At 66.3% G+C, this 44,697-nt stretch carries 34 protein-coding genes and 13 pseudogenes (1 of these 47 running past the window's edge); 36 read left to right on the plus strand and 11 right to left on the minus strand.

The window, feature by feature from the left end:
* On the plus strand, window positions 1–1,204 hold the 3' portion of the coding sequence (locus T428_RS0116905; RefSeq protein WP_025737401.1) for an NAD(P)(+) transhydrogenase (Re/Si-specific) subunit beta. 221 nt of this gene lie to the left of the window's left edge; only the last 1,204 of its 1,425 coding nucleotides appear in the window; its start codon lies beyond the left edge, outside the window; its stop codon occupies window positions 1,202–1,204.
* 81 nt (window positions 1,205–1,285) lie between these two features.
* On the opposite strand, the gene T428_RS0116910 is transcribed toward T428_RS0116905, so the two are convergent.
* Window positions 1,286–1,924 (minus strand): TetR/AcrR family transcriptional regulator, encoded by a 639-nt coding sequence (locus T428_RS0116910; RefSeq protein WP_245604959.1) that lies wholly within the window; start codon window positions 1,922–1,924, stop codon window positions 1,286–1,288.
* Between the two features lie 32 nt (window positions 1,925–1,956).
* On the opposite strand from T428_RS0116910, the gene T428_RS0116915 reads away from it, so the two are divergent.
* On the plus strand, window positions 1,957–3,189 hold the full coding sequence (locus tag T428_RS0116915; RefSeq protein ID WP_025737403.1) for a cytochrome P450: 1,233 nt from the start codon (window positions 1,957–1,959) through the stop codon (window positions 3,187–3,189).
* Between the two features lie 89 nt (window positions 3,190–3,278).
* Here the strand turns inward: T428_RS0116915 and T428_RS32865 are convergent, their stop codons facing one another.
* A complete protein-coding gene (locus tag T428_RS32865) occupies window positions 3,279–3,404 on the minus strand; it encodes a hypothetical protein (RefSeq protein ID WP_139830048.1) in 126 nt (41 codons plus the stop codon).
* A 174-nt stretch (window positions 3,405–3,578) separates the two neighbouring features.
* Here T428_RS32865 and T428_RS0116925 point away from each other — a divergent pair, with 174 nt between their 5' ends.
* The 5 genes and pseudogenes from T428_RS0116925 to T428_RS0116940 all read left to right on the plus strand — a co-directional run bounded on the left by T428_RS0116925 (window position 3,579) and on the right by T428_RS0116940 (window position 6,887).
* Window positions 3,579–4,214, plus strand: coding sequence for a TetR/AcrR family transcriptional regulator (locus T428_RS0116925; RefSeq protein WP_025737404.1), 636 nt, complete (start codon window positions 3,579–3,581; stop codon window positions 4,212–4,214).
* A gap of 65 nt (window positions 4,215–4,279) precedes the next feature.
* Window positions 4,280–4,402, plus strand: a complete 123-nt coding sequence (locus T428_RS35500) for a hypothetical protein (RefSeq protein ID WP_281173879.1) — start codon at window positions 4,280–4,282, stop codon at window positions 4,400–4,402.
* A complete protein-coding gene (locus tag T428_RS28925; protein ID WP_245604966.1) occupies window positions 4,403–4,714 on the plus strand; it encodes a DUF4383 domain-containing protein in 312 nt (103 codons plus the stop codon).
* 307 nt (window positions 4,715–5,021) lie between these two features.
* Window positions 5,022–6,124 (plus strand): annotated as a pseudogene (locus tag T428_RS28930) (NAD(P)H-dependent amine dehydrogenase family protein).
* A gap of 19 nt (window positions 6,125–6,143) precedes the next feature.
* Window positions 6,144–6,887 carry a glucose 1-dehydrogenase gene (locus T428_RS0116940; RefSeq protein ID WP_025737405.1) on the plus strand — a complete coding sequence of 248 codons (744 nt, stop codon included), beginning with the start codon at window positions 6,144–6,146 and terminating at the stop codon, window positions 6,885–6,887.
* Window positions 6,888–6,980: 93 nt separating this feature from the next.
* Here T428_RS0116940 and T428_RS34765 read toward each other — a convergent pair whose 3' ends face one another.
* The 3 genes and pseudogenes from T428_RS34765 to T428_RS0116950 form a co-directional block, all read right to left on the minus strand.
* Window positions 6,981–7,904, minus strand: coding sequence for a hypothetical protein (locus T428_RS34765; protein ID WP_245604967.1), 924 nt, complete (start codon window positions 7,902–7,904; stop codon window positions 6,981–6,983).
* 145 nt (window positions 7,905–8,049) lie between these two features.
* Window positions 8,050–8,481 (minus strand): annotated as a pseudogene (locus tag T428_RS34770) (serine/threonine-protein kinase); the annotation flags it as partial.
* A gap of 122 nt (window positions 8,482–8,603) precedes the next feature.
* Entirely contained in the window at window positions 8,604–9,728 is a 1,125-nt protein-coding gene (locus T428_RS0116950) for a BTAD domain-containing putative transcriptional regulator (RefSeq protein ID WP_025737406.1), read from the minus strand.
* Window positions 9,729–10,161: 433 nt separating this feature from the next.
* Here T428_RS0116950 and T428_RS0116955 point away from each other — a divergent pair, with 433 nt between their 5' ends.
* The 3 genes from T428_RS0116955 to T428_RS0116965 all read left to right on the plus strand — a co-directional run bounded on the left by T428_RS0116955 (window position 10,162) and on the right by T428_RS0116965 (window position 13,165).
* Complete coding sequence (locus T428_RS0116955) at window positions 10,162–10,842, plus strand: hypothetical protein (RefSeq protein ID WP_156942981.1); 681 nt, start codon at window positions 10,162–10,164, stop codon at window positions 10,840–10,842.
* Between the two features lie 592 nt (window positions 10,843–11,434).
* Window positions 11,435–11,734, plus strand: a complete 300-nt coding sequence (locus T428_RS0116960; protein ID WP_025737408.1) for a hypothetical protein — start codon at window positions 11,435–11,437, stop codon at window positions 11,732–11,734.
* A gap of 81 nt (window positions 11,735–11,815) precedes the next feature.
* Complete coding sequence (locus T428_RS0116965) at window positions 11,816–13,165, plus strand: FAD-binding oxidoreductase (protein WP_036468256.1); 1,350 nt, start codon at window positions 11,816–11,818, stop codon at window positions 13,163–13,165.
* A gap of 77 nt (window positions 13,166–13,242) precedes the next feature.
* Here the strand turns inward: T428_RS0116965 and T428_RS0116970 are convergent, their stop codons facing one another.
* The 3 genes and pseudogenes from T428_RS0116970 to T428_RS28945 all read right to left on the minus strand — a co-directional run bounded on the left by T428_RS0116970 (window position 13,243) and on the right by T428_RS28945 (window position 15,502).
* Window positions 13,243–13,794: a TetR/AcrR family transcriptional regulator gene (locus T428_RS0116970; protein ID WP_025737410.1), complete on the minus strand. Its 552-nt coding sequence runs from the start codon at window positions 13,792–13,794 to the stop codon at window positions 13,243–13,245.
* Window positions 13,795–13,848: 54 nt separating this feature from the next.
* Window positions 13,849–14,663: pseudogene (locus tag T428_RS28940) on the minus strand (thioesterase family protein).
* A gap of 21 nt (window positions 14,664–14,684) precedes the next feature.
* Window positions 14,685–15,502: pseudogene (locus T428_RS28945) on the minus strand (SMP-30/gluconolactonase/LRE family protein).
* 365 nt (window positions 15,503–15,867) lie between these two features.
* Here T428_RS28945 and T428_RS28950 point away from each other — a divergent pair.
* The 4 genes and pseudogenes from T428_RS28950 to T428_RS28960 all read left to right on the plus strand — a co-directional run bounded on the left by T428_RS28950 (window position 15,868) and on the right by T428_RS28960 (window position 19,435).
* Window positions 15,868–16,748 (plus strand): annotated as a pseudogene (locus tag T428_RS28950) (acyl-CoA thioesterase).
* A gap of 15 nt (window positions 16,749–16,763) precedes the next feature.
* A pseudogene (locus T428_RS28955) lies at window positions 16,764–17,676 on the plus strand (LLM class F420-dependent oxidoreductase).
* Window positions 17,677–18,852, plus strand: coding sequence for an acyl-CoA dehydrogenase family protein (locus T428_RS0116995; RefSeq protein WP_025737411.1), 1,176 nt, complete (start codon window positions 17,677–17,679; stop codon window positions 18,850–18,852).
* 88 nt (window positions 18,853–18,940) lie between these two features.
* Window positions 18,941–19,435, plus strand: coding sequence for a ZIP family metal transporter (locus T428_RS28960; RefSeq protein WP_245604960.1), 495 nt, complete (start codon window positions 18,941–18,943; stop codon window positions 19,433–19,435).
* A gap of 204 nt (window positions 19,436–19,639) precedes the next feature.
* On the opposite strand, the gene T428_RS0117005 is transcribed toward T428_RS28960, so the two are convergent.
* On the minus strand, window positions 19,640–20,329 hold the full coding sequence (locus tag T428_RS0117005) for a DUF427 domain-containing protein (protein WP_025737412.1): 690 nt from the start codon (window positions 20,327–20,329) through the stop codon (window positions 19,640–19,642).
* A gap of 10 nt (window positions 20,330–20,339) precedes the next feature.
* On the minus strand, window positions 20,340–20,765 hold the full coding sequence (locus T428_RS0117010) for a winged helix-turn-helix transcriptional regulator (protein WP_084298782.1): 426 nt from the start codon (window positions 20,763–20,765) through the stop codon (window positions 20,340–20,342).
* 149 nt (window positions 20,766–20,914) lie between these two features.
* Between T428_RS0117010 and T428_RS28965 the strand changes: the two genes are divergently transcribed.
* The 13 genes and pseudogenes from T428_RS28965 (at window position 20,915) to T428_RS0117075 (ending at window position 31,897) form a co-directional block, all read left to right on the plus strand.
* Complete coding sequence (locus tag T428_RS28965) at window positions 20,915–22,063, plus strand: NmrA family NAD(P)-binding protein (RefSeq protein ID WP_211243967.1); 1,149 nt, start codon at window positions 20,915–20,917, stop codon at window positions 22,061–22,063.
* A gap of 10 nt (window positions 22,064–22,073) precedes the next feature.
* Complete coding sequence (locus T428_RS0117020) at window positions 22,074–23,237, plus strand: CaiB/BaiF CoA transferase family protein (protein WP_025737414.1); 1,164 nt, start codon at window positions 22,074–22,076, stop codon at window positions 23,235–23,237.
* A gap of 164 nt (window positions 23,238–23,401) precedes the next feature.
* A pseudogene (locus T428_RS28970) lies at window positions 23,402–23,952 on the plus strand (hypothetical protein).
* Window positions 23,952–24,655: pseudogene (locus tag T428_RS28975) on the plus strand (NIPSNAP family protein). Before T428_RS28970 ends, T428_RS28975 begins: the two co-directional pseudogenes overlap by 1 nt.
* A gap of 38 nt (window positions 24,656–24,693) precedes the next feature.
* Window positions 24,694–25,869: a cytochrome P450 gene (locus tag T428_RS0117035; protein ID WP_051465269.1), complete on the plus strand. Its 1,176-nt coding sequence runs from the start codon at window positions 24,694–24,696 to the stop codon at window positions 25,867–25,869.
* Between the two features lies 1 nt (window position 25,870).
* Window positions 25,871–26,839, plus strand: a complete 969-nt coding sequence (locus T428_RS0117040) for a zinc-binding dehydrogenase (protein WP_025737416.1) — start codon at window positions 25,871–25,873, stop codon at window positions 26,837–26,839.
* Window positions 26,836–27,581: pseudogene (locus tag T428_RS28980) on the plus strand (HpcH/HpaI aldolase family protein). Before T428_RS0117040 ends, T428_RS28980 begins: the two are co-directional and overlap by 4 nt.
* Window positions 27,578–27,790 (plus strand): annotated as a pseudogene (locus tag T428_RS34775) (nuclear transport factor 2 family protein); the annotation flags it as partial. The pseudogenes T428_RS28980 and T428_RS34775, both read left to right, overlap by 4 nt.
* A gap of 177 nt (window positions 27,791–27,967) precedes the next feature.
* Window positions 27,968–28,690, plus strand: coding sequence for an SDR family NAD(P)-dependent oxidoreductase (locus T428_RS0117050; protein ID WP_025737417.1), 723 nt, complete (start codon window positions 27,968–27,970; stop codon window positions 28,688–28,690).
* Window positions 28,691–28,697: 7 nt separating this feature from the next.
* Window positions 28,698–29,975, plus strand: a pseudogene (locus tag T428_RS28985) (flavin-containing monooxygenase); the annotation flags it as partial.
* 12 nt (window positions 29,976–29,987) lie between these two features.
* Window positions 29,988–30,910, plus strand: a pseudogene (locus T428_RS28990) (alpha/beta hydrolase).
* Between the two features lie 35 nt (window positions 30,911–30,945).
* Complete coding sequence (locus T428_RS0117070) at window positions 30,946–31,413, plus strand: acyl-CoA thioesterase (RefSeq protein ID WP_025737419.1); 468 nt, start codon at window positions 30,946–30,948, stop codon at window positions 31,411–31,413.
* Between the two features lie 43 nt (window positions 31,414–31,456).
* Window positions 31,457–31,897, plus strand: coding sequence for an SRPBCC family protein (locus tag T428_RS0117075; protein ID WP_025737420.1), 441 nt, complete (start codon window positions 31,457–31,459; stop codon window positions 31,895–31,897).
* 37 nt (window positions 31,898–31,934) lie between these two features.
* Here T428_RS0117075 and T428_RS28995 read toward each other — a convergent pair.
* A pseudogene (locus T428_RS28995) lies at window positions 31,935–32,568 on the minus strand (GntR family transcriptional regulator).
* Window positions 32,569–32,851: 283 nt separating this feature from the next.
* On the opposite strand from T428_RS28995, the gene fadD5 reads away from it, so the two are divergent.
* From fadD5 to T428_RS0117125, 9 genes are all read left to right on the plus strand, one after another.
* Window positions 32,852–34,510: a fatty-acid--CoA ligase FadD5 gene (gene fadD5 / locus T428_RS0117085; protein WP_025737421.1), complete on the plus strand. Its 1,659-nt coding sequence runs from the start codon at window positions 32,852–32,854 to the stop codon at window positions 34,508–34,510.
* A 281-nt stretch (window positions 34,511–34,791) separates the two neighbouring features.
* Window positions 34,792–35,571: an MlaE family ABC transporter permease gene (locus T428_RS0117090; RefSeq protein ID WP_036468263.1), complete on the plus strand. Its 780-nt coding sequence runs from the start codon at window positions 34,792–34,794 to the stop codon at window positions 35,569–35,571.
* Window position 35,572: 1 nt separating this feature from the next.
* Window positions 35,573–36,442 (plus strand): MlaE family ABC transporter permease, encoded by an 870-nt coding sequence (locus tag T428_RS0117095; RefSeq protein ID WP_025737423.1) that lies wholly within the window; start codon window positions 35,573–35,575, stop codon window positions 36,440–36,442.
* Between the two features lie 6 nt (window positions 36,443–36,448).
* Window positions 36,449–37,750 (plus strand): MCE family protein, encoded by a 1,302-nt coding sequence (locus T428_RS0117100; protein WP_025737424.1) that lies wholly within the window; start codon window positions 36,449–36,451, stop codon window positions 37,748–37,750.
* Window positions 37,747–38,787 carry a virulence factor Mce family protein gene (locus T428_RS0117105; RefSeq protein ID WP_025737425.1) on the plus strand — a complete coding sequence of 347 codons (1,041 nt, stop codon included), beginning with the start codon at window positions 37,747–37,749 and terminating at the stop codon, window positions 38,785–38,787. Before T428_RS0117100 ends, T428_RS0117105 begins: the two co-directional genes overlap by 4 nt.
* Window positions 38,784–40,370, plus strand: a complete 1,587-nt coding sequence (locus T428_RS0117110; RefSeq protein ID WP_025737426.1) for a virulence factor Mce family protein — start codon at window positions 38,784–38,786, stop codon at window positions 40,368–40,370. The genes T428_RS0117105 and T428_RS0117110 overlap by 4 nt, the downstream gene beginning before the upstream one ends.
* A complete protein-coding gene (locus T428_RS0117115; protein ID WP_025737427.1) occupies window positions 40,367–41,980 on the plus strand; it encodes a virulence factor Mce family protein in 1,614 nt (537 codons plus the stop codon). Before T428_RS0117110 ends, T428_RS0117115 begins: the two co-directional genes overlap by 4 nt.
* Window positions 41,980–43,134, plus strand: a complete 1,155-nt coding sequence (locus tag T428_RS0117120; RefSeq protein WP_025737428.1) for a virulence factor Mce family protein — start codon at window positions 41,980–41,982, stop codon at window positions 43,132–43,134. The genes T428_RS0117115 and T428_RS0117120 overlap by 1 nt, the downstream gene beginning before the upstream one ends.
* Window positions 43,128–44,678, plus strand: a complete 1,551-nt coding sequence (locus T428_RS0117125; RefSeq protein ID WP_025737429.1) for an MlaD family protein — start codon at window positions 43,128–43,130, stop codon at window positions 44,676–44,678. The genes T428_RS0117120 and T428_RS0117125 overlap by 7 nt, the downstream gene beginning before the upstream one ends.
* Window positions 44,679–44,697: the final 19 nt, after the last annotated feature.

The raw sequence follows: 44,697 nt of genomic DNA on the forward strand, positions 1-44,697 counted from the left end.
GGCCCGCTACACCAAGATGACGGCCATGCCCCAACTGGTGGCGTTCTTCAACGGCGTCGGCGGCGGCACCGTCGCGCTGATCGCACTCTCAGAATTCATTGAGACACAAGGGTTTTCGGCCTTTCAGCACGGCGAGTCGCCGACCGTGCACATCGTGGTGGCCTCGCTGTTCGCCGCGATCATCGGGTCGATCTCGTTCTGGGGCTCGATCATCGCGTTCGGCAAGCTGCAGGAGATCATCTCCGGGGCTCCGATCGGCTTCGGCAAGGCCCAGCAGCCGATCAACCTGCTGCTGCTGGTCGGCGCGGTCGCGTGTGCGGTCGTCGTCGGCCTGCACGCCCATCCCAGCACCGGCGGCGCCCCGCTGTGGTGGATGATCGGCCTGCTGGCCGCCGCGGGGGTGCTGGGCCTGATGCTGGTGCTGCCCATCGGTGGTGCCGACATGCCGGTGGTCATCTCCCTGCTCAACGCGATGACCGGGCTGTCGGCCGCCGCAGCCGGTTTGGCGCTGAACAACACCGCGATGATCGTCGCGGGCATGATCGTCGGCGCCTCGGGTTCGATCCTGACCAACCTGATGGCCAAGGCGATGAACCGGTCCATCCCCGCGATCGTCGCCGGCGGCTTCGGGGGCGGCGGCGTGGCGCCCAGCGGCGACGGCGGCGGCGACAACACCGTCAAGGCCACCTCGGCCGCCGACGCCGCGATCCAGATGGCCTACGCCAACCAGGTGATCGTGGTGCCGGGCTACGGCCTGGCCGTCGCGCAGGCCCAGCACGCGGTCAAGGACATGGCGTCGCTGTTGGAAGACAAGGGTGTGACGGTGAAGTACGCCATCCACCCGGTGGCCGGCCGGATGCCCGGGCACATGAACGTGCTGCTAGCCGAGGCCGAGGTCGACTACGACGCCATGAAGGACATGGACGACATCAACGACGAGTTCGCCCGCACCGACGTCGCGATCGTCATCGGCGCCAACGACGTCACCAACCCGGCCGCCCGCAACGACGCCTCCAGCCCGATCTACGGCATGCCGATTCTCAACGTCGACAAGGCCAAGTCGGTGATCGTGCTCAAGCGGTCGATGAATTCCGGCTTCGCCGGCATCGACAACCCGCTGTTCTACGGCGAGGGCACCAGCATGCTGTTCGGCGACGCGAAGAAATCGGTGACCGAGGTCGCCGAGGAGCTCAAGGCGCTCTAGCGAATTCACCCGCCGAACGTGCTCTGGTGGCGAAAATCTGGGCGGAAACGCGCCATCAGAGCACGTTCGACGGGGTGGCCGTTAGGCGCGCGGTAGCGCCGCGACAACCGGGCCGACCCACAGTCCGAGCAGCCGGCGCAATTCGGCCCCGTCGCCGGTCGGCGGCGACAGGATGAACGACTGCAAGGTGCGCAGTACGATCTGCAGGATGTCCTCGATTGCGGCGGGAGCGTATGCCGACCAGTCGACGTCGAGGCGGTCCAAGATCGAACGTCCCAGCACGTACGCGGTCTCGTTGGTGACGGTGACCTGTTCGGCGAACGCGCCGGTGCGCGACACCCGCAGCAGCAGGCCGATGTAGGGATCCTTCGGCAAGCGCTCCAGGGTCAGGCAAATGCCCTCGATCAACGCCGCCGCCGGATCGGTCATCCCGTGCAGCGCCGTCGCCAGGTGGTCCATGAAGTCGTCGGTCGCACCCAGGGCGGTGGCCTGCAGCAGCTCGTCGGTCGAGGCGAAGTAGTGGTAGATCGTCTGCCGCGTTACGTTCAGCGTGCGCGCCACATCGGCCAGCGTGGTCTGGTCGCCGCGCTCGTCGATGGTTCGACGGGTGGCCGCCAGGATCCGGGCTACCGCCTCCTCGTCGGTGGCCGGCACGCTGCCACCCCATCCACGGGTCCGCACATCGCGACGATATCCGATCAGGTGCGCTTCGACGGTCATACGTCTAGCAATTATCTGTATGATCGAGCATCATGAGCACAACGACGTGTCCGTTCGGGGAGAACTTCGATTTCACCGATCCCGACGTCTTGCTGGCCGGCCTTCCGGTCGCCCAATTCGCGGAGCTGCGCCGCACGGCACCGGTGTGGTGGAACCCGCAGCCCGAGTCGGTCTTCGACGACGGGGGCTACTGGGTGATCAGCCGCCACGAGGACGTCAAGGCCGTCTCCCGGGACAGCCACCTGTGGTCGACCAACCGCAAGGGCGCCGTCATGCGGCTTTTCGACGGGGTCACCGCCGAGCAGCTCGAGCTGACCAAGGCCTTGCTGATCAACCGCGACGCCCCGGAACACACCCGGCTGCGCAAGCTGGTGTCACGGCTGTTCACCCCGCGCGCGATCGCCTCGCTCGAGGAGAAGCTGGCCGCAGCGGCGGCCGAGATCGTGCGCACCGCCGCGCGCAAGGGCGACGGCGACTTCGTCGGCGACGTCGCGATGAACCTGCCCCTGCTGGCGATCGCCGACCTGATCGGCGTGCCGGAGGCCGATCGCGCGAAGCTGTTCGACTGGACCAACGCGATCATGAACACCGACGACCCCGACTTCGACAGCGACCCCACCGTCGCCAACGCCGAGCTGATGGCCTACGCCTACAACATGGCCGACGAGCGGCGCCGCTGCCCGGTGGACGACATCGTCACGCGCCTGATTCAGGCCGACATCGACGGGGATGCGCTCGGCGACGTCGAATTCGCGTTCTTCGTCATCCTGTTGGCCGTGGCGGGCAACGAAACCACCCGCAACGCCATGACGCACGGGATGAACGCGTTCTTCGACAACCCCGAGCAGTGGGAATTATTCAAGCGGGAGCGCCCGGCCACCGCGGTCGACGAGATCATCCGGTGGGCCAGCCCGGTGCATTGCTTCCAGCGCACCGCCCTTGCCGACGTTGAAATCGGCGGTGTCACCGTCAAGGAAGGCCAGCGGGTGGGCCTGTTCTACAGTTCGGCCAACTTCGACGAGGAAGTTTTCGACCATCCCTTCCGGTTCGACATCTCGCGCAATCCCAATCCGCACCTGAGTTTCGGCGGCAGTGGGGCGCACTACTGTATCGGCGCCAACCTGGCCCGGATGGAGATCAAGCTGATTTTCGACGAGCTCGCCGAGCAGATACCCGACATCACCAAGCTCGCCGAACCGCAGCGACTGCGATCGGGCTGGATCAACGGGGTCAAACGCCTTGATGTCGCCTACGGCACCAGGTAGGCCGGGTCACCGAGCTGGGCGCCAATTGCCGTGTGGCACAACGTGAATGCGCGACGCTAGGCTGCCCGTCAGCGGCGGGAAAGATTGGTCTAGACGGGTGGGTAGGCCGGCGGGGGGTACCCGTTGCCGTCGACAACCCCGCGCAGGCCCCAGGTGAAATACTTCATGAAGAATTCGATTTCGTCGCTGCCGTCGTAGTCCGGACTCGGATCCATCGCCCCACCTCTGTACTCGCGACTAGTTCGATTATCGAAGTCTAGTCGCATCCGCGCCGGTGCGACAGGCACCGATACCTCTAAACTGTCCAACCAGTTGATTGGTACTTTGCCTAGATCGGGCCCGAAGCCACGCCCATTCGGCCCCGCTGGTAGCGACGATAGTGAGTACAGATGACATCCGACAGCATCACCCGCAACGGGTTGACGCGCCGCGAGGAGTTGCTGGCGGTCGCCACCAAGCTGTTCGCCGCCCGGGGCTATCACGGCACCCGGATGGATGACGTCGCCGACGTCATCGGCCTGAACAAGGCGACCGTCTACCACTACTACGCCAGCAAGTCGCTGATCCTGTTCGACATCTACCGCCAGGCCGCCGAGGGCACGCTGGCCGCCGTGCACGACGACCCGTCCTGGACGGCCCGCGAGGCGCTCTATCAATACACGATTCGGCTGCTCACGGGCATTGCGAGCGATCCCGAGCGGGCCGCGGTGTACTTCCAGGAGCAGCCTTACATCACCGAATGGTTCACCGAGGAACAGGTCGCCGAGGTCCGGGAGAAGGAAGCCCAGGTCTACCACCACGTGCACGGCCTGATCGACCGCGGCATCGCCAACGGCGAGTTCTATCGGTGCGATTCGCATGTGCTGGCGCTGGGCTACATCGGGATGACGCTGGGCAGCTACCGCTGGCTGCGGCCGAGCGGACGGCGCAGCGCCAAGGAGATCGCCGCCGAGTTCAGCACGGCGCTGCTGCGCGGGTTGATTCGTGACGAGACGATCCGCACGGAGTCTCCGCTCGGGCCGTAGCCCCACTAGGCGCGGACTACTACAAAGAGTAGTATTCGGGCCACCGGCTATCCCGGAGGTTCACGATGAAGTGGAGTTTCGCTCAAATCGGCCTGTTGATCATCTGCATCGTCCACGTGATCCAGGCCGTGATCGGTTTCATTCTCGAGCCCAGTTTCGCGACCGGTCCGGGCGCGCCGACCGTGTAGCTGTGGGGGATGGATTACAACGGATGGCACGCCGTGGCGGGTCTGGCCCTGTTCGCACCCGGCCTGGTATTCGCGCGGCGAAAATCATGGTCGGTCTTGTATCTGATGCTTGCCGCCGCGGCCGGCGCGCTGCCGGGTATCTGGGCGTTCTTCTTTCATCAGGTCGCCCTGGTCTTCAGTTTTCCCAACAACACCACCGACGCGGTCGTGCACCTGGTCACCGCGGTGATCATGGTCGCGGTGGCCGGCATCCAGATCCGGATGGACGGCGGACTGCGGAATTCGCTCGCCGACCTGCACAGGACCCGGTAGCGCACCCGGCCGCTGAGTAGAACTACTCATCCCTAACGCGCGTAGCACTGCGCGGGCCGTGGGGGTCATTGCCCGGCAATGCTTTTCGGGTGCAAACACTTCCTAGCCCGCCGAGCAGGCCGCCCAGACGCCGGCCGACCGCGACCGCGCCTCCTCACTCGCGAGCGTAAGCACCCGGCGAGATCGCGGTCGATTTTTCGCACCGGGTTTACGCTGGCGGGCGATCGCGCTCCCGGCGCGCAAGGTCCCGGAAGTTATGGACTAGTGTCTAGAAAAGCTTCCAGGCTTCAAGGGACGGAGACTGAAGATGGCGATCCGCGTCGCGCACGTCGGTACCGGAAATGTCGGAGGCCTGGCCCTGGAGCCGAACTGATCGCGAATCCACAGTTTGACCTGGTCGGCGTCAACGTGTCCACGCCGGAAAAGGTGGGCTGCGACGCCGGCGAGCTGTGCGGCGTCGGCCTGGACACCCCCGCGGTCACCGGCATCAAGGCCGTCAACGACCTGGACGCCATCATCGCCGGCAAACCCGACTGCGTCGTCTACTGCGCGATGGGCGACACCCGGCTGCCCGAGGCGATGGCCGACGTCATGCGCATCCTGGCCGCCGGCATCAACGTCGTCGGGTCGTCGCCCGGGCTGCTGCAGTTCCCCTGGGGCGTGATGCCGGACAAGTACATCGCCCGCGTGGAAGATGCTGCCAGGCAAGGCAATTCGAGCATCTTCATCAGTGGCGTCGACCCGAGATTCGCCAACGACCTGATCCCGTTCGCGCTGGCCGGGACCTGTCAGCGCATCGAGCAGGTGCGCTGCATGGAGATTCACGACTATGCCAGCTACAACGGCGAAGAAGTCATGACCTACATGGGGTTCGCCCGACCCATGGACGAGATCCCGATGCTGCTGCAGCCGGGCGTCCTGTCCATCGCGTGGGGGACCGTGATCCGTCAGCTGGCGGCCGGCCTCGGCATCGCGGTCGACGAGATCACCGAGTCCTACCAACGCGAGCCGGCTCCGGAGGACTTCGACATCGCGGTCGGCCACGTGGCCAAGGGCACCGTGGCGGTGCTGCAGTTCGAGATTCGCGGCATGGTCAAGGGTCACCCCGCCATCGTGATCGAACACGTCACCCGGCTGCGGCCCGACCGGCGCCCCGACTTGCCCCAGCCCGCCTCCGGGGACGGCTCGTACCGCGTCGAGATCACCGGCGAACCGTCGTATGCCGTGGACATCATTCCCAGCAGCCGCAAGGGCGACCACAACCACGCCGCGATCGCCGGCGCCGCGGGCCGCATCGTCAACGCGATCCCGGCCGTGATCGCCGCACCTCCGGGCATTCGGACCACACTCGACCTGTCGCTGATAACCGGCAAAGTCCTTTACGCGCCAAGCACTTTGGTGACCACTTGAATCGAAAGGAGACCCTCACGTGGGTCGGGTAGACGGAAAAGTTGCACTCATCAGTGGCGCCGCCGGTGGCATGGGCGCCGAAGACGCGCGCCTGCTCGTCGAGGAGGGCGCCAAGGTGGTGATCGGCGACATCCTCGACGACCAGGGCAAGGCGCTGGCCGACGAGCTCGGCGACTCCGCGCGCTACGTCCATCTCGACGTCACGCAGCCCGACCAGTGGGACGCCGCGGTCGCTACCGCGATCGGCGAATTCGGGAAGCTCAACGTACTGGTCAACAACGCAGGCACGGTCGCGCTCGGGCCGCTCAAGAGCTTCGATCTGGCCAAGTGGCAGAAGGTCATTGACGTCAACCTGACCGGGACGTTCCTGGGCATGCGAGTGGCCGTCGAGCCGATGATCGCCACCGGCGGCGGCTCGATCATCAACGTGTCGTCGATCGAGGGCCTGCGCGGCGCTCCCATGGTGCACCCCTGCGTCGCGTCCAAATGGGGCGTGCGCGGCCTGGCCAAGTCGGCCGCCCTGGAGCTGGCGCCGCACAACATCCGGGTCAACTTCGTGCATCCCGGCTTCATCAAGACCCCGATGACCAAACACCTGCCCGAGGACATGGTCACCATCCCGCTGGGCCGGCCCGGGCAAGTGCGCGAGGTCGCGACGTTCGTCCTGTTCCTGGCCAGCGACGAGTCGTCCTATTCCACCGGCAGCGAGTTCATCATGGACGGCGGCCTGATCACCGACGTGAACCACAAGGACTTGTTCTGACGCGCGCGGATTGGGTCCGCCGCCGGGGTTCGCCACTGAAAACGCTTGCGCATCAATACTATTAGCGCACACCGGGTTTGGGCGGCGCTTTGGTCAGGCCCCGCATTGACCGGCGGCCTCGGCGGGACCGTTGCAGAACGGCAATTCGGCGATGCCTTTGACGGTCATCTCCAGGAGTTGGCCGGGCAAGACCGCGGCGAGATGAGCCGTCACCGGTGCGCCGACCATATAGAAAGCATCCGAGCTGGCCGTGACGGCTCCGCTGGCGAAGCCGTTCGCGACCGAGGTGAGCGCGAAGTCAATGGTGTTTTCCGTTGGTGTCGCGCAGGCGGTGCATCCTCGGTAGGTCAATCGACCGGTGCCGGTGCTGTCGATGACGACCCTGCCGGTGTGTGCCTGCCAGACGCCGACGTAGGGGGCCAACCCGGGTATTTCGGCACTAGAAGAAGCAGGCGAGGACACTGGGCCCGCCGAGGGTGGAGTGGGTTGCGCGGCCGGCGCCACCGACGGCGCGGGTTGCGCGGTCGGGGTTGGGGTTGGCGGCTGGTGTCCGGATAGGAGTGCCCGCGCGGGGCCATAGACGGCGAGGCCCACACCGATCACGACCGCGCCCAGTACGGCAATCAGCCAGCTCGGACGCCGTCGCGAGGGACGTCGTGGCGGTGCACCGATGGGGGAGGGTTGGTAGTCGACGGGACCGGCTGCCGGGGCAGGGGACGCGCCAACCGGACGCTGATGCGTGGCGGCGAGGTCGGGGGCGGGTGGCAAACGATCGGCTGCGTGGGCGCGGGCGGTGGTCGGGTCCGAAATCCGCGTGGACGCGCCGCGCGGTGCCAGCGGCATCGTGATGGCGTCGCGGGCGGCATCGGCCAGCTCGACGGTAGTGCTGTAGCGGTGGTCGGGGTCCTTGGCCATGCCGGTCGCGATGACTTGATCGACCTGAGGGGGCACGTCGGGCCGGGTGACCGTGACCTGAGGCGGTGGAATGTGAAAGTGCGCCGCCACCAGCTGCGCCATCGTGTCGCCAGGAAAGGGCGGATGCCCCGTCAGGGCCTCGTACAGCACACACGCCAGCGAATGGACGTCCGCGCGCGTCTTCTTCCGCCTGATTGTCCAGACGCTCGGGTGCGATGTATTCGAACGTGCCGATTGGGTTGCTGTACTTCGTCATCCGGGTGTCGTTAATCGCGCGGGCGATGCCGAAGTCGATGAGGTAGGCGAAGTCGTCGTCGTCGATCAGGATGTTCGACGGTTTGATATCGCGGTGCAGCAGGCCCGCCTGGTGGGCCGCGTGCACGGCTTTGGCGACCTGTTCGATGATGCGCACCGCGCGTGCGGGAGCCAGCGGCCCCTCGCCGAGTACAGCTTGCAGATCGCGCCCCTCGATGAGACGCATATCGACGTAAAGCTGGCCTTCGATTTCGCCGTAGTGATGGATCGGAATGATGTGCGGGTTGTTCAACCGTGCGGCGGCGTGGGCCTCCCGACGGAATCGCCGCTGAAATTCTTCATCGTCGGAAAAATGCGCGGGTAGCAATTTCAGGGCGACGATCCGGTCCGTTTCGCTGTCATGGGCGCGCCACACTTCACCCATGCCCCCGCGGCCCAGCACTTCGATAAGTCGATAACGCCCGAACGGCGTGCCTTTCACCGGCTCACCATATGTGATCAGTCGCGTCGGTGGCGATGAATCCGGTTCGCAGAGTTCGCGGGCGGCTATGGCCGTTGGGTTTTGAAGATGAAGTGGTGACCGCAGATGCTGATGCGATCACCGTCGACAAGGGTGGCGCTGGGTCGGAGTCGGCGGTGTTGAACATGCACCCCGTTGGCCGATCTCAGGTCAGCAATCATGAAACTTCCTCCGGTGTCGACGATTACCGCGTGGTGTCTGCTGACGTCGTCGTCGAGGACGACGTCGTTGTCCGGTAGTCGCCCTATCGTGGTGAGCGCCGCGTGAAGTGGATAGTGCTGTCCGGTCGCGCCGCACAGCCAGGCGACAACGTCGTTGCGGGGCGAGGTCGGGTGCGCGGCCGCCACTGCTCTGGCCGCAGTAGTTTTGGCAGCCCGCTTGATGTCCAGCCGTTCCTGACGCAGGATTCGCGCGTGCAGGGCGCTGACTGCCGGTCCCGGATCGATGCCCAAATCGTGCGCCAGGATGGCCTTGAGTCGCCGGTAGCTTTCAAGGGCGGCAGGCTGGCGCTCGCTGACGTAATAGGCGGTGATCAGTTGCGCCCACAGCGGTTCGTGGTAGGGGTGCTTGGTGGCGAGGACTTCCAGGTCACCGATCACCGCATCCGCGCGCCCGCAAGCGATTTCGGCTTCCGCCCGGGTCACATGAGTCGACAGATGGTCTTTGGCCAGCGCGGTGGCGAAGGCCGCCACGAACGGAAAGTCGCGCAGATCGTCGAGCACCGGTCCGTGCCATTCGCGCAGAGCGGCCGACAGGTCACTGCTGGCCTGTTCGAATCGTCCCGCCGCGGCCGCACGCATCCCCGCGGCCTTATGCGTTATGAACCGCTCCAAATCGCAATCGACGGCGGCAACGGTGAGCCGGTAGCCCGGCGATGCGCTGGCTAGCACCGCGTACGGATCCGCCCCGGCATTGCCGAGCAGTCGGCGCAGGTTGGACACGTAGGAGTGGATGCTGGTCCGTGCTGCCGGCACCGGCGATTCATCCCAGGTCGCGTCGATCAACGATTCCATGCTGACCGCGCGATTTCGGTTGATCAGCAGTGCGGCCAACACAGCGCGCTGTTTGGGTGGACCCAACTGGACGGGCCTGCCGTTCAGTGACACCTGCAATGGCCCAAGAAGATTGAATTCCAGACGAGTGTCGTCCATCGCGCTGCAGGCCTCCGGGTAATCAGCGACGTCGCGGGTTCCATTGTGAGCCGCACCAGCGCTGGGCGATACCTAAAAGTCGGCCGCGCGCCGCACGCGAAGGCCGTTATGGACCGCATCGGCCGGCCGATTAGCGTTTACCGCGAGTAATAGTCCATATCGCGTTACGATCTGCGCCAAGAAAGTTCCAAGGCGTCCGCCCCAGGGTCTCCTAACACATCTCGAACCCGGACAAACTACGAACGAGCTGGTCTAAGGAGGGGCTCTGGGCTATCAAATACGTAGCTCAGTTGAGCAAATTGAGCCAATTCCAGCGCGGACGTTGACGAACATCGCGAAACATCATGGCCGCGTACACCAGATTAATGTTTTATGCAGGGGGGTTAGCTATGAGACGCCCGAGCATGGCGAAGGCGCAAATGGAAGGACAAATATGGACGTCGACGCTGCTGCATCTGTAGCGATTTTTGTTGTCATCCCCTGGCTACTCTTGAACTTCCCATTGGTTTACCGGACGGCGGGCTATTTGCAGCCACACCCGCTGCGTGTCGATCCTGACGGCACACGATTCTGCGGAATATTCCGACACTGGACATTTTCTTCCGTGACGGGCCGCGTTCTCGGGTCGAGCACCACAACCCACACTCACGGCGCCGTCCGCTACGACGCGTATTCAGATCGGTTATCGGGGGGCATCAGGACCGACGTGCGCGACACGGTCCGTGTACAGACGGCTGACGGAAATCAGAGCGACGTGACGCTATTGAACTATAACGTCAATGTGCAGCCGGGCGACTCGATTACCGTGTGGTATGCCAATAAAGGCGAAAAATGGGTCACCGTGGCGGTGCTCAACCACACAACGCGGCAGCACAACCTTAACTCTGGAGATCTATCCAGGATTCTCGCGCCGAAGGTGGGCGGATACATGGTTCTTATTATCGTCGTAAATTCGCTACTCTCGGTATTCGTCTGTTTTCTGCTCCCCTTCTGGGGTATATTGCTCGGGCTATTTCTTAGGGGGCTAAAGCGCGCCAGGCGTACGTTTGCTCAAGCGGACATCGCCCCGCTGTGGCAACTGGGTGAAGCCAACGCGCGGCGTCTGGTGGCCTAACTAACGCGCCCGGGCCGATCCCTCCGCTAGGAGCTCTAACGCCAACTGATTGATTCGGCCCGTGGGCGCTGGTCGTCGGGTTGCCGACGTGTGAGGCAAGCCGGCGGCACGCGGGGACCCCGGCGAACCCTCCAAGAATGTTCCAAGCCGTCCGGCAGAACTTTTCGGTGTTCGTATTCGGCCATTACGCCCGGTTATCGCCACCGACAGCGCAGCGGCCGGTGCCATGAAGTAGCGAAGGGGTCAAAAAATGAAATCGTTACAAGGCGTTCAGGGCCCGACGAGTCTCGGTCGTCAAATGGCTAAGTCGGTGAGAATCAATCGCCGTCGAATTGGGTCGGCGGCGGCCATAACTCTGGTGGCGCTGTCGATGGCGGTCAGCGCCCCCGCGCACGCCGAGCCCACCTGCGCGTACGCCCGCCAACGGCGAACGCACCTGCGAGGACCCATTCCACCAGGCCAAATCCGACAACTGCGACAACCACCCGTGGAACACGTGCCCCTACTGCAAAGACCTGGGAATGACGTTTCCGCAGCCTCCCCAGCCGGTGCTGCCGTGCGATCACAGCAGATACAAATAGGAGGAACGATCATGAGGAAGGTGATCGTCACGGCGGCCGGGGCCCTGCTCGCGGTGCCGTTCTCGGCAATAATCGCCGCATCACCGGCGAACGCCGTTCCGTGTGTGATCCCGCAGCCGCCGCAGATGTCCGCGGAGTGCAAGAGCTGCATCCAGGCCAACGGCGGCGACGGCAACGCCATTGCGATCTGCGAGGGACAACAGCCCGCCAGACGGTCGCTGCCGTCAACGGGTTACCCGGACTGCGACCAGTACCAGTTGCCGACCAGCCGCGCCACGTGCGTCGACCAGCACCTCGCCGGCCAACGATGAAACATCCCGACGTGGCGTGATCCTCGAGGTCCCGCGAGCCGGCCGGCCGCGCGGGCGCCGGCGGGTGCTATAACCGCGGACATGCCAGGCAGTTTGCGCGACCTGAAGGGGATCGTCGGCTTCAAGCACGTCGTCACCGACCCCGACGTGCTGGAAGGTCGCAGCGTCGACCACACCGGCCGCTACCGCGGCAAGGCCAGCGCGTTGGTGCGTCCGGAGTCCGCCGAGCAGGTCGCCGAGGTGTTGCGGGTCTGCCGTGACGCCGGGGCACATGTCACGGTGCAGGGCGGTCGCACCTCGCTGGTGGCCGGCACCGTTCCGGAGCACGACGACGTGCTGCTGTCCACCGAAAGGCTTGTGGCGCTGGGCGATATCGACACCGTCGAACGCCGCATCGCGGTCGGTGCCGGAGCCACGCTGGCCGCGGTGCAACACGCCGCGACCGCGGCGGGCCTGGTGTTCGGCGTGGACCTGGCCGCTCGCGACACCGCGACGGTCGGCGGCATGGCCTCGACGAACGCCGGCGGGCTGCGCACGGTCCGCTACGGCAACATGGGCAAGCAGGTCGTCGGCCTGGACGTGGCGCTGCCCGACGGGTCGCTGCTGCGCCGGCACAGCCTGGTGCGCAGCGATAACACCGGATACGACCTACCCGCGCTGTTCGTCGGCGCCGAGGGCACCCTCGGGGTGATCACCGCACTAGATCTGCGGCTGCACCCCACGCCGTCGCATCGGGTGACCGCGGTGTGCGGCTTCGACGATCTCGACGCGCTGATCGCCACCGCCCGCACCTTTCGGGACGTGGACGGGATCGCCGCGCTCGAGCTGATCGACGGCCGCGCCGGCGCGCTGACCGCCGAGCATCTGGGGATCGGTGCTTCGGTCGAGGCGGACTGGCTGCTGCTGGTCGAGCTGGCCACCGATCACGACCAGACCGAGCGCCTGGCCGACCTGCTCGACGGCGCGCCGATGTCCGCCGAACCCGCAGTAGGCGTGGATGTTGCTGCCCAGCAACGACTCTGGCGGGTTCGTGAATCGCTGGCCGAGGTGCTTGGCTTGTATGGGCCGCCGCTGAAGTTCGACGTGTCACTGCCGCTGGCGGCGATCGCCGGGTTCGCCGCGGACGCCGTCGCTTTGGTCCGCGAGCGGGTCGGTGACGCGGTGCCCGTGCTGTTCGGCCATGTCGGGGAGGGCAACCTGCATCTCAACGTGATGCGCGTGCCGCCGGAAGAAGAGCAGGGGCTCTACGGGCCCATGATGGACCTAATCGCGGCATACGGCGGCAATGTCAGCTCCGAACATGGTGTCGGCAGCCGCAAGCGCGCCTACCTCGAAATGTCAAGGGCGGCAACCGATATCGCGACGATGCGATCGGTCAAGTCGGCGCTGGACCCGACGGGATACCTGAACGCGGCCGTGCTGTTCGACTGACACCTGCCGTCGCGAAACTGTATTCCGCGACGCGTCTTCTCGAAAAATAGGTAGCGGAATACAGTTTCGCGGAGAGGTCAGTCGGCGGTCGGTTTGATGCCGACGGCGTGGCGCAGCTGGGCCAGGAACTGCTCGGCGTCGTCGCTGCGAACGATGTAGTGCGAGATGGCGATCCGGATCACGGTCGCCGCCTTCACCGCGGCGTTGGGCCCGGGCAGGTGCCGCTGCAGGCCGTCGCGCATCTGCGGGATCACATGGGCGAACTGGGCGATGGTGTGCTCGGGTTCGACGTCGACCATGCGCACACCCGAATACGAATGCTGGTAGTCGACGATGAAGCGCAGCACGGCGTCGAGCTTGTCGTAGCCTTTGAGCCCCGCGGTGGCGCGCACCAAACCGCTTTCGAAAAGCTGGCGCTCATACTGCGAGAACGCCAACAACAGCTCTTCCTTGGACGCAAACCACCGGTAGAGCGTGGGCCGCGAAACCCCGGCCTGGGCGGCGACCTCGGACAGGCTGAGCTTGGTCTTGCCGTTGCGCCCGAGCACCTCGGCGGTCGCCAACAGGATCCGCTGACGCGTCGAGGTGTCAGCCTCGGCGATGGTCACGGCGGCGAACGGGTGCGTCATACCTGAGACTTTACGAAGTATTGCCGAACTAGCCACATCCGTGCTGTCCCCCCGTCAGGCTTTGTCCGGGCGCCGGCGCACCAGCACGGACTGCTGGATGGCGCCGACCGCGCCCTGCTCGTCGTACAACGTGCCGATCGTCGTCCCGATGCCGTCCGGCCCATAGCTGGTCTCCGCCCGAATGCCGACCCATTCCCCCTCGGGAACACGAAACACGTGCACCGCCAGATCGGTGTTCAGGAAGGTCCACTTGGTGATGTCGAGCTTGCTGCCGATGCCGTTGGCGCAGTCGGCCACCGCGAACAGCCGCTCCAGCTGCGTCATCGTCTCGCCCTGGACCAGATCCACCTCCGGCTTGATCCACGATTCGCCCGGGCCCGGCTTCAGCGGCACGGTCAGCCACAGCCACTCCAGGCTGTGCACGTAGTTGCGGTCCCATTCCTTGGCCTTGAGGTTGCGGGCGTCGGTGCGGGGCCGGGGCAGCTCGGCGGCCGCGTGCGCGACGGCCCGGGTGTCCTGCTGCTGCAGCCTCCAGCCACTGGCGCGCGCCACCGGCCGCGGCTCGCCGTCCGGACCGGGGGCCAGCATCTCGGCGGTGAGCAGCTCGATCTGTTTGCCGCCGCGCTGCACGTGCGAGCGTACCCAGCTGTCACCGTCGGCCGGCACCCCGCCCAGCAGGTCGATCACGACGCGGGACAGCCGGGTGTCGTCGCGCTGCTCGCAGCGTTCCAGCGCTCGGACCAGCAGCGCCGACACCGGGCCGCCGTGCTGGATCGCCGCCGACCAGGTGCCGCGGGCCAGGTCGGTCGCCCGGAACTTCTCGCCCAACGGTCGGCGTCGTCGATCAGCTCGTAATAGGAGTCGGTCACGTGCTCTCCCTCTCGGGTGTCTCAGGGCAACCCGGCGCCGGGCGTGGCGACCTGCACGGCATCGAGCCGCGACAGTTTGGTGCCCACCAGCCGCTGAGGATAGGCCTCCGTGCTCGACAGCAGAAACAGGATGCGGCGTTCGGGGCCGCCCAGCATGCAGGCGATGGCGACCCGCTCGCCCATGTCGATGCGGTCGGTGACGGCGCCGCCCGCAACGATCCGCTCGAATTGGTGGGCCAGCGTCATCGATGTCCAGACGCCGCCCTCGGCGTCCAGGGCGATGCCGTCCGGCGGTCCGTCCAGGCCCTCGGCGAAGACCCGGCGGTCGGCCAGCGCGCCGGCGCCGTCGATCGTGAAGGCGGCGAGCCGGCGGCCGGTCGATTCGGCGACGATCAACGTCGTGCGGTCCGGCGTGATGACCATGCCGTTGGGAAAGTCGAGGTCGGAGGCCACGACGGTGGCGCTGTCGTCGGGATCGAGGCGCACGATGACGCCGCCGGTTCGCGCCTGGGAGCCGATGTAGGCGCGCCCGGTGTCGTCGATGACCATGTCCCCGAGATTGGCGGGGACCAGGGGAGTGAGATCGGCGATCTCGACCACGGTTTCCCCGTCGTAGCGCAGCACCCGCCGGTCTTCGGTCGAGACGATCAGGAGCGACCCGTCGGGACGGAAACCCAGGCCCGACGGCGAGCGCCCCGGCAGCGGCAGCGTGGTCATCGCCCCGCCAACGTCGAGGTGTGGACGGCTTCGCCGAGCATGTCGGAGAACCACCGCAGGCCCTCGAACCACCGGGGGCCTTCGCCGAAGCAGAACCCGTTGGCCAGCGGCTCGGGGATCATCGGCTCGGGCCTGTACAAAACACCGCAGAAGTGTCATGCAATGTCGGCGCTGGTGTCAATCTGCCGCCCGGGCGAGCTGCCACGTGAAGACCCGGTCACCGTCGCGACCCGCTTCCGCCAGGCGGCAGCGGCGGCAGTTTGCCGATGTGCGCTGCCGGAATTGGTGACGACGTAGTACACGGTCTCCGCGGGCGGGGTGAACGCGGTCTCTGACGTGCCGTCACCATATCCAATTGAGTTGCCGCTCTGCGTTTTCCGTTGTGCTGCCCGCAGTGCTCGCCGGAGTCTTGTTAGCCAAGCCTTACAAATCCTACTCAAAGTGTCACGCTGAGCCGAAAGCTGCCGGCGCGAGAGGTGGATCGGATTTGACCACGGAATCTGAACAGACTGAATGGACGGTCGCCGGCCTGCTGGATCTGTTTGACGTGCGGTCCGACGGCGACGACCGCTTCACCGGCGAAACCGGCATCGCCGTTGGCGACGAACGCCAGGTGGTGGAGGGCACCCAGGTGCTCGCCCAGGCGATAGTCGCCGTGGCCAAACGCTTCCCGGCAAGTCGGTGCGCTCGGCGCACGCGGTGTTCTCCCGGGCGGTGACCGTCGGCCCGCCGATCGAGCTGGTGATCGACGTGGTGTCCGAGGGCCGCTCCACCGCCACCGCGGTCGTCGCCGTCCACCAGAACGGGCGGCGCTGCCTGAGCATCACGGTGCTGGCCGACGTCCCGACTCCCGACGTCATCCGCCACCACCTGCCCAGGCCGGACGTGGCTGCGCCCGCCAATGCCAACCACTCGCCGATGCCGATGGTCGGCCGGGAACTGCGCCTGGTCGACGTCGTCGACGTCAACAGTCCCGACGAGGTCGGGCCGCCGGAGCTGTACGCCTGGTTGCATTACGACCCGATCCCCACCCGCGACGATCTGGCCAAGGCCCTGCTGGCGTACTTCACCGGCCACCTCGGCATCTCCACCACCATGCGCGCGCACGAGGGCATCGGCACCGCCCAGGCCCACCTGACCGTGTCCACCGCGCCGATGAGCATCTCGGTGGCCTTCCACGAACCGGTCAGCTGGACCGGATGGCTGCTCTACACCCACGAGAGCACCCAGGTCGGGGCGGGCATGTCGTACGTGCGCGGCACCGTGCACACCGAGGAGGGCGAACTGCTGGCCTCGTTCGCGCAGGAGGCGCTGATTCGGCCGCTGCGCACCAGCGACACGGCGATCGACTCGCGCGCCCGGTTCTGACGGCTGGGAACACCGATGCGCTTCACGATCACCCACCCGATGCACACCCACCCCTACAATCCGGAGCTGGCCAGTGGGGACGGCATCGGGAAGGTGGCCGCGGCCACCGAGGCGGCCGGCATCCACGGTTTCGGCTTCACCGATCATCCGGCGCCGTCACAGCGGTGGCTCGAGGCCGGCGGCCACGACTCGTTAGATCCCCTTGTCGCATTGGGTTTCGCGGCGGCCACCACGTCCACGCTGCGGTTGATCCCCAACATCGTGGTGCTGCCGTATCGAAACCCGTTGGTGGTGGCCAAATCCGGCGTCACCCTGGACCTGCTGTCCGGTGGCCGCTTCACCCTGGCGGTCGGCGTGGGCTACCTCAAGCGCGAGTTCGCGGCGCTGGGGGTCAGCTACGACGAACGGGCCGAGCTGTTCGAGGAATCCCTGCAAGTGATCCGGGCGATCTGGAGCGGGGACGATATCACCTTCGAGGGCAAGCATTTCAGCGCGTGGCATCACCGCACACCCCCGACCGCCCAGTAGCCCGCCGATCTGGATCGGCGGCAACACCACGGCGTCGCGTCAGCGGGTGGCGCAGTACGGCGACGGCTGGTGCCCTTTCCCCGCGCCACCGCAGCTCGCGCAGACCGCCGGCACCGCCGTCATCGACTCGCTGGAGAAGCCCACCGCCGGCATCGACGATCTGCGGCGCCGATGCGATGCCGAGGGCAGGGACTTCTCGGCGATCGACATCACCTCCACCAACTTCGAGGGCGGCAGCCCGACCGATGACGCGTTCAACGCCGACGCCTACCTCGAAGGCCTGGCCAAGCTGGAGAAGCTGGGGGTCACCTGGGTCAGTGTCCATCTGCCCGGCGACAGCATCGCGCACGTGCTCGAGACGCTCGACCCATTCCGCACCCTCGTGATCGACGCGGCCTAAATGGACTTCTCCCACGTCGACCTCTCGCCCGAGGACCAGGAATTCTTCGACCACACCCGGTCGTTCATCGCCGAGCACGTCACCGAGGAAGTGCTGCGGCGTGATCGCGAGACTGGTGAAAACTTCAGTGAGCCAGTGCATTTGGCGCTGGCCAAAGAGGGCTATCTGACGTCGGATTTCAAGCAGGAGTCCGAAGGGGGATTCGATCCGGTGCGCCGGCGGATCTTTCACCTCGAGATCGGCCGTGCCCACACACCGTGGTTCCACTGGGGCACGACGGCGGTCGTGGCACGGTTGGTCCAACAATTCGGGGCGCCCGAACTCGTCGACGCGTTGTTGCCGGGCGTGCTGGCCGGTGAGATCCGGTTGTGCCTGGGCTACACCGAGCCCGAGGGCGGCTCCGACGTGGCGACCTGCAAAACCCGGGCCGTGCGCGACGGCGACGGATGGGTCATCAACGGCTCCAAGATGTTCACCTCGAACGCGCAGAACGCCAAGTACGTCTTCCTGCTCACCAATACCGATCCGCAAGCGCCGAAACACAAGAGCCTGACCATGTTTCTGGTGCCGCTGGATTCGGAGGGCATCCAGATCCAGGGCATCCGCACACTGGACGGCGACCGCACCAACATCGTGTACTACAGCGACGTGCGAGTCGACGACCTCTACCGGATCGGCGAGGTCAACGGCGGCTGGACGGTGATGCGCTTCGCCCTCGACGCCGAGCACGGCATTACCGAGACCGAAAACCATGGCCTGCAAAATGTTTCGATGATGTCGGAGCATGGCCAGCTGATGGCCGAGGCGGCCGACGGAGTGGTGGCGATTCTGTCGAAGCCGGATGCCAACGGGCGGCGCCCGATTGACGACGAATCGATCAAGTATCGGCTCGGGCGATGCATGGCCCGCATCGAGGCGGCGTTGTCCACTCCCGGCATATATGGACGTGTGGCGCTCATCCAGACCATGCGTGACGTGTCCCCGGAACTGATGGACATGCTCGGGACGGCATCGGCATTGCCCACCGACACAACGGGTTCCGCGGACGACGGTGCCGTCGAATTCATCTTCCGGCACGGCGTGCCCGCCGGGATCTACGGCGGCACCATGGAGGTCTTCCGCAACATGATCGCCCAGCACGAGCTGAAACTCGGGCGCCCCAGCTACGGTGGCTAACGGCTTCGGCTCTCTTCACCCGGGTTGCCGCCATAGGATTGAGCCGTGCTGCTCCGAGTGAACGGGCGGCGGAAAGGCAGGCCGTGCGGTGGCCGTTTTGGTGGCCCTCGGTTCGTTTCTCACGACGTTGTTGGGCGGCTACGCGGCGCTGCGTATCGGTTCCTTCCGAAATCTCGTGCTGGGCCTGGCCGCCGGGCTGATGCTGGGTGCGGTGAGCTTCGACCTGCTGCCCGAAGCGCTGAGTCCTCGCGACGGTTGGGTCTTATTCGGTATACCTGCTCCGCTCGTGGCATTCGTGCGCGGCTTTCTCGTGTTGCACATCGTCGAACACACCGTCGGCATTCACCGCGGTCAAGCACCCAACGACTCGGTTATCGCCGAAGCGCCCAATGTCGGACTGCTGGCGGCGTCGGGGCTGGTGGGCCACAGCGTGATGGACGGATTCGCCATCGGTGCCGCCTTCCAGGCGGGGGCGGGAGTGGGAACAGTGGTCGCGGTGGCGGTGATCGGCCACGACTTCGCGGACGGCTTCAACACCTACACGGTGACGTCGATTTACGGCAATGCCGCCGTAGGGCGCTGACACTGCTGGTCGCTGATGCCATCGCACCGGTTGTCGGTGCGGGCCTGACGCTGCTGTCGACGATTCCCCATCGCCTACTCGCGGTCTACCTCGGTTTCTTCGCGGGATTCCTGATGTATTTGGCGAGTGCCGACATTCTGCCGAAAGCACACACCGGACATCGCACTGCTGCCACGCTGGTATGCACTCTCGGTGGGGTGGCGTTCATGTTTGCGATCGTGGCGCTGGCGAGCTGAGCGGGAGTTCGGCCAGCACCTCGGCGCGCGCATCGTCGAAACTCAGAAACCCCTTGATGGGCAAGCTTTCCGGGGGCGGATCCGGATAGCTCCAGGCGATGTCCTTAATGTCATCCGCGGACCAGTACGTCGCGTAACCCTTGTAGTTGCAGTAGCTCGTCATCTCCGAGCGGCGGACCAGATCGGTGCGCACATGCGCGGGATCGACGTAAAGCCTTGGCTCCAGCGCGGTCTCGAAGACGATCACAGTCTCGTCGGTATCCACCAGCGTGCGACCGTCGACGCTGACCCGCAGGTGCCGCCGGGTGGGGCGGCAGTCGACGCGGTGATACGGATTCGGCGGGTAGTGAACGAGTTCGCGGCCTTCTTCGAGCCAGGTGTCGACGGCATCGCACGGCACGTGTACGAAACCCGGTGCCTCCGGCTCGGATTCGGCCGGTAGGTCGCCGACCTGGTCGGCGCGGAACAGGTAGCTCAGCGGTTGGCTTTGCCGGTGCACCATCAGCACCTGCTCGGTGTCGATCACCGGGCGCCCGTCCTTGAACGCCTGGACGCGGCGCGGATGCGGCTCGATGTAGACGACGCCGCCGGGCAGCGGGGGACAGAACCGACCCGCCGGGTCGCTGCTGAGCGGACCACGTCCGGCCACCAGAGTCATGATGCTCAGGCTAGCGCCGGCGCCCGGCGCTGTGACCGCGTATCTCGATGTCCGACGAGCGCTTCTTCGGGGCGCCGGTCTCGGCCGTCACGCGGACGGCGAGGGTTTGGCCGGTGTCGGCGTCGATGAACGCCAGCGGCGCCGGCCCGTCCTGCAGGTAGCGGTCGCCCCACTGCACCAGCGACATGAACACCGGCAACAGGTCCTCCCCGGCTTCGGTCAGCCGGTATTCGTCGCGGGCCCGACTGCCCGGCTCCCGGTAGGGGACGCGAGTGACGATGCGCGCGGCCTCCAGCTGCTTGAGGGCCCGCGACGCCGCCGGAGCCGACGTCCCGGTCCGCTGCACGAAGTCCTCGAAACGCGTCGTGTCGAAGAACAACTCGCGAAGCACCTGGAATGTGGTTTTGGTGCTGAGCAAGTCGAGCACCTTCGACATCGAGCAGCGATCGTTGACCGACCACTGCTGCCGATCCTGCAGCCGCTTCTCGAACTCCACCGAGCTCTCCTATGAATAACGCTTGCGTTAGTCAGCATACCGTACTTTGATCTAAATAACACTATCGTTAGTCAGACATAGGAGCCGAAATGCCGAAAGAGAAGCTGTTCCTGATCACCGCACCCACCGGCAACACCGGGGCGCCCACCGTGGAGATGCTGCGCGCAGCCGGCCATCGGGTCCGCGCCTTCGTGCACCGCATCGACCATCGCTCCGACGCGCTGGCCGCCCTGGGCGCCGAGATCGTGCAGGGCGATCTGCTGGATTTCCGTTCAATCAGCTCGGCCATGACCGGCGTCGACGCCGCCTATTTCTGCTATCCGATCGCGCCGGACAGCCTGTTGCCCGCCACCGCGATCTTTGCCCAGGCCGCCAGTGAGGCCGGCGTCGACGCGGTGGTCAACATGTCGCAGATCTCCGCACGCCGGGAAGCGAAAAGCAATGCGGCCCAGCATCATTGGATCGTCGAGCGGCTGCTGGACCGTGCGGCGTTCAAAACCACCCACTTGCGGCCCACCTTTTTCGCCGAGTGGCTGAAATGGCAATGGCAGCGCGATGACGACGAGGGCGTGCTACGGCTGCCCTTCGGCGCCGGCCGCCACGCACCCATCTCCGGCGCCGACCAGGCCGCGGTGATTGCCGCGATCCTGCAGAACCCCGCGCCGCACGACCGCCAGGTATACCCGTTGGTCGGTGCTCACGAGCTCGACCACTACCGGATCGCCGACGAAATCGCCGACACGCTCGGCTTCCCGGTCCGCTACGAGCCGGTCTCGATTCCTGTCTTCGCAGCGGGATTGACCGCCGCGGGCTTCCCGGAATTCTTCGTGCAGCACATCAGCAGCGTCGCCCAGGACTACCAGGACGGCATCTTCGCCGGGCGAGAACAACTTGGTCGAGGTGATCGGCGGGCACCCGCCGATGACCGTGGCCGACTACGTCAACGCCAACCGGGCCGAGTTCGACCACGACGGCCGTTTCGTGCGGCGGAGTCAGCTCAAGGCCAGTTGAACGGGCGTGTCGCCGGCAGCGTAAGGCGGTGCGGGGACGACGATTCGACGAGCAGCTTATCGACTGCGGGCCGCACAAGGCGGCCGGCGTGGCGCGGTCAGCCGTCGCCGGTGCCCGCGCGTACTCCGATACACCGGACCGCGCGGGTCACCGGTGCCCCGACGGGAACGTCTGACCGCCTTCGAATCGATGCCCCCGTGGCGAGGGTCGGTTGCGCCGCGGAGTAGGAACTTAGCCATGCCAAAACCGGTGGAAGGCCTCAAAGTCGTCGAACTCGGAGTGTGGGTGGCCGGTCCGGCCGCCAGCGCCATCCTGGCGGATTGGGGTGCCGACGTCATCAAGATCGAGCCGCCGGCCGGCGACCCGGGCCGCATGTTCGGCCGGATGCTGGGCTGCGACCTCGGCGTCAACCCGCCATTCGAACTGGACAACCGCTCCAAGCGCAGCATCGTGTTGGACCTCGCAGGCGCCGAGGGCCGCGAGACCGCCTTCGAATTGCTGGCCGGCGCAGACGTTTTCGTGACCAACGTCCGCCCCGCCGCGCTGCGGCGCCTCGGCCTGGACTTCCAGTCGGTGTCCGCCCGCCATCCGCGCCTGGTCTACGGCCTGATCACCGGCTACGGGCAGGATGGCCCCGACGCCGATCGGGCCGCCTACGATGTGGCCGCGTTCTGGTCGCGCGCCGGGGTGGCCCACCTGCTCACCCGGCCCGGCCAGACGCCGCCGTTCCAGCGTGGCGGCATGGGCGACCACTCGGCCGGCATGACCCTGGCCGCGGCCATCTGCGCGGCGCTGCTGGCCCGCGAGCGCACCGGGACCGGTCAGCTGGTGACCACCTCGCTGTACCGTCAGGGCGCCTACACCGTCAGCTTCGACCTCAACACCTGTCTGCTGACCGGCCAGCCGATCGCGATCGGCCAACGTGAAACGATGGGCAATTCCTGCATGAACAACTACGCCGCCGGCGACGGGCGGCGCTTCTGGATCGTCGGCCTGGAAGGCGACCGGCACTGGCCGCCGCTGTGCCGCGTCGTCGGGCACCCCGAATGGCTCGACGACCCGCGTTACCGTGATGCGACCGCCCGCTTCGTCAACGGCCTGGAGCTGATCGCCGAGTTGGACGAGATCTTCGCGACCCGTTCGCTGGACGATTGGGCGCAGGCGTTTGCGGCCGAACCGGACTTCTTCTGGTCGCCGATCAACTCGCTGGAGGACGTCGTGGCCGACGAGCAGTTCCATGCCGCGGGCGGGATCGTCGACGACGGCGAGTCCAGCATCGCGATGGTGGCCACCCCGGCGGATTTCCACGGCACGCCGTGGGCGCCGCGCTCCGCCGCCCCGCAACTGGGTCAGCACACCGACGAGATCCTGGCCGAACTGAAGGCCCGGCGCCGCTCCTGACCGCTGACGCGAAGCTTTACAACTTTCGGCGGGAGTGTCACGCTGTGGCATGAGCCGCGTCACCCGCTGTGTGAGGCGGCGTCAGCCCTTGGGAAGCCCATGACAAGCGCTGCAGCTGCCTTGGAGCGACGCACTCCGCGGTGTGGCGGTGAGGAACGGATTTGATGGTCACTCCGACGTTCGACATCAGCCAGAGCGGGGGCTTGGCCCAGGACGGGCCGCCCGCGGCAACGGCGAGTGTCTGCGGTATCGACTGGACGTGGTGGCGGGCAGCGCCGTCGACGTCGTGCACTCGGCCGGCGGCTGGCTCTACGACCGGGTGATGGCCGGGTGGGAGGTGACCGTCCTGCTGCCGAGTCGCTGCGACACGCGCCCGCTGCGCATCGTCGGGGTGGCGGTGGACACCGTATCCGACCTCGTTCCCACCGCGATGGGTTCGACGAGTCAGACCCTGGCCGTCAGTGCCGAGGCGTTCAGCTCGGATGCCCGAGTGCGCGACAAGGTGCTCAAATCGTTGGATGACCACCTGACCGAGGTCGCGCTGTGGGGTGACGGCTGGCCGTTGGGCGTGAACCGCGGCATGACCCGAGCCCAGCATGTGCTGACCGCCGCCGCGCGCAAGTTCAAGGGCTATGCCCTTGCTGCAGCGGGGATTCCGTCCGCATTGGTGGAGCCGACCGAGACGCTGCTGTGTGAGACGAGCCGGCTGGACTGATGAAGAAGTATTACGGTCACACCCTACTCTACCTGCACGAGACGATCTCGTTGGGATCGGCGTTAAGCGACCGTTTCACCGAGGTTTTCACCGACACCTACCAGCCGATGATGGACGCGCTCGGCGCCCGGCTGTTCGCGATGTGGGAAACCACGTCGTACAACGGCCACTGGCCGCAGGTGACGGTCATCTGGGAGATCGACGGGTCTTCCGACTACGCGCGGATCGGGGCAGCCCAGGCCCGCGGCGGCAGTCACGAGGTCGCGGCCGGTAAGTGGTCGGCTTTTCTGGCCGAGATCGGCGCCTCGGGGGTGGGGCGGATCATGTACCCCGGCCCCAGCAACAAAACCCTGGCCCAACTGCGCGAGGCGAATTTCACTGCGCCACTGGTGTTCAGGAGATCATGCAGACCAAGCCGGGACGCCAGGACGACTACATCCGCGAGCTGGAACGGCTGTACGTTCCGTGGTCGGAGCGCACCGGGAAACGCTGGCTGGGCTCGTTCACCACCACGTTCCGATTCAACGAGGTCATCCACTACTGGGCGCTGGACGGCGGCTGGGACTGCTTCGCCAACCACTACCCGTCGTGGAAGGACAGCCCGCCCGCCGAGATCGTCACCTGGATGAGCGTGGCACCGGCCCTGCGGGACGGCTGGGAAGACTCGATTCTGCAGGCCCTACCGCCCTCTCCGCTGCAGTGAGCGCAGACTTCGCATACGACCCTTTCGACGCGGACGTCATGGCAAATCCCTTGCCGTACTACCGGACTCTGCGCGACCACTACCCGGTCTACTACATCCCGCAGTGGGACACGTACGCGCTGTCCCGCTTCGAGGACATCTGGCAGGTTCTCGAAGTCAACGACGGAACCTTCGTCGCGTCGGAAGGAACCCTGCCCCCGGCGACGGTGCTGGCCAAGCACAACATCGGGCCGGTCGAGGATCCGCCGTTGCACCCCTTGCCATTTCACGCCGTGTTCGACACCGACCTGTACGGAGAGATCCGTCGGGCACACTCGGCGCCGTTGCGGCCGCGGGCGGTCGCCGGGCTGGAGGCCAGGATCCGTGAGCTGGCCAACGAACGCCTCGACCTGCTGCTGCCGCAAGGGTCGTTCGACCTGACCCAGGACTACGGCGGCATCGTCGCGGCCTCGATGGTGTGCGACTTGCTGGGATTGTCAACCGAACTCGCGCCACAAGTACTGGCCGCCGTCAATGCCGGCAGCCTCGCCGAGCCCGGTGCGGGTGTCGACACCGCGCAGGCCCGGCCCAACTATCTGGAACACCTCATCCCGGTCGTCAAGCGCCGCCGCGCCGACCAGTCCGGCGACCCGCTTCCGGTCGTCGACGGGTTGCTGGGCTACCGGCTACCCGACGGCAGCGCCCTCGACGACGTCGAAACCGCGACGCAGATGCTCTGCATCTTCATCGGCGGCACCGAAACCGTGCCCAAGATCGTCGCGCACGGGCTATGGGAGCTCGGCCGGCGGCCGGACCAAATGGCGGCCGTGCGTGCCGATCCCGCCGCCAACGTGCCGGTGGCCCGGGAAGAGATGATTCGGTATTGCGCGCCGGCGCAGTGGTTTGCTCGAACGGTCCGCAAGCCGTACACGATTCACGGCCAGACCCTCCAGCCGGGACAGCGGGTGATCACGCTGCTCGCCTCGGCCAATCGCGACGAGCGGGAGTACCCAGACCCGGACGAGTTCGTCTGGGACCGGCCCATCAAGCGCATGCTGGCGTTCGGTCGCGGCCAGCATTTCTGCATCGGCTACCACTTGGCCCAGCTGGAAGTCGCTGTGCTGGTGCAGGAATGGCTGCGCAGGGTGCCGGACTTCGAGATCAACGACCGGGACGCGACTCGGTATCCGTCCAGCTTCCAGTGGGGATGGAACTCGATCCCGGTGGAGGTCTGACGTGTGGTCCTACCGGATCGTCGCGCCGTACGAGTTCGAGCGCACGTCGGTCGCCGACAAGACCGCCGACGACCTGTCCGAGGGACAGGTGCTGCTGCGGTTCCTGGCGGCCGGAGTGTGCGGCAGCGACCTGCCGGCCTTCCGCGGCGCCAAGGGCCGACTGCCGGGTGACGACGGAGCAAGCGCCGCCGAGAAGGACGGCTTCCCGATCCACGAAGTGGCCGGCGAGGTCATCGCCAGCCGCCACCGGCAACACCGTCCCGGCGACCGCGTGGTGGGCTGGGCCTCCGGCTTCGACGGGTTGATGGAGCGAGTGATCAGCGACGGCGACGGGCTCGCGCCGTACGACCCCGGGCTGACCGCGGCGCAGGCGGTCGGGCTGCAGCCGCTGGCGTGTGTGCTCTACGCCTGCGAGCAATTGCCGGACCTGGCCGGCCGGCACGTCGCCATCATCGGGCAGGGCTCGATCGGTCTGTGGTTTTCCTACGTCGCCAAGGCGGCCGGCGCCCGGCGCGTCACCGGGGTGGATCCCGTCGACCGGCGAAGCCTCGCAACGACATTCGGTGTCGACGAGGTGGTGCGTGCCACCAGCGACCGCTGGGTCAGCCAGCTGGCCCCGACCGACCGCGCCGATATCGTCATCGAAACCGTCGGTCATCAGGTGGCGACGCTGGGGCACGCCATCGAAGCCACCGCACCCGGCGGCACCGTGTTCTACTTCGGCGTCGCCGACGACGACGCCTACCCGATTAGCATGCGTCTGATGCTGCGCAACAATTTGACCCTGAAATCCGGTGTGACGAGTGACCGCCGACGCGTATTGGAGCTGGCCGGCAAATTCGCCGCCGAACACCCCGAGCTGCTCGGTTGCTATCTCACCCATACCTTCGGCGTCCCAGACGTGCAGGGGGCCTTCGACCTGGCGTGCCAGCCGGTGCCCGAGCGCGTGAAGATCGCGATCGCGCAGTGAGCATCTTCCGCGAGGCGCTGAGCAAGCCCACCCCGATCTGGGGCGGGTGGGTCACCGGCCCGACCCTGATCGGACCGGAGGAATTCGCCCGCGCCGGATACGACTACGTCGGATTCGACGCGCAGCACGGCTATCTCGACGACGCCGACATCGCCGGAATATTGCGGCGACTCGAGCAGCTGCCGATCGCCACCGCGGTGCGGTTGCCCAACGCCGCCCCGCGCCGATCGGGCGGGTGCTCGACGCCGGCGCCGACGCCATCTTCATCGCGATGATCGAGTCGGCGGCGCAGGCCGCCGCGGCGGTGGCCGCCACCCGTTACCCCCCGGTGGGCGTCCGCAGCTTCGGCCCGCTGCGCGCCGGCCTGGGGCTCGACCCCGCCGCCCACGAGGCACGGGTGAGCGTGTTCGCCATGATCGAAACAGCGGCTGCGCTGGCCGATCTCACCGACATCTGCGCGGTCGACGGTCTGGCCGGAATTTACATCGGGCCCGCCGATCTGGCTATCTCGATGGGTCATGCCGCCGTCGGATCGACCCGGCACCCGGAGGTACTGGACGCGATCGTGAAAATCCAGCGCGTCGCCACCGAAGCCGGACTGGTCACCGGGATCCACGCCAGCGACGGCAAGACCGGTCACGCCATGGCGCAGCTCGGGTTTCAGATGATCACGCTGGCCGCCGAATCGCAGGCGTTGCGACGCGGCGCGATCGAGCACCTCCGCGAGGCGACCGGGCAATGAGCGACGACGAAGCGGCGATTCGTGAGCTGATAGCCGGCTATGCACTCGCCCTGGACGGGGGCGACATCGACGCGTGTGTGCAGCTGTTCACCGCGGACGCGGAATTCCTGGTCTACGGACGGTCTTTCGCCGGTCATGAAGCCATCGCCAAGATGTTCACCGACGCGCCGCGCGGGCTGCATCTGACCGGGGTGTCGCGCATCGACATCGGCTCCGACACCGCGACCGCGCTCGCAGGTCCTGTTCGTCCGGGCCGGCGACCCGCACCTGCGGCCGGCGCTGTACGACCAACTCGTCCGCCGGGACGGCCGGTGGCGTTTCCGGCAACGCAGATGCCAATTCGTCACCAGCCACGGCCTGTCCGACAGCCCAGAGGTGCCGTCATCATGAGCGTCGCACTCGTCACCGGCGCCGCGGGCGGCCAGGGCTGGGCCATCGCGAAAAAACTTCGCGCAGCGGGCTATTCGGTAGCGGCCTGCGACCGCCGGGCCGATGCTATCGCCGAAATGGTCGCCGAATTGGGCGACGGCCAGGTGATCGCGATCGACCTCGATGTGACCAGCGAACAGCAGTGGCGGGCGGCCGTCGAGACGACGGCCGCGCGACTCGGGCCGTTGACCGTACTGGTCAACAACGCCGGCGTGCTGCATCGCGCCACGCTGAGCGAGGAGTCCGTCGAGGATTTCGAAAATGCTTGGCGGGTCAATTGTCTGGGCGCCTTCCTGGGGATGCGTGCCACGCTCAAACAGCTGCGGCAGGCCGAACACGGGGCGATTGTCAACATTTGCAGCACCGGAGCGATCCGCCCCTTCCCTGCGCATACCGCCTACGGATCGTCGAAGTGGGCGCTGCGGGGGATGATCCAAACCGCGGCGGCCGAGCTCGCCCCGTCCGGGATCCGGGTCAACGCGGTGTTCCCGGGACCGATCGCGACCTCGATGCTCGACGACGCCACGCAGGCCCGGCTGACGGCGACGGCGACATTCGGGCGGCTGGGACAGCCCACCGAAATCGCCGACGCGGTCGCGTTCTTGGTGTCGGAGCAGGTGTCGTTCATCACCGGCGCGGAACTGGTCGTCGATGGCGGACAATGCCTACAAATTCGATGAGGGCGATATGAAGACGAACTTGTCGGTCGGCATCATCGGTGCCGGCCCGGGCGGGCTGGCACTGGGAATCCTATTGGGCCGCTCCGGGTTGAAGACTTCACCATCTTCGACCGCGAGGACGACGTCGGCGGCACCTGGCGGATCAACACCTATCCCGGCCTGGCCTGCGACGTCAAGTCGCATCTGTATTCGTTCTCCTTCGACTTGAATCCGCATTGGTCATGGCTGTGGTCGGCCCAGCCCGAGATCCTCGCCTACTTCGAGCGCTGCGCCGACAAATACGGGCTGCGCCCACACCTGAGGTTGCGCACCGAAATACAATCGGCGCGTTGGGACGAAGACGCCCAACAGTGGTGCCTGACGACCAGTGCGGGCCGACAGCACCGCTTCGACGTCGTGGTGTCGGCCGTCGGGTTGTTCACCCGGCCGCAGTTCCCCGAGCTCGTCGAGCAGGAACCGTTCACCGGAACCGTGATGCACTCGTCGCAATGGGACCACTCGCTCGACCTGCCGGGCGCCCGGGTAGCGGTGTTGGGCACCGGCTCGACCGCGTCGCAATTACTGCCCGAGCTCGCGAAGGTGGCCGGCCAGGTCTAGTCGGTGCAGCGCTCGCCGACGTGGATCCTGCCCAAGCCCGATCGGCGCTACACGCCACGGGAGCGCTGGGCCTTCGTCCACCTGCCGGTCGCCAAAAGGCTGTACCGAACCCGGCTGTGGCTGCGCAGCGAATCGAACATCTCGGTGATCGAGCACGGTAGCGAGAAGACGTGGGACTTCACCGCGATCGCGCTTGGCCTGCTGGAAAAGACGATCGCCGACGAGGATTTGCGGCGGCGGCTGACTCCCGATCACCCGATGGGCTGCAAGCGGCTGGTGTTCTCCTCGGACTACCTGCCCGCGCTGACCCGGCCCAATGTCGAGGTGGTGTCCAGTCCGGCCCGCTATCTCAAGGCCCGATCCTTCGTGACCGAGGACGGCACTGAACGCGACGTCGACGTCGTGGTCTGCGCCACCGGCTACGCCGCCGCCGACTATCTCGGGCAGCTGGACGTGACCGGCGAAGACGGCATCACGCTGCGCGAGGTCTGGAGGGACGGGGCGCATGCCTATCTGGGCATGGCCGTTCCCGGATTTCCGAACTTCTTCATGCTCTACGGGCCGAACACCAATGCCGGCTCCAACAGCGTGATCTTCATGCTGGAAGCGCAGGCGCGCTACATCGTGCGGGCGTTGAACTACATGCGGCGCCGGGGCAAGACGTATGTGGCGGTGCGGCCGTCGGCGCGGCGGGAGAACGATGACCGAGTTGGACGGGGCCGGGCGGCTGCACCCGGCGCTGCGCGCGGTCGCGACCACCCGAACGGCCTTCTCCCCGGCGGCGATCCAGCAGATGCGCAAGCCGTTCGACCTGCGTCGCCGCGACGCCGCCGCACTCACCGAGCTGCCGGGCGTGCAGATCACCAGCGACACCGTCGGCGTCGTGCCCGTCCGCATCTATCGCGACGGCCCGTCACCGTCACCGGCCGTCGTCTATTGCCACGCAGGCGGATTCGCGCTGGGCAACCTGGACACCGATCACCGACAATGCGCCGAACTTGCCTGCCGCGGCCGCTGCACGGTGGTGTCGGTCGACTATCGGCTGGCTCCCGAACACCCGTATCCGGCCGCGCTCAACGACGCGATCGCGGTGCTGCGGTGGGTGGCCGGCAACGCCGCGGAACTGGACGTCGACGCCACTTGGCTGGCCGTCGGGGGCAGCAGCGCCGGGGCCGCCCTGGCCGCATCCATCGCGCAGCGTTGCGCTGACGGCTCGCTGCCGCCCGTCACGTTCCAACTGCTGCACCAGCCGGTGCTCGACGACCGCCCTACCGCGTCGAAAGCCGAGTTTCGCACCAGCCCGGCCTTCGACTTCGAGGCGGCCGAACGGATGTGGCGCTACTACCTGGGCCGGCGGCCGGCCTCGCCGGATACCGTGCCGGCGCGCCGCGCCGAATTGCGCTGCCTACCACCGACTTGATCACCTGCGCGGAGATCGACCCGTTCCGCGACGAGGCGATCGCCTACGCGCAACGGCTGCTGCACGCCGGCGTGTCCACCGAACTGCACGTGTTCGAGCGGACCTGCCACGGCTTCGATTCGCTGCTGCCCGACTGGTCGGAGTCCCAGCGGCTGTTCACCCTGCAAGGCGCCGCGCTGACCAACGCCTTCTCCGGCACCTAGCCGGACGCCTTGCCCAAACGTGTTGGAATACCACCATGGCTACGATTCCGCCGGCGCCCGAGCGGCTCACCAGCAGCGACTTCCCGGTGCGGTGGCCGGTGGGCACCCGGTGGGCCGACAACGACATGTTCGGCCACCTCAACAACGCGGTCTACTACCAGTTGTTCGACACCGCCATCAATGCCTGGATCACGATCGGCACCGGGGTTGACCCGACCACGATGCCGGCGCTGAACGTCGTCGCCGAGTCGGGCTATCGCTACTTCTCCGAACTGCAATTCCCGCAAAGCCTCGAAGTCGGCCTGGCGGTGACCCGGCTGGGTCGCAGCAGCGTCACCTACCGGCTCGGCGTGTTCGAGTCCACAGACGGCCACGAGCCGCGACCGGTCACCGCGCTCGGCCATTGGGTGCATGTCTACGTCGACCGCACCAGTCGCAAACCCGTCGAAATTCCCGACCCGATCCGAGCCCTGCTGTCGACGGCGACGGTTGAGCCGAGATAGCGCCCCGCGCTGGGGCTTTCGCACACCCCGCTATGCTTCGCCCATGCCCGTTTTGAGCAAGACCGTCGAGGTCGACGCCGACGCCGCCGCGATCATGGCCATCGTCGCCGATTTCGAGCGGTACCCGGAGTGGAGCGACGGGGCAAAGGGCTGCTTGGTGCTGGCGCGCTACGACGACGGCCGGCCCAGCCAGATTCGCCTGGACGCCGCCTACCAGGGGTTCGAGGGTGTCTTCATTCAGGCCATCTACTACCCGGCCCCGAATCAGATTCAGACCGTGCTGCAGCAGGGCGAGCTGTTCAAGAAACAGGAGCAGCTGTTCAGCGTGGTGGAACTGGGCGCCTCGAGCCTGCTGACGGTCGACATCGACGTCGAACCGTCGATGCCGGTGCCCGCGCCGATGGTCAAGATGATGCTGAACAACGTGCTCGATCATCTCGCGGAGAACCTCAAGAAGCGCGCCGAACAGCTGGCCGCCAGTTAGCGACCAGCCGACGCCGATCTCGACGGAAAGGTCGAGGCTAACCGAAAACGCCGGCGTCGTTTAGCATTTCGGTCAGCCGCTGCGCCGCGTCGGTGAACTGCCACACCGTGTGCTCGATCACCGCGGGCGTATCGCGGCGGCGCAGCGCGGCGATCAGCTGCCGGTGATTCTCCACCGCGGCGACACCCCAGTGCGGATCGCCGGCGTACACCAGCACCGGCATATACCGGGCGGCGTTGAGCAGGAACCAGGCCAGTTTGATCCGTCCGCTGGCCTGGTTGAACACGCGGTGGAACGAGAACTCGATGCCCGCGATGGTCTCCGGGTCGCTGGAACCGACGGCCGCCGCGAGCGAATTGTTGATCCGCTCCAGCTCGTCGATCTCGGCGTCGGTGATGTGCGAGGTGGCCGCCCCGGCCAGCTCCTTGGCGATGGTGGCCTGCAGCCAGAAAATGTCGTCGATGTCCTGCCGGGTCAACGGCAGCACGACGTGGCCGCGGTGCGGCTCCAGCTGCACCATGCCCTCACCGCGCAGCTTCAACAGTGCCTCGCGCACCGGCGTGACGCTGACCCCGAGTTCGGCCGCGGTCTCGTCGAGGCGTATGAAGGTCCCCGGGCGCAGTGCCCCGGACATGATCGCCGCCCGCAGATGGCCCGCGACCCCACGGCAGGCGGCGACAGCTGCGCCGGGCGCAGCTGTCGGACGAGGTCGCGGGCCATCTGCGGGCGGCGATCATGTCCGACAGCTGCGCCCGGCGCAGCTGTCGCCGCCTGCCGTGGGGTCGCGTTGATAGGGGTACGTTCACGTCGGTGGCCGGGGCTTTCGGTGGCGTTTTTCAGGGCGTATCGGGTCTTGTCATCATGGCGGGGAGGCCATAGTGTGACCCACACAACACTATGTTTTATCAAATATCAACCTGTCGCAAGCGGTGCGCGAGTGAAGGGAAGGCATAGTTGATCGCGCAACTTGCCAGCCACGAGGCACGAGCGTCGCAGCCGTCACACCCGAACGAGCAGCCGTACCTGGCCCGCCGCCAGAACTGGGTCAACCAGCTCGAGCGGCACGCGTTGATGCAGCCGCAGGGCGCCGCGCTGCGGTTCACCGGCCGCACGCTGACCTGGGCTGACCTGCAGCGACGCGTGAGCGCGCTGGCCGCTGCGCTGCATCGTCGAGGCGTTGGCTTTGGCGACCGGGTGATGATCCTGATGCTCAACCGCCCCGAGTTCGTCGAGGCGATGCTGGCCATCAACATGCTCGGCGCCATCGCGGTGCCGCTGAACTTCCGGCTGACCCCGTCGGAGATCGCCTTTCTGGTCGAGGACTGCGAGGCGCGGGTGATGGTCACCGAGGCGGTGCTGGCCGCGGTCGCCACCGGGGTCCGCGACACCCAGCCGCTGCTCGGAACGGTAGTCGTGGCCGGCGGCGCCGGCGACGACCATGTGCTCGGCTACGAAGACCTGATCGACGAGCCGGGCGATGCGGTCGAGCCGGTGGACGTCCCGAACGACTCGCCGGCGCTGATCATGTACACCTCGGGCACCACCGGGCGTCCCAAGGTCGCGGTGCTCACCCACACCAACTTGACCGGGCAGACGATGACCGGGCTTTACACCAACGGCGCCGACATCAACAACGACGTCGGTTTCGTCGGTGTCCCGCTATTCCACATCGCCGGTGTCGGCAACCTGCTGGGCGGGCTGCTGCTGGGCCTGCCCACGGTCATCTATCCCCTGGGGGCGTTCGACCCGGGCCAGCTGCTCGACGTGCTGGCCGCCGAAAAGGTCACGGGCATCTTCCTGGTCCCCGCCCAATGGCAGGCCGTCTGCGCCGAGCAGCACGCCCGCCCTCGCGATCTGAAGCTGCGGATCATGTCGTGGGGCGCCGCGCCGGCGCCGGACGCGCTGCTGCGGGAGATGTCGGTGACGTTCCCCGGCACCCAAATCCTGGCCGCGTTCGGCCAGACCGAAATGTCCCCGGTCACCTGCATGCTGCTCGGCGAGGACGCGATCCGGAAGCGCGGATCGGTCGGCAAGGTGATCCCGACGGTCGCGGCGCGCGTCGTCGACGAAAACATGAACGACGTGCCGACCGGTGAGGTCGGCGAAATCGTCTATCGCGCACCGACTTTGATGAGCGGCTACTGGAACAACCCGGAAGCCACCGCGGAGGCGTTCGCGGGCGGCTGGTTCCATTCCGGCGACCTCGTCCGGATGGACGACGAGGGCTACGTCTGGGTGGTGGACCGCAAGAAGGACATGATCATCTCCGGCGGCGAGAACATCTACTGCGCCGAAGTGGAGAACGTTCTGGCCGGCCATCCCGACATCGTGGAGGTCGCGGTCATCGGCCGCGCTCACGAGAAGTGGGGTGAGGTGCCGATCGCCGTCGCGGCGGTCAGCGTCGAGGGCCTGGGGTTGGAAGACCTGGACGAATTCCTGACCGAGCGGCTGGCCCGCTACAAGCATCCCAAGGCGCTCGAGATCGTCGACGCATTGCCCTGCAACCCGGCCGGCAAGGTTCTCAAAACTGAGCTGCGGGTTCGCTACGGAGCGGTCGACATAGCTCAAAAGCGGGCTACTTCAAGGGATTTCACGCCAAGAGAGGAAGGCTGACAGAAACTGCAACGTTTGCCCGTTGTTGACGAAGGGTTAATTGTGCGGATGCGGTTCACACCTGCTTGGCCATCGGGTACATTCCTGTGGTCTCCGTTACTACTTGCCAGTAGGGAGTCGGTGATCACACATGTGGGTCCGGGGCAAGGTGGGGGTTCCCCCAGCCGCCCGACGGCGAAGGGGAGGGGCGTGCGACACGATTCGCCGCGCCGTCAATCGCGCGGCGCCGGCATGAGGGGGCAGAGGTGACGTCGACGTCGACCGGCGGGCGGGGCCCCTACATGGTCGGCTACCTACGTGACCAGCTCGAGACGCCGCTGACCCTGATCGGCGGGTTTTTCCGGATGTGCGTGCTGACCGGAAAAGCGTTGTTTCGCTGGCCGTTTCAGTGGCGTGAGTTTGTGTTGCAGTGTTGGTTCATCATGCGGGTGGCGTTTTTGCCGACGGTGTTCGTCTCGATTCCGTTGACGGTGTTGTTGATCTTCACGCTGAATGTGTTGTTGGCCCAGTTCGGTGCGGCTGATTTGTCCGGGGCGGGTGCGGCGATCGGTGCGGTGACCCAGTTGGGTCCGTTGACCACGGTGTTGGTGGTCGCCGGTGCGGGGTCGACGGCGATTTGTGCGGATTTGGGTGCGCGCACCATTCGCGAGGAGATCGACGCGATGGAGGTGCTGGGTATCGACCCGATCCATCGGCTGGTGGTGCCGCGGGTGATCGCGGCGACGTTGGTCGCCACGCTGCTCAACGGCCTGGTGATCACGGTCGGGCTGGTGGGTGGCTATTTGTTCGGGGTGTATTTGCAGAATGTTTCCGGTGGTGCGTATCTGGCGACGTTGACCACAATCACGGGTCTGCCGGAGGTGGTGATCGCGACGGTCAAGGCCGCGACGTTCGGGTTGATCGCCGGGCTGGTCGGCTGTTATCGCGGGCTGACGGTGCGGGGGGGTTCCAAGGGGTTGGGGACGGCGGTCAACGAGACCGTGGTGTTGTGTGTGGTCGCGTTGTACGCGGTGAACGTGGTGTTGACCACGATCGGGGTGCGGTTTGGGACGGGACGCTGAGATGACCAACGTCGCGGTGTTGCGTGCCCGGTTCCCGCGGGCGGCGGAAAACCTGAACAAATACGGTGGGGCGGCCGGTCGGGGCCTGGATGACCTGGGCCAGATGGCCTGGTTCGGGCTGTTGTGCATTGGGCAGGTGCCGCATGCGTTGCGCAATTATCGCAAGGAGACGTTGCGGCTGATCGCCCAGATCGGGATGGGCACCGGGGCGATGGCGGTCGTCGGTGGGACTGTGGCCATCGTCGGCTTTGTCACGTTGTCGGGCAGCTCGCTGGTCGCCATCCAGGGGTTTGCGTCGCTGGGCAATATCGGGGTGGAGGCGTTCACCGGGTTTTTCGCCGCGCTGATCAATGTGCGCATCGCCGCGCCGGTGGTCACCGGGATCGCGATGGCGGCCACCGTGGGTGCGGGCGCGACCGCCGAGCTGGGCGCGATGCGCATCAGCGAGGAGATCGACGCCTTGGAAGTGATGGGCATCAAGTCGATCTCGTTCTTGGCGACCACGCGGTTTATGGCCGGGCTGGTGGTGATCATCCCGATCTATGCGCTGGCGATGATCATGTGCTTTTTGTCGCCGCAGATCACCACGACGGTGCTCTATGGGCAGTCCAACGGAACCTATGACCACTACTTCCGCACGTTCTTGCGCCCCGATGACGTGTTCTGGTCGTTTCTGGAGGCCATCATCATCACCGCGGTCGTGATGATCACCCACTGCTTCTACGGCTACAACGCCGGCGGTGGTCCCGTCGGTGTCGGCGAGGTCGTGGGCCGCTCGATGCGCTTCTCGCTGGTCTCGGTGCAAGTTGTCGTGTTGTCCGCCGCGTTGGCGCTCTACGGCGTCAACCCGAACTTCGCCTTAACGGTGTAGCCGCCCATGACTCGACCCGGCAAGATCAAATCGCGACGCACGCCGCCGTACAAATTGGCCGGATTCGCCGCGCTAATAGTTGCCGTCGTCGCCCTGGTCCTGATCTATGGGCAGTTCCGCGGTGATTTCACTCCGAAGACGAAGTTGACGATGTTGGCCTCGCGTGCGGGGCTGGTGATGGATCCGGGTTCGAAGGTCACCTATAACGGGGTGGAGATCGGCCGGGTGGGCAGCATTTCGGAGATCGTGCGCGATGGTAAGCCGGCGGCGAAGTTCACCTTGGATGTCTATCCGCGGTATTTGTCGCTGATTCCGGCCAATGTCAACGCCGACATCAAGGCGACCACGGTGTTCGGTGGTAAGTATGTGTCGCTGACGACGCCGCAAAACCCGTCGCCGCAACGACTGTCGGCGTCGTCGGTGATCGATGCGCGGTCGGTGACCGCGGAGATCAACACGTTGTTTCAGACCGTCACCTCGATCGCGCAGAAGGTGGATCCGGTCAAGCTGAACCTGACGCTGAGCGCGGCCGCGCAGTCGCTGGCCGGCCTGGGTGACAAATTCGGGCAGTCGATCGTCAACGGCAACGCGGTGCTCGATGACGTCAACCCGCAGATGCCCCAGATCCGCCGTGACATCCAGCAGCTGGCCAGCCTCGGCGACACTTACGCCAACGCCTCGCCGGACCTGTTCGACTTCCTCAACCACGCGGTCGTCACCTCGCGCACCATCAACGCCCAGCAAAAGGATCTGGACTCCGCGTTGTTGGCCGCTGCCGGGTTCGGCAACACCGGGGCACAGATCTTCGAGAAGGGCGGCCCCTACCTGGCCCGCGGCGCCGCCGACCTGGTGCCCTCGGCACAACTGCTCGACACCTACAGCCCGGCGATTTTCTGCACCCTGCGCAACTACCACGACATCGAGCCCAAGGCCGCCTCGTTCCTGGCCGGCAACGGCTACTCGTTGAACGCCCACACCGAGGCGCTGTCCGGCCTCGGTCTGCTCGTCAACCCCGTCTCGGCGGTGGCCACGATCGCCAGCCTGGTCGGTGGCCTGGCCGGGGTGGTCGGCGGCGCGCCCAACCCCTACATCTATCCGGAGAACCTGCCGCGGGTGAACGCCCGTGGTGGGCCGGGGGGTGCGCCGGGTTGCTGGCAGCACATCACCCACGACCTGTGGCCCGCTCCCGAGCTGGTGATGGACTCCGGCAACAGCATTGCGCCGTACAACCACCTCGACACCGGTTCGCCCTACGCCATCGAGTATGTGTGGGGCCGTCAGGTAGGGGATAACACGATCAACCCATGAAAATCACCGGTACGCTCGTCAAACTCGGCATCTTCTCGCTGGTGCTGCTGCTGTTCACCGTGATGATCGTCGTGGTGTTCGGCCAGATGCGCTTCGACCGCACCAACGCCTACACCGCGGAGTTCGCCAACATCAGCGGGCTGCGGGCCGGCCAGTTCGTGCGCGCCTCCGGGGTGGAGATCGGCAAGGTCGACTCGGTGCAGCTGGTCGATGGCGGCAAGCGCGTGCGGGTGAAGTTCAACGTGGATCGCTCGGTTCCGCTGTATCAGTCGACGACCGCGCAGATCCGCTACCTCGATCTGATCGGCAACCGGTATTTGGAGCTCAAGCGCGGCGAGGGTGAAGGCGCCGACAAGGTGCTGGCGCCGGGGGGGTTCATCCCGCTGTCGCGCACCGCGCCGGCGCTGGACCTGGATGCGCTGATCGGTGGTTTCAAGCCGCTGTTTCGGGCGCTGGACCCGGAGAAGGTTAACACCATCGCGACCGCGCTGGTCACGGTGTTTCAGGGGCAGGGCGGCACCATCAACGACATCCTGGACAACACCGCGCAGCTGACTAGCCAGATCGGCGAGCGTGACCAGGCCATCGGCGAGGTGATCAAGAACCTCAACGTCGTGCTGGACACCACCGTGCGGCATCGCCAGCAATTCGACCAGACCGTCAACAACCTCGAAATCCTGATCAGCGGGCTCAAGGACCACGGCGACCAGCTGGCGGGCGGGACCGCGCACATCAGCAACGCCGCCGGCACGGTGGCCGACCTACTGGCCGAAGACCGCGCACTACTGCACAAGTCCATCAACTACCTCGACGGGATCCAGCAGCCGCTGATCGACCAGCAAGACCAACTGCAGGACTACCTGAAGAAGGTGCCGGGCGCGCTGAACATGATCGGGCGCGCGATCGGGTCCTACGGCGACTTCGTGAACTTCTACGCCTGTGACATCACGTTGAAGATCAACGGTTTGCAGGCTGGTGGCCCGGTGCGCACGGTGCGGCTTTTCCAGCAGCCGACGGGTAGGTGCACGCCGCAATGAGAACGTTGGAACCGCCGAACCGGCTGCGGATCGGCCTGATGGGCATCGTGGTCACGCTGCTGGTCATCGGCGTGGGGCAAAGCTTCACCAGTGTCCCGGTGTTGATGGCGCGGCCGGCTTATTACGGGCAGTTCACCGATTCGGGCGGGATCAATGTTGGCGACAAGGTGCGCATCGCCGGCATGGATGTCGGCAAGGTCGAGGCCCTCACCATCGATGGTGATCACGTCGTGATGAAGTTCTCGATCGGCACCAACACCATCGGCACCGAGAGCCGGCTGGCGATCCGCACCGACACGATCCTGGGCAAGAAGGTGATGGAGATCGAGGCGCGCGGCAGCCAGCAGCTGCGGCCCGGGGCCACGCTGCCGATCGGTCAGAGCACCACGCCGTATCAGATTTACGACGCGTTCTTCGACGTCACCAAGGCCGCGACGGGCTGGAACATCGACGAGGTCAAGCAGTCGCTGCACGTGCTGTCGCAGACCATCGACCAGACCTACCCGCATTTGAGCGCCGCGCTCGAGGGGGTCTCGAAGTTCTCCGACACGGTCGGCAGACGCGACACCGAGGTCAAGCACCTGTTGGCCCAGGCCAACCAGGTGGCCAGCGTGCCCGGGGACCGCAGCGAGCAGGTGGACCGGCTGCTGGTCAACGCCAAGACGCTGCTGGCCGCGTTCAACGAACGCGGCCAGGCCATCAACGCGCTGCTGAGCAATATCGCCGCGTTCTCCGAACAGGTCAAGGGCCTGATCAACGACAACCCCAACCTCAACCACGTGCTCGAGCAGCTGCGCACCATCAGCCAGATCCTGGTCGAGCGCAAGGACGACGTGGCCAACGGGCTCACCGAGGTCGGCAGGTTCCTGCCGTCGCTGAACGAGGCGATCGCGTCGGGACCGTTCTTCAAGGTCGTCCTGCACAACCTGGCGCTCTACCAGATCATCCAGCCCTGGGTGGATGCGGCGTTTAAGAAGCGCGGTATCGATCCGGAGAATTTCTGGCGCAGTGCGGGTCTGCCGGAGTACCGCTGGCCCGACCCGAACGGGACGCGGTTCCCCAATGGTGCGCCGCCACCGGCACCGCCGGTGCTGGAGGGCACCCCGGATCACCCGGGACCGGCCATCCCCCCCGGGTCGCCGTGCTCGTACACGCCGGCCAACCCGGGCGGCAATATCACCGTCGGCGAGGGCCTGCCGCGGCCGTGGAATCCGCTGCCGTGTGCGGGTGCCAGTGTGGGCCCGTTCGGGGGGCCGGGTTTCCCGGCGCCGGTCGATGTGGCGACCTCGCCGCCGAACCCGGACGGGTTGCCGCCCACGCCGGGCATCAATATCGCCGGGCGGCCGGGGGATGCGCCGCCGAACGTGCCGGGCACGCCGGTGCCGCTGCCGACGCAGGCTCCGCCGGGCGCGCGCACCGAGAACCTGGGACCGGCCGGGCCGACGCCGCCGCCGTCGACGTTTGCTCCAGGTTTGCCGCCGGGCCCGCCGGCCCCGCCCGGGCCGGGCAATCAGTTGCCGGCGCCGTTTATCAACCCGGGCGGATCCGGCGGTAGTGGTGTCACGGGAGGTAGCCAGAATTGAGCACCATCTTTGACGTCCGCAACATCCGGCTGCCGAAGTTTTCCCGGACGACGGTGATCGTGGGGGCGCTGGTCATCGTGGTGGCGCTGGTCGTGGGCTATGTCGGGTACCGGCTGTTTGAGAAGCTGACCACCAACACCGTCGTGGCCTACTTCCCGGCCGCCAACGCCCTCTATAAGGGGGACAAGGTCCAGATCATGGGCCTGCGGGTGGGCGCGATCGACAGCATCGAGCCGGTCGGCGACAAGATGAAGGTCACCTTCCACTACGCCAACAAGTACAAGGTCCCGGCCAACGCCTCGGCGGTGATTCTCAACCCCACCCTGGTGGCCTCGCGCGCGATCCAGCTGGAACCGCCCTACAAGGGCGGGCCGGTGCTCGCCGACAACGCGGTGATCCCCGAAGAGCGCACCCAGGTGCCGGTGGAGTGGGACGAGTTGCGCAACAGCATCACCAACATCATCTCCAAGCTGGGTCCGACCACCGAGCAGCCAACGGGTCCGTTCGGGGAGGTCATCTCGTCGTTCGCCGACGGGCTGGAAGGCAAGAGCAAGCAGATCAACACCGCGCTGAACAGCTTGTCCTCGGCGCTCAACGCGCTCAACGAGGGCCGCGGTGACTTCTTCGCCGTGGTGCGCAGCCTGGCGTTGTTCGTCAACGCGCTGCACCACGACGACGCGCAGTTCGTCGCGCTCAACCAGAACCTGGCCGACGTCACCGGCCGGCTGGCCTCTTCCGACAATGACCTGTCCAACGCCATTCAGCAGTTCGACAGCCTGCTGAGCACCGTGCGGCCCTGGCTGGACAAAAACCACGAGGTGTTGGCGACCGACGTCAACATCTTGGCCACCGCGACAAACACGCTGCTGCAACCGGATCCGCTGAACGGGTTGGAGACCGCGCTGCACGTGTTGCCGACGGCCGCGGCCAACATCAACCAGATCTATCACCCGTCGCACGGTTCGGTGGTCGCCATTCCGGCGATCACCAACTTCGCAAACCCGATGCAGTTCATCTGTAGTTCGATTCAGGCCGGCAGCCGGCTGGGCTATCAGGAATCTGCCGAACTGTGCGCGCAGTACCTGGCGCCGATCTTGGATGCGATCAAGTTCAACTACTTGCCATTCGGGTTGAACCTGTTCAGCACCGCCGAGACGCTGCCCAAGCAGGTGGCCTACTCCGAGGAGCGGCTGCGTCCGCCGAACGGCTACAAGGACACCACCGTCCCGGGTATCTGGGTGCCCGACACTCCGCTGTCGCACCGCAACACCCAGCAAGGCTGGATCGTGGCGCCGGGCATGCAGGGCCAGCAGGTCGGGCCGATCACCGCGGGCCTGATGACCCCCGACTCGCTCGCCGAGCTGATGGGCGGGCCCAACATCGAGCCGGTCCAGTCTCAGTACCAAACCCCGCCGGGACCGCCCAACGCCTACGACGAGAACCCGATCCTGCCGCCCATCGGGCTGCGGGCGCCGACGCCGATCCAGCCGCCGGCGCCGGGGCCGGGCGTCATCCCGGGACCGGTGGCTCCCACGCCCGCGCCGGTCGCGGCCCCGGCACCCAACGCCGGTGGTCCGCCGATCGCCGCTGACTTCGGGGGTGGCCAGTAATGCGCGCGATGATCCGGCATCGGGCCTGGCAGGCTGTGGTGTTGCTGGCGGCCGCCATGGTGTTGAGTTCGTGTGGGTGGCGGGGCATTTCCAATGTGGCTATTCCAGGTGGGCCGGGCAGCGGTGTGGGGTCGATGACCATTTATGTGCAGGTGCCCGACACGTTGGCGATCAACGGCAACAGCAAGGTGATGGTTGCCGATGTGTTCGTCGGGTCGATCAAGGCGATCAACCTGAAGAACTGGGTGGCCACCTTGACGTTGGGGGTCAAGAACAGCGTCAAGCTGCCCAAGAACGCCGTCGCCCGGATCGGCCAGACGTCGTTGCTGGGTTCGCAGCACGTGGAGCTGGCCGTGCCGCCGAATCCGTCGCCGGAGCTGTTGAAAAACGGTGACACCATTCCGCTGAAGAACTCGTCGTCGTATCCGACCACCGAGCAGACGCTGGCCAGCCTGTCGCTGATCTTGCGGGGTGGTGGCATCCCGAATCTGGAAGTGCTGCAAAACGAGGTCTACGACATCTTCCACGGGCGTGGTGAGCAGATCCGCGCGTTCATCGGCAAGCTGGACACCTTCACCGCTCAGCTCAACGCGCAGCGCGACGACATCACCCGCGCGATCGACTCCACCAACCGGCTGCTGACCTATGTGGGGGGGCGCTCCGATGTGCTGGAACGGGTGCTGACCGACATCCCGCCGCTGATCAAGCATTTCGCCGACACCAAAAACCTGCTGATCAACGCCGTCGACTCGGTGGGCCGGCTCAGTGGGGCCGCTGACCAGTACCTGGGCGAGGCGCGCGGGCCGCTGCATACCGACCTGCAGGCGCTGCAGTGCCCGCTCAAGGAACTCGGCCGCTCCTCGCCCTACCTGATCGGCGCGCTGAAACTGATTTTGACCCAGCCGTTCGACATAGACACCGTGCCGAAGATGTTCCGCGGTGACTACGTCAACATCTCGCTGACGTTGGACGTGACGTACAGCTCGGTCGACAATGCGTTCCTCACCGGAACCGGGTTGTCGGGTGCGCTGCGGGCACTCGAGCAGTCGTTTGGCCGCGACCCGGAGACGATGATCCCCGACGTGCGCTACACGCCGAACCCGAATGACGCGCCCGGCGGCCCGCTGGTGGAACGGGGGGACCGCAATTGCTGACCCCGTTCATCCGACGCCAGCTCTGGGCGTTTCTGATCCTGACGGTTGCCTCGCTGCTGGTGCTGGGTGTCTATTACCTGCAGGTCCCCAGTCTGATGGGGCTTGGCCGGTACACGTTGAAGGCGGAGCTGCCCGCCTCGGGCGGGTTGTACCCGACGGCGAATGTGACCTACCGGGGCATCACGATCGGCAAGGTCACCGACGTCGAGCCGACCGCGCACGGCGCCGAAGCCACCATGAGCATCGACAGCAGCTACCAGATCCCCATCGACGTGGTCGCCAACGTGCACTCGGTGTCGGCCGTCGGTGAGCAGTACCTGGACCTGGTCTCCACCGGCAATCCCGGCAAGCATTTCGCCGACGGGCAGACCATCACCAAGGGCACCGTGCCGGCCGAGATCGGTCCGGCCCTCGACACCGCCAACCGGGGCCTGGAGGCATTACCCAAGGACAAGATCGGCAAGTTGCTCGACGAGACCGCGGAATCCGTCGGCGGCCTGGGTCCCGCGCTGCAACGCCTGGTCGATTCCACCCAGGCCATCGTCGGGGACTTCAAGACCAACATCACCAACGTCAACGACATCATCGCCAACTCGGGGCCGGTGCTGGACAGCCAGGTGAAATCCGATGACAACATCGAACGCTGGGCGCGCAACCTCAACACACTGGCCGCTCAAGCGGCGGCAAATGACCAGCACGTGAAAAACGTTGTGTCCCAAGCGGCCCCGACTACCGACCAGCTGAACGCGGTGTTCAGTGATGTTCGGCAATCTCTACCCCAGACGTTGGCGAACCTTGAGATCGTGCTCGACCTGCTCAAGCGCTACCACACCGGCGTGGAGCAGGTGCTGGTGTTCCTGCCCCAAGCCGCCTCGATCACCCAGACCGTATCTACCCCGTTCCCGAACCAGGCCGCGCTGGACCTCGGCTTGACGATCAACCAGCCGCCGCCCTGCCTGACCGGTTTCATTCCCGCCTCCGAGTGGCGGTCACCGGCCGATACCAGCCTGCAACCGCTGCCGTCGGGCACCTACTGCAAGATCCCGATGGACACCCCGGCCAACAGCGTGCGCGGCTCGCGCAACATCCCCTGCGTGGATGTCCCCGGCAAGCGGGCGGCCACGCCGCGCGAGTGCCGCGACCCCAGGCCGTATGTGCCCGCCGGGACCAACCCGTGGTTCGGTGACCCGAACCAGATTCTGACCTGCCCGGCGCCGGGAGCCCGCTGCGACCAGCCCGTGAAACCCGGCATGGTGATCCCCGCGCCATCTATCAACAACGGCATGAACCCGGCGCCGTCGGACCGCGTCGCCGAGTCGCCACCTCCGGTCAGCGACTCGCTACAGCGACCAGGTACCGGCACGGTGCAGTGCAACGGACAGCAGCCCAACCCGTGTGTCTACACGCCGATGGGACCCCCCTCGGCGGTATACAGTCCCCAAAGCGGTGAACTGGTAGGGCCCGACGGCGTCAAATACTCCGTCGAAAACTCGACCAAAACAGGAGACGACGGATGGAAGGAGATGCTGGCACCAGCCGGCTGAACCCACCACCGATGTCGAT

Source organism: Mycobacterium genavense ATCC 51234 (assembly GCF_000526915.1).
Classification (GTDB): Bacteria; Actinomycetota; Actinomycetes; order Mycobacteriales; family Mycobacteriaceae; genus Mycobacterium; species Mycobacterium genavense.

Coding starts and splice junctions, on each gene's coding strand:
- T428_RS0116910 (WP_245604959.1), bottom strand. CDS start 1,924: ATGACCGTCGAAGCGCACCTGATCGGATATCGTCGCGATGTGCGGACC.
- T428_RS0116915 (WP_025737403.1), top strand. CDS start 1,957: ATGAGCACAACGACGTGTCCGTTCGGGGAGAACTTCGATTTCACCGAT.
- T428_RS32865 (WP_139830048.1), bottom strand. CDS start 3,404: ATGGATCCGAGTCCGGACTACGACGGCAGCGACGAAATCGAATTCTTC.
- T428_RS0116925 (WP_025737404.1), top strand. CDS start 3,579: ATGACATCCGACAGCATCACCCGCAACGGGTTGACGCGCCGCGAGGAG.
- T428_RS35500 (WP_281173879.1), top strand. CDS start 4,280: ATGAAGTGGAGTTTCGCTCAAATCGGCCTGTTGATCATCTGCATCGTC.
- T428_RS34765 (WP_245604967.1), bottom strand. CDS start 7,904: ATGGCGCAGCTGGTGGCGGCGCACTTTCACATTCCACCGCCTCAGGTC.
- T428_RS0116950 (WP_025737406.1), bottom strand. CDS start 9,728: ATGGACGACACTCGTCTGGAATTCAATCTTCTTGGGCCATTGCAGGTG.
- T428_RS0116955 (WP_156942981.1), top strand. CDS start 10,162: ATGGACGTCGACGCTGCTGCATCTGTAGCGATTTTTGTTGTCATCCCC.
- T428_RS0116960 (WP_025737408.1), top strand. CDS start 11,435: ATGAGGAAGGTGATCGTCACGGCGGCCGGGGCCCTGCTCGCGGTGCCG.
- T428_RS0116965 (WP_036468256.1), top strand. CDS start 11,816: ATGCCAGGCAGTTTGCGCGACCTGAAGGGGATCGTCGGCTTCAAGCAC.
- T428_RS0116970 (WP_025737410.1), bottom strand. CDS start 13,794: ATGACGCACCCGTTCGCCGCCGTGACCATCGCCGAGGCTGACACCTCG.
- T428_RS0116995 (WP_025737411.1), top strand. CDS start 17,677: ATGGACTTCTCCCACGTCGACCTCTCGCCCGAGGACCAGGAATTCTTC.
- T428_RS0117005 (WP_025737412.1), bottom strand. CDS start 20,329: ATGACTCTGGTGGCCGGACGTGGTCCGCTCAGCAGCGACCCGGCGGGT.
- T428_RS0117010 (WP_084298782.1), bottom strand. CDS start 20,765: ATGTCGAAGGTGCTCGACTTGCTCAGCACCAAAACCACATTCCAGGTG.
- T428_RS28965 (WP_211243967.1), top strand. CDS start 20,915: ATGCCGAAAGAGAAGCTGTTCCTGATCACCGCACCCACCGGCAACACC.
- T428_RS0117020 (WP_025737414.1), top strand. CDS start 22,074: ATGCCAAAACCGGTGGAAGGCCTCAAAGTCGTCGAACTCGGAGTGTGG.
- T428_RS0117035 (WP_051465269.1), top strand. CDS start 24,694: ATGGCAAATCCCTTGCCGTACTACCGGACTCTGCGCGACCACTACCCG.
- T428_RS0117050 (WP_025737417.1), top strand. CDS start 27,968: ATGAGCGTCGCACTCGTCACCGGCGCCGCGGGCGGCCAGGGCTGGGCC.
- T428_RS0117070 (WP_025737419.1), top strand. CDS start 30,946: ATGGCTACGATTCCGCCGGCGCCCGAGCGGCTCACCAGCAGCGACTTC.
- T428_RS0117075 (WP_025737420.1), top strand. CDS start 31,457: ATGCCCGTTTTGAGCAAGACCGTCGAGGTCGACGCCGACGCCGCCGCG.
- T428_RS0117090 (WP_036468263.1), top strand. CDS start 34,792: ATGGTCGGCTACCTACGTGACCAGCTCGAGACGCCGCTGACCCTGATC.
- T428_RS0117095 (WP_025737423.1), top strand. CDS start 35,573: ATGACCAACGTCGCGGTGTTGCGTGCCCGGTTCCCGCGGGCGGCGGAA.
- T428_RS0117100 (WP_025737424.1), top strand. CDS start 36,449: ATGACTCGACCCGGCAAGATCAAATCGCGACGCACGCCGCCGTACAAA.
- T428_RS0117105 (WP_025737425.1), top strand. CDS start 37,747: ATGAAAATCACCGGTACGCTCGTCAAACTCGGCATCTTCTCGCTGGTG.
- T428_RS0117110 (WP_025737426.1), top strand. CDS start 38,784: ATGAGAACGTTGGAACCGCCGAACCGGCTGCGGATCGGCCTGATGGGC.
- T428_RS0117120 (WP_025737428.1), top strand. CDS start 41,980: ATGCGCGCGATGATCCGGCATCGGGCCTGGCAGGCTGTGGTGTTGCTG.